The organism is Flavobacterium anhuiense, from assembly GCF_004151235.1.
GTDB lineage: Bacteria > Bacteroidota > Bacteroidia > Flavobacteriales > Flavobacteriaceae > Flavobacterium > Flavobacterium anhuiense_A.
On the sequence record NZ_JUIV01000001.1, the window covers coordinates 115344 to 173014 of the forward strand.

At 34.0% G+C, this 57671-nt stretch carries 42 protein-coding genes and 2 tRNA genes (2 of these 44 cut by a window edge); 24 read left to right on the forward strand and 20 right to left on the reverse strand.

The window, feature by feature from the left end:
• Window positions 1-262, forward strand: the 3' portion of a protein-coding gene (locus tag NU08_RS00560) for an integrase core domain-containing protein (protein WP_129745136.1). The gene continues 713 nt to the left of window position 1, outside the view; only the last 262 of its 975 coding nucleotides appear in the window; its start codon lies beyond the left edge, outside the window; its stop codon occupies window positions 260-262.
• Window positions 263-313: 51 nt separating this feature from the next.
• On the opposite strand, the gene NU08_RS00565 is transcribed toward NU08_RS00560, so the two are convergent.
• Both NU08_RS00565 and NU08_RS00570 read right to left on the reverse strand, forming a co-directional pair.
• The gene (locus NU08_RS00565) at window positions 314-1000 is read right to left on the reverse strand and encodes a response regulator transcription factor (RefSeq protein ID WP_129745138.1); all 687 of its coding nucleotides are present in this window, start codon (window positions 998-1000) and stop codon (window positions 314-316) included.
• A complete protein-coding gene (locus tag NU08_RS00570) occupies window positions 997-2262 on the reverse strand; it encodes a sensor histidine kinase (RefSeq protein ID WP_129745140.1) in 1266 nt (421 codons plus the stop codon). The genes NU08_RS00565 and NU08_RS00570 overlap by 4 nt, the downstream gene beginning before the upstream one ends.
• A gap of 164 nt (window positions 2263-2426) precedes the next feature.
• Between NU08_RS00570 and NU08_RS00575 the strand changes: the two genes are divergently transcribed.
• Both NU08_RS00575 and NU08_RS00580 read left to right on the forward strand, forming a co-directional pair.
• Window positions 2427-2843, forward strand: a complete 417-nt coding sequence (locus NU08_RS00575; protein WP_129745142.1) for a DUF1573 domain-containing protein — start codon at window positions 2427-2429, stop codon at window positions 2841-2843.
• Between the two features lie 170 nt (window positions 2844-3013).
• The gene (locus NU08_RS00580; RefSeq protein WP_129745144.1) at window positions 3014-4591 is read left to right on the forward strand and encodes a murein L,D-transpeptidase; all 1578 of its coding nucleotides are present in this window, start codon (window positions 3014-3016) and stop codon (window positions 4589-4591) included.
• Between the two features lie 184 nt (window positions 4592-4775).
• On the opposite strand, the gene NU08_RS00585 is transcribed toward NU08_RS00580, so the two are convergent.
• The gene (locus NU08_RS00585) at window positions 4776-5279 is read right to left on the reverse strand and encodes a C40 family peptidase (RefSeq protein WP_129745146.1); all 504 of its coding nucleotides are present in this window, start codon (window positions 5277-5279) and stop codon (window positions 4776-4778) included.
• Window positions 5280-5483: 204 nt separating this feature from the next.
• Between NU08_RS00585 and NU08_RS00590 the strand changes: the two genes are divergently transcribed.
• The 5 genes from NU08_RS00590 (at window position 5484) to mgrA (ending at window position 12914) form a co-directional block, all read left to right on the forward strand.
• On the forward strand, window positions 5484-6578 hold the full coding sequence (locus NU08_RS00590; RefSeq protein ID WP_129745148.1) for an SGNH/GDSL hydrolase family protein: 1095 nt from the start codon (window positions 5484-5486) through the stop codon (window positions 6576-6578).
• Complete coding sequence (locus NU08_RS00595; protein WP_129745150.1) at window positions 6568-7947, forward strand: sialate O-acetylesterase; 1380 nt, start codon at window positions 6568-6570, stop codon at window positions 7945-7947. Before NU08_RS00590 ends, NU08_RS00595 begins: the two co-directional genes overlap by 11 nt.
• Before the next feature lie 405 nt (window positions 7948-8352).
• Window positions 8353-10650 carry a beta-glucosidase BglX gene (gene bglX, locus NU08_RS00600; protein WP_129745152.1) on the forward strand — a complete coding sequence of 766 codons (2298 nt, stop codon included), beginning with the start codon at window positions 8353-8355 and terminating at the stop codon, window positions 10648-10650.
• A gap of 606 nt (window positions 10651-11256) precedes the next feature.
• The gene (locus NU08_RS00605) at window positions 11257-11823 is read left to right on the forward strand and encodes an HdeD family acid-resistance protein (protein ID WP_129745154.1); all 567 of its coding nucleotides are present in this window, start codon (window positions 11257-11259) and stop codon (window positions 11821-11823) included.
• Window positions 11824-11957: 134 nt separating this feature from the next.
• Window positions 11958-12914 (forward strand): L-glyceraldehyde 3-phosphate reductase, encoded by a 957-nt coding sequence (mgrA, locus tag NU08_RS00610; RefSeq protein ID WP_129745156.1) that lies wholly within the window; start codon window positions 11958-11960, stop codon window positions 12912-12914.
• 51 nt (window positions 12915-12965) lie between these two features.
• On the opposite strand, the gene NU08_RS00615 is transcribed toward mgrA, so the two are convergent.
• The 5 genes from NU08_RS00615 to NU08_RS00635 form a co-directional block, all read right to left on the reverse strand.
• Window positions 12966-14252, reverse strand: coding sequence for a glycoside hydrolase 5 family protein (locus NU08_RS00615; protein WP_129745158.1), 1287 nt, complete (start codon window positions 14250-14252; stop codon window positions 12966-12968).
• 132 nt (window positions 14253-14384) lie between these two features.
• Complete coding sequence (locus NU08_RS00620; protein WP_129745160.1) at window positions 14385-15575, reverse strand: AGE family epimerase/isomerase; 1191 nt, start codon at window positions 15573-15575, stop codon at window positions 14385-14387.
• A gap of 6 nt (window positions 15576-15581) precedes the next feature.
• Complete coding sequence (locus NU08_RS00625; RefSeq protein ID WP_129745162.1) at window positions 15582-16772, reverse strand: glycosidase; 1191 nt, start codon at window positions 16770-16772, stop codon at window positions 15582-15584.
• Window positions 16773-16799: 27 nt separating this feature from the next.
• Complete coding sequence (locus NU08_RS00630; RefSeq protein ID WP_129745164.1) at window positions 16800-18191, reverse strand: MFS transporter; 1392 nt, start codon at window positions 18189-18191, stop codon at window positions 16800-16802.
• 38 nt (window positions 18192-18229) lie between these two features.
• On the reverse strand, window positions 18230-19366 hold the full coding sequence (locus NU08_RS00635) for a glycoside hydrolase family 26 protein (RefSeq protein WP_129745166.1): 1137 nt from the start codon (window positions 19364-19366) through the stop codon (window positions 18230-18232).
• A gap of 306 nt (window positions 19367-19672) precedes the next feature.
• Here NU08_RS00635 and NU08_RS00640 point away from each other — a divergent pair, with 306 nt between their 5' ends.
• From NU08_RS00640 to NU08_RS00670, 7 genes are all read left to right on the forward strand, one after another.
• Entirely contained in the window at window positions 19673-20551 is an 879-nt protein-coding gene (locus NU08_RS00640) for an AraC family transcriptional regulator (protein ID WP_129745168.1), read from the forward strand.
• Between the two features lie 314 nt (window positions 20552-20865).
• Entirely contained in the window at window positions 20866-24063 is a 3198-nt protein-coding gene (locus NU08_RS00645; protein WP_129745170.1) for a SusC/RagA family TonB-linked outer membrane protein, read from the forward strand.
• An 11-nt stretch (window positions 24064-24074) separates the two neighbouring features.
• Window positions 24075-25673: a RagB/SusD family nutrient uptake outer membrane protein gene (locus tag NU08_RS00650; RefSeq protein WP_129745172.1), complete on the forward strand. Its 1599-nt coding sequence runs from the start codon at window positions 24075-24077 to the stop codon at window positions 25671-25673.
• A gap of 17 nt (window positions 25674-25690) precedes the next feature.
• Window positions 25691-26746: a hypothetical protein gene (locus NU08_RS00655; RefSeq protein ID WP_129745174.1), complete on the forward strand. Its 1056-nt coding sequence runs from the start codon at window positions 25691-25693 to the stop codon at window positions 26744-26746.
• An 80-nt stretch (window positions 26747-26826) separates the two neighbouring features.
• On the forward strand, window positions 26827-28059 hold the full coding sequence (locus NU08_RS00660) for a glycoside hydrolase family 27 protein (protein WP_129745176.1): 1233 nt from the start codon (window positions 26827-26829) through the stop codon (window positions 28057-28059).
• Window positions 28060-28070: 11 nt separating this feature from the next.
• Entirely contained in the window at window positions 28071-29036 is a 966-nt protein-coding gene (locus NU08_RS00665; RefSeq protein WP_129745178.1) for a glycoside hydrolase family 5 protein, read from the forward strand.
• Window positions 29037-29640: 604 nt separating this feature from the next.
• Complete coding sequence (locus NU08_RS00670) at window positions 29641-30729, forward strand: outer membrane beta-barrel protein (RefSeq protein WP_129745180.1); 1089 nt, start codon at window positions 29641-29643, stop codon at window positions 30727-30729.
• A 284-nt stretch (window positions 30730-31013) separates the two neighbouring features.
• Here NU08_RS00670 and NU08_RS00675 read toward each other — a convergent pair whose 3' ends face one another.
• The 5 genes from NU08_RS00675 to NU08_RS00695 form a co-directional block, all read right to left on the reverse strand.
• Window positions 31014-31919: an N-acetylmuramoyl-L-alanine amidase gene (locus NU08_RS00675; protein WP_008468146.1), complete on the reverse strand. Its 906-nt coding sequence runs from the start codon at window positions 31917-31919 to the stop codon at window positions 31014-31016.
• Window positions 31920-31947: 28 nt separating this feature from the next.
• A complete protein-coding gene (locus NU08_RS00680; protein WP_129745182.1) occupies window positions 31948-32523 on the reverse strand; it encodes a hypothetical protein in 576 nt (191 codons plus the stop codon).
• A gap of 42 nt (window positions 32524-32565) precedes the next feature.
• Entirely contained in the window at window positions 32566-33879 is a 1314-nt protein-coding gene (rimO, locus tag NU08_RS00685; RefSeq protein WP_129745184.1) for a 30S ribosomal protein S12 methylthiotransferase RimO, read from the reverse strand.
• A gap of 208 nt (window positions 33880-34087) precedes the next feature.
• Entirely contained in the window at window positions 34088-35665 is a 1578-nt protein-coding gene (locus NU08_RS00690) for an OmpP1/FadL family transporter (protein WP_129745186.1), read from the reverse strand.
• Between the two features lie 39 nt (window positions 35666-35704).
• Window positions 35705-36709: a hypothetical protein gene (locus NU08_RS00695; protein WP_129745188.1), complete on the reverse strand. Its 1005-nt coding sequence runs from the start codon at window positions 36707-36709 to the stop codon at window positions 35705-35707.
• A gap of 102 nt (window positions 36710-36811) precedes the next feature.
• Between NU08_RS00695 and proS the strand changes: the two genes are divergently transcribed.
• The 4 genes from proS to rpsT all read left to right on the forward strand — a co-directional run bounded on the left by proS (window position 36812) and on the right by rpsT (window position 38963).
• Window positions 36812-38290 carry a proline--tRNA ligase gene (gene proS / locus NU08_RS00700; RefSeq protein ID WP_129745190.1) on the forward strand — a complete coding sequence of 493 codons (1479 nt, stop codon included), beginning with the start codon at window positions 36812-36814 and terminating at the stop codon, window positions 38288-38290.
• A 78-nt stretch (window positions 38291-38368) separates the two neighbouring features.
• Window positions 38369-38440, forward strand: a tRNA-Glu gene (locus NU08_RS00705).
• 45 nt (window positions 38441-38485) lie between these two features.
• Window positions 38486-38557: transfer RNA gene (locus tag NU08_RS00710), tRNA-Glu, on the forward strand.
• Window positions 38558-38711: 154 nt separating this feature from the next.
• Window positions 38712-38963, forward strand: a complete 252-nt coding sequence (gene rpsT / locus NU08_RS00715; protein WP_091492106.1) for a 30S ribosomal protein S20 — start codon at window positions 38712-38714, stop codon at window positions 38961-38963.
• A gap of 222 nt (window positions 38964-39185) precedes the next feature.
• Here rpsT and NU08_RS00720 read toward each other — a convergent pair whose 3' ends face one another.
• Together NU08_RS00720 and NU08_RS00725 are read right to left on the reverse strand one after the other, a co-directional pair.
• Window positions 39186-39593, reverse strand: a complete 408-nt coding sequence (locus tag NU08_RS00720; RefSeq protein WP_129745192.1) for a response regulator — start codon at window positions 39591-39593, stop codon at window positions 39186-39188.
• A 5-nt stretch (window positions 39594-39598) separates the two neighbouring features.
• Window positions 39599-41308 carry a PAS domain-containing sensor histidine kinase gene (locus tag NU08_RS00725; protein ID WP_129745194.1) on the reverse strand — a complete coding sequence of 570 codons (1710 nt, stop codon included), beginning with the start codon at window positions 41306-41308 and terminating at the stop codon, window positions 39599-39601.
• A gap of 168 nt (window positions 41309-41476) precedes the next feature.
• Between NU08_RS00725 and typA the strand changes: the two genes are divergently transcribed.
• Window positions 41477-43273: a translational GTPase TypA gene (gene typA, locus NU08_RS00730; protein WP_129745196.1), complete on the forward strand. Its 1797-nt coding sequence runs from the start codon at window positions 41477-41479 to the stop codon at window positions 43271-43273.
• Window positions 43274-43392: 119 nt separating this feature from the next.
• Here typA and NU08_RS00735 read toward each other — a convergent pair whose 3' ends face one another.
• The 3 genes from NU08_RS00735 to NU08_RS00745 are packed head-to-tail and all read right to left on the reverse strand — an operon-like array spanning window position 43393 to window position 47512.
• Window positions 43393-45747 (reverse strand): T9SS type B sorting domain-containing protein, encoded by a 2355-nt coding sequence (locus tag NU08_RS00735; RefSeq protein WP_165352381.1) that lies wholly within the window; start codon window positions 45745-45747, stop codon window positions 43393-43395.
• A 13-nt stretch (window positions 45748-45760) separates the two neighbouring features.
• Entirely contained in the window at window positions 45761-46597 is an 837-nt protein-coding gene (locus NU08_RS00740) for an ABC transporter permease (RefSeq protein ID WP_129745198.1), read from the reverse strand.
• A gap of 3 nt (window positions 46598-46600) precedes the next feature.
• Window positions 46601-47512 (reverse strand): ABC transporter ATP-binding protein, encoded by a 912-nt coding sequence (locus NU08_RS00745; RefSeq protein ID WP_129745200.1) that lies wholly within the window; start codon window positions 47510-47512, stop codon window positions 46601-46603.
• Between the two features lie 106 nt (window positions 47513-47618).
• On the opposite strand from NU08_RS00745, the gene NU08_RS00750 reads away from it, so the two are divergent.
• Window positions 47619-48671: a hypothetical protein gene (locus NU08_RS00750; RefSeq protein ID WP_129745202.1), complete on the forward strand. Its 1053-nt coding sequence runs from the start codon at window positions 47619-47621 to the stop codon at window positions 48669-48671.
• Window positions 48672-48761: 90 nt separating this feature from the next.
• A complete protein-coding gene (locus NU08_RS00755; RefSeq protein ID WP_129745204.1) occupies window positions 48762-49619 on the forward strand; it encodes an SdiA-regulated domain-containing protein in 858 nt (285 codons plus the stop codon).
• A 161-nt stretch (window positions 49620-49780) separates the two neighbouring features.
• Here the strand turns inward: NU08_RS00755 and NU08_RS00760 are convergent, their stop codons facing one another.
• Window positions 49781-53512: a metallophosphoesterase gene (locus NU08_RS00760; protein ID WP_129745206.1), complete on the reverse strand. Its 3732-nt coding sequence runs from the start codon at window positions 53510-53512 to the stop codon at window positions 49781-49783.
• Between the two features lie 26 nt (window positions 53513-53538).
• On the opposite strand from NU08_RS00760, the gene NU08_RS00765 reads away from it, so the two are divergent.
• The gene (locus NU08_RS00765) at window positions 53539-54726 is read left to right on the forward strand and encodes a Pycsar system effector family protein (protein ID WP_129745208.1); all 1188 of its coding nucleotides are present in this window, start codon (window positions 53539-53541) and stop codon (window positions 54724-54726) included.
• A 217-nt stretch (window positions 54727-54943) separates the two neighbouring features.
• On the opposite strand, the gene NU08_RS00770 is transcribed toward NU08_RS00765, so the two are convergent.
• Window positions 54944-57313 (reverse strand): GAF domain-containing protein, encoded by a 2370-nt coding sequence (locus tag NU08_RS00770; RefSeq protein WP_129745210.1) that lies wholly within the window; start codon window positions 57311-57313, stop codon window positions 54944-54946.
• Between the two features lie 228 nt (window positions 57314-57541).
• On the opposite strand from NU08_RS00770, the gene NU08_RS00775 reads away from it, so the two are divergent.
• Window positions 57542-57671 carry the 5' end (the start) of an SDR family oxidoreductase gene (locus NU08_RS00775; protein WP_129745212.1) on the forward strand. 623 nt of this gene lie beyond the right edge of the window, so only the first 130 of its 753 coding nucleotides appear in the window; its start codon is at window positions 57542-57544; its stop codon lies beyond the right edge, outside the window.

Below are 57671 nucleotides of genomic sequence, written 5' to 3' on the forward strand. Positions count from 1 at the left end.
ACAGCATCCTTTCGAAAGAATGCTCATGGAGCTTGGAATTGTACACAGATATACAAGGCCTTACCGTCCACAGACAAACGGCAAGGTGGAGAGGTTTTGGAGAACTCTGGAAGAGGATTTATTGCGAGATACTGATTTTGATTCTCAAGAAGAACTAAAAGAGGAATTGCTGCAATATTTATATTATTACAATCATGAAAGACCGCATCAGGGAATTGATGGAAAAAAGCCAATCAAAATGATAAATCCGTTACCGAAATAAGTAACTTTTACAGGAATGACAAACTGTACGTTTGTAGCATTCAAGAACGTTTTATCCTATAGAAAATCTAAATCCAATTCCGTGTAGGTTTTCGATAGAAATTCCTTGTTCGTTTGCCAAGATTTTACGCAAACGTGAAATAAAAACATCCAGACTTCTTCCCATAAAGTAGTCATCGGTTCCCCATAAAGAAGTTAAAATTTGTTCTCTTTTCAAAACAGAATTTTTATGATCTAAGAAAAGTTTCAATAATTCGGCTTCACGCTGTGTTAAACCAACTTTTTCTTCATCATTAAAAAGAATGAAGTTTTTGGTGTCAAACTGGTATTTGCCAACTTCATAAATAGTTTTGGCAGTCGGAATATTTTTCTGAGAACGTTTTAAGAAAATCTCCACCTTTAAAAGCAATTCTTCAATGCTAAAAGGTTTTACCAAATAATCATCTGCTCCAAGACGTAAACCTTTAATTCGGTCTTCCTTTAAAGTTTTTGCCGAAAGAAAAATAATAGGAACATCTAAATCAATTTTTCGAACGGCTTCGGCAAGCTCAAAACCATCCATTTTTGGCATCATAATATCAAAAATACAAATGTCAAATTCTTCTTCTTCAAAAATTTTGAGTGCCGATTTTCCATTAGAACAATGAATAACTTCATAATTGTTTTGCTCCAAATTATCTTTCGTTAAAAACGCTAGAGTTTCATCGTCTTCGGCATATAGTATTTTGAAATTTCTCATTTTTTGTAAGGAATTGATAAAGTTATGGTAATACCTTTTTCTTGATTGTTTTCGGCTTTTATTTTCCAGTTTTGCAAATTGCAAATTTCTTTTACGTAATATAAACCAAGTCCAAATCCGTTAACTTCATTACTTTTTTCGTTCTGAACTCGGTAAAACTTATCAAAGATAAAAGATATTTTTTTAGGATTAATACCAATTCCATTATCAATAAACTCTAGTTTTAGGCAATTATTATTTTCGCTAATTTTTATCGTAACTTCTGGCTTTTCATTGCAGTATTTAATTGCATTATCCAACAGATTATAAACTAAATTGGCAAAATGAAAAGTATCCGTTTCGAGTAAATATTCTCTAGAAACCGTTTCAATTGTAATCGAAGCTTCAGGATATTTTAATTTTATGTTTTCAATTGCTTCTTCAATTATCGGAACAATTAAAATGTTTTCTTTTTTAAGTTCTAAAGGAGCATAATCGGCTTTTGCAACATTTAAAATCTTTTCGATATGTCCGTTTAACTTATTTCCCTGATTGATAATTATATCTGTATACGTATACAATTTTTTGTCTTCTTTGATTGGTTTTTGCTCAATCAAATATTTGGAAGCAATTAATATAGAAGCCAGCGGCGTTTTAAATTCATGCGTCATATTATTGATAAAATCACGCTGTAATTCAGAATATTTTTTGTGCTGTAAAAGAGTAAAAATCGAATACACATAAATCAGCAGAATCAGAATTAATGCTGTTGAAAGAACAAACCAAAAACGCATCGAACTAAAAAGATAAGTCGTTTCGTTAGGAAAACGCACGGCAAAATAATAAACCAGATTTTTATGCTTTGGAAAATAAACTGTCTTTTTACATTCTGCTTTTTTCTTATAAAGCGAAATATAATCACCATAAATCATTTCGTCGCTTTGACAATTATACATTGCGTATTCAAAATCGGTGGTGATATTCATTTTTTTGAATTCCGTTTTCAGATAAAATTCTAAAATATCGGGTTCAAATTCGTTATCAACATTTACAATATAATAGTCGTTTGCAATTTTCTGAACAGGATTCTGAACAGGCAGTTCGTGATTGGTTCCTTCGTATAATTTTTTAGCCACTTCCAGTAAGGCAATATGCGCTTTCTGGCTCAGCTTTTTTTGTTCTATTGTAAAAGCTTCTTTTGTCCATAGCAATTGCGCCACCAAAATACTAATGATAGCGACTAATCCTAAGAGAATGATGCTGTTGAGTTTATTAATTTTCAAGAATAAAGAATTTTGAGAGTGTAATATTAATCAATTTTAGCCTAAAAACGGGCGGTTAACAAGTCATTAACAAACGTTTGAAACCAGTTAACAGCGACTTGAATTTGTCTGAATTACCTTTGTAATATCAAAATGAACTATAAACCATTTTAAATATATCAGTTATGAAAATGATCAAAATTTCGATGTTGGCTTTGGCTTTGGGTCTAATGTCTTTTTCAGCAATTGCTCCAGTACAATCTTTAGTTTCAGAAACTGAAATTTCAGAAACTGCAGGATCTACAATTGCTTGGAAAGCAGAAACAATTGATGTTGGACAAATTCCGCAGGGAACTCCAAAAGCGATTGTTTACGAATTTAAAAATACAGGAAAAACGGCTGTAGTGATTACAAACGTGCAAGGATCTTGCGGCTGTACAGCAACAGATTATACAAAAGAGCCAATTCAGGCTGGTAAATCTGGAAAAGTTACTGCTACTTACAATGCTGCAAACAAAGGGGCTTTTACAAAAACAGTTACGGTTACCACTAGTGCAGAAACAACACCAAAAGTACTTACTCTAAAAGGGACAGTTATTTAATTAGAATTTTAATAGGTTGGTTATATGGCAAAAGCTCCAGACATGTAAATTGTTTGGAGCTTTTTATTTTTATTAACCGCTTAAACTTCAAAAAAATAAGGCTTAAGATTTATTTCTTAATTCTTTGTTTTAATAGAATTTTTTCTACTTTTATTCGAAAATTTTGAGTTATGAAAATCTGGTATACGCCTATTATTGCTATTGTTTTTTTTGCTGTTTTTTCGTGTAATTCGAAAGCTGATAAAAAAGAGGAAAACTCGACAAAAACAGTTGAAAAAGTCCCTGAATTAAAACTTACGATCGACAGTATTCGCATTGCGAAGTTTTACGAAAATTATCCGAAACTGGATAAATTTAAAAATGATGTAACTGCTTTATATCAAAAAAATAAGTCGACTCAATTGTGGCAGGACAATAAAGGAATTGTCGAATTTGCTAATACACTTTTCAATCAATACAAAAATTTGGATCAAGAAGGATTAAAAGCGAATTATCCTTATAATGAGCAATTAAGTTCTGTTTTTGATAATAACGCAAACACCAAAATCACAAAAGAAGATACCGATTTACTGCTTTCTAATTTATATTACTATTATGGTGAAAAAGTGGGCGGTTTTGACGAAAAAACAGTAGTTTCTTTAGAATGGCTTTTACCTCGCAAAAAGCTGAATTATCAAGAGCTTTCAGATTCTATCTTTAAAAAATCAACCATTTTAGATGATAAGAAAAAAAAGATGTTCAGCCAGTATTACAAACTGCGCGATGCTCTGAAACAGTATAGAGAAATTGAGAAAAATGGCGGATGGAAAACTATTGAAACAGGTGAAGATTATAAAAGCCTAAAAGTAGGGGATTCGTCTGCTGTTGTGGCACAAATTAGAGAAAGACTTTTTGTTACCAAAGACATTGAAGAGGACAATAAAAGCGCTATTTGTGATACGATTTTAATCAAAGCCATGAAAAACTACGAATTGCGCCATGGTTATACTCCAAAAAACACAATTCTTCTGGAACATATAAACGATTTGAATATTCCTGTTTCAGATCGTATCAAGACCATTATTGTCAATATGGAGCGTTGTCGCTGGATAGATCCAGAATTAGAGAAAGGGCAGAAGTATATAGAAGTTAATATTCCTGAATTTAGATTGTATATAGTTGAAGATGGTAAAATTGCTTTTGTATCGCCAGTTGTTGTGGGTAGAGCGATGACAAAAACCGTTATTTTCAGCGGAATGATGAGCAATATTGTTTTCAGTCCGTATTGGAATGTTCCGCCAAGCATTATCAAATCGGAAATTAAACCTGGAATGGCAAAGGATAAAAACTATCTGCAAAAGAAAAATTTGGAATGGAATAATGGCGCTGTTCGTCAGCTTCCAGGTAAAAATAATTCGCTTGGTTTGGTGAAATTTTTATTTCCGAATTCGAGCAATATTTACCTGCATGATACGCCTTCTAAAAGTTTGTTTGAAAGAGAAAGCCGAGCTTTCAGCCACGGTTGCGTACGTGTAGCAAAACCAAGAGAATTGGCAATTGAATTATTAAAAGTCGATCCGCAATGGAATCCTGAAAGAATTGATAAAGCGATGCATGCTGGAAAAGAAAGCTGGTATACTTTAAAGAAAAAAGTTCCCGTTTATATTGGATATTTTACCGCTTGGGTAGATCGACAAGGCAATTTAAATTTCTATAAAGACATTTATGGAAGAGATGAAAGTATGATTAAACTCTTGACGGAAGAATAAAATTTTAAATTCCAATATTTAAATTCCAAATTCCAAAAGTGAATCTATTCACAAGTGGGATAAAAAAGTAAAAGCCACAGATTAAAAAGATTAGCACAGATTTTTTTATAATCTTTATAATCCTTTTAATCTGTGGCAAAAAAATAATTCGCGGAAATTCGTGTAATTAGTGGCGAAAAAAAAACTATTTCGCTAAAACATCAACACATTTATAAAAGCGTTTGGTATAGTGTTCTGTATCAAGCGCTGTTATAGTTACTTGCTGCGCTTTTCCTGAAGAAGCGTGAATAAATTTCGACTGCATTCCGTTGGCTTCGCAAATTATGCCAAGGTGCCCAACAACATTTCTGTTTTTATATCCGTAGAAAACCAAAACATCTCCCACTTTAAATTCTTCTGGTTTTAAAGCTCTTCCTAAATTTTTATATCCGCTTGAACTTCTTGGAAGAGTCACACCGAAGTTGTTAAAAACATAACTCACAAAACCCGAACAGTCAAAACCTTTTTTCGGATTACTGCTGGCATATACATAAGGTGTTCCTAAATATTGTTTGGCATAAACAATTATGGAATCTCGATTTATTTCGGTTTGAGATGGAGTGTTTTGAGTTTGCTTTTTTTCCTTTTTTAAATTGAAAGAAGAAAGAGTGACAAAAAACAATAAAGAAATTAGGGCTAAGGTTTTCATTTTGACAGATTGTAAAAGTATAAAACGACAAAGATAGATCTAAATTGTTGGCTTTTGTAATAAATGTAAGAATTGACATATAAAACGATTCAAATGATGGGTTTATGTGGTGTTTTTTTATTACTTTTTGACATTTTAGTATCTTTTTAGATAATCTCTTTCCAATATATTTGTGAATCGTATTTATATTTTAACAAATAAATTATGTTTCCCAAAAAAATAGCTGTTTTAATTTCGTTTTTGCTGATTTCGGCGGTTTCGAATTCACAAACTCAAAATTTGAATAAAACTTTTTTATATCAAGGGCGAATTGATAAACTTCAAAACGATCAAGTCATTTTAATCGGTACGGCTTCTTCGGTTTCTTTCAATTTTACAGGAAATGAATGTTCAATTTCACTACAAAGCGTTGAAGATCATCATAATTATGTTCAGTTAGTTTTGGACGGAAAATATATTGGAAAGATTAGAATCGAAAAAGGTGCAGTGCAATCCTTTCCAATTAAAGTGGCTTCAAATCAAAAAGAGCATCGATTAGAAATTTATAAAAATACAGAAGCTCAAAGTGGCAATGTTTTGTTTGCAGGAACGACAGCAAAACTGACTTCAATTTCATTTAAAAAGAAAAAGAAAATTGAGTTCATTGGCGATTCTATTACTTGTGGTGCGGCGAGCGATCCGTCAGATGTTCCTTGTGATAAAGGCGAATATATGGATCATCATAATGGTTATTATGCTTACGGACCAACACTTTCGAGAGAGATTGGTGTTGATTATTTAATGAGTTGTGTTTCTGGAATTGGAATGTATAGAAACTGGAACGACGAACACAAAGACGAAGCGATAATGCCAGATGTTTATCCAAATTTATATATGACAAAAGATACTTCAAAGCCGAAATATGATTTTGTTTTTCAGCCTGATATTATCAGCATTGCTTTAGGGACAAATGATTTTTCTGGTGGTGACGGTAAGAAAGAACGTCTGCCTTTTAATGCGGAAAAGTATGTTTCAAATTATATTGATTTTGTAAAAATGCTTTATAAACACAATCCGAAAGTACAAATTGTGATTACCAATAGCCCTATGGTTGGAGGAGAAAGAGGAGTTGTTTTTGAAGATTGTTTGAATAAAGTAAAAAAGGCTTTCGCGAATGATAAAGCACACAAACCAATTCAGATTTTCAAATTTAAACCGATGAAACCAAATGGCTGTACTGGACATCCTGATGTGGCAGATCATAAGGTTTTGGCAGAGGAATATGGCCCATTTTTAAAGAAGTTGCTAAATGAAAAATAATATTTTTAAGTTTGTTTTCTTTCTATTGATTTCCAGTACTATGATGGCAAACGTTTCGCTTCCGAATATTTTTAGTGATAATATGGTTTTACAGCGCAACTCTGAAGTGAAAATTTGGGGTTGGGCGAATCCAAAAGAAGAAATTAAACTGGTTACGAGTTGGAACAATCAGGAATATAAAACCGTTGCCAGTAATCAGGCAAAATGGGAATTAACGATTAAAACTCCCGAAGCTGGCGGACCTTTTACCATTTCTATAAAAGGTTATAATGAAGTAGTTTTAAAGAATATTTTGATTGGAGAAGTTTGGCTTTGTTCGGGACAATCGAATATGGAAATGTCGGTAAGTTGGGGAATTGATGATGGCGAACAAGAAATGAAAAATGCTGCAAATCCAAATATTCGATTTTTTACGGTTCCGAAATTAACGGCTGAAAATCCGCAGAATAATTTGCTTGGAAATTGGACAGAATCGACTCCTGAAACCATGAAATATTTCAGTGCCGTTGGCTACTTTTTTGCCAAACGTCTGCGCGAAGATTTGAAAAATGTTCCAATCGGATTAATTTCTTCGAACTGGGGCGGAACTCCTGCAGAAATCTGGATGCCTGCAGAAGTCGTAAACAATGATCCGCTTTTATCAGAAAATGCCAAAAAACTCAACGAACAAGAATACGGACCAAGACAGCCTGGACGTGCTTACAATGCTATGATTTATCCAATTATCGGATTTAAAATTGCAGGAACGCTTTGGTATCAGGGAGAATCAAATGTTGGATCTTTAGTTTATGATAAAACGTTAGGGGCATTAATTACGTCTTGGAGAAAAGAATGGAAAGAAGATTTTCCTTTTTATTACGTTCAGATTGCACCTTTTAAAACGGGAAAGAATAACTTTTCAAATGTGACAGTTAGAGATTCGCAGCGAAAACTCCTTAAAGAAGTTCCGAAAACAGGAATGGTTGTAATCAGTGATATTTCGGATACGATTGATATTCATCCAAAAAATAAAAAATCGGTTGGAATTCGTTTGGCGAATCTAGCTTTGGCTGAAACTTATAAAATCAATTCTAGTTTGGTTAATGGACCACTCTTTAAATCCGTTAAGATAGACAAAAATAAAGCGACAGTCTCTTTTGACTACGCAGACGGATTGTATTTTAAAGAGAAAAAATCGAATCAGTTTGAAGTTGCGGGAACAGATGGAGTTTTCTATCCAGCCGAAGCTTCAATTGAAAAAAACGAAGTGATTTTGACAAGTAAAAAAGTGGCTTCTCCAGCAAAAGTGAGATTTGCATGGGGAAATACGATTCATTCAGATTTGTTTAATAAAGCGAATTTACCGGCGTCTTGTTTTGTTTCTGAGTGAGTATTTAAAGAAGAAAGAATAAAGAAGCAAGACTTTAGATTTTAGATTTTTTGTCAGGCTGAGCGAAGTCGAAGTTCCGCAAGAAGCTTCACAAAGTAAAGACACAAAGTTTGTCATCCTGAGGAACGAAGGATCATACTCGGGAGTCGACAAAGATTAGCGAAGTTCTTTACGGAGTTTCTAGTGTGATCCTTCGTTCCTCAGGATGACAAGATAATCAAAAACGCTCTTTTGAAAACGATTTGCGTGAGGGATAGAGGCGGTATCCTTTTGTGAAGAGAAACGGAACAAAAGATATAGCCGAAAGCCCGACCCGCCTTTTTCGGCGGGACACGCCCAAAAAACTTAGAATCTTAGCATCTCAGAACCTCAGAATCTTAAAGAAAAAACTAACTAAACCACATTATGAAAAACAAAAAAATAATATTTATTGGGGTCTTTTCCCTGTTTACCGTTGGAAATATGAATGCACAGAAAAAGCCGTATCTGGATAAAAATAAAACTGTTGAGCAGCGAATAGATCTGCTTTTGCCGTTAATGACGTTGGAAGAAAAAGTAGGGCAGATGAACCAATATAATGGTTTTTGGGATGTTACGGGACCTGCTCCGAAAGGTGGAACGGCAGAACTAAAATACGAACATTTGAGAAAAGGATTGGTCGGATCGATGCTGACCGTTCGCGGTGTGAAAGAAGTTCGTGCGGTTCAGAAAATTGCTGTTGAAGAAACGCGTTTGGGAATTCCGCTGATTATAGGTTTTGACGTAATACATGGCTATAAAACGTTAAGCCCAATTCCGTTAGCAGAAGCTGCGAGTTGGGATTTGGAAGCGATTAAGAAATCGGCGGCTATTGCGGCTGATGAAGCTTCGGCATCTGGAATTAACTGGACTTTTGGTCCTAATGTTGACGTAGCAAATGATGCCCGTTGGGGACGTGTGATGGAAGGTGCGGGAGAGGATCCGTATTTAGGAAGTAAAGTAGGTTATGCACGTGTGAAGGGTTTTCAAGGAGAAACTGTTGCAGATTTGGCGAAAGTAAATACGATTGCGGCTTGTGCAAAACACTTTGCGGCGTATGGCTATGTTGAAGCTGGATTGGAATATAATATTGTAGATATCAGTAATTCTAAATTGTATAATTCGGTTTTGCCTCCTTTTGAAGCAACGGTTCAGGCTGGAGTTCGCACGTTTATGAATTCGTTTAATACTTTGAATGGTGTTCCTGCAACTGGAAATGCCTTTTTGCAGAGAGATATTTTAAAAGGAAAATGGAAGTTTGACGGATTTGTGATTTCTGATTATGCTTCGATTCGTGAAATGATTGCGCACGGTTATGCAAAAGACGAAGCGGATGCAACGGCAAAAGCGGTAATTGCAGGTTCAGATATGGATATGGAATCGTATTTATATGTGGCAAAATTGGTTGATTTGGTAAAATCTGGAAAAGTGAAAGAATCTTTGGTTGATGATGCTGTTCGCCGAATTCTTCGTGTGAAATTTGAATTGGGATTATTTGATGATCCGTACAAATATTGTGATGAAAAACGTGAGAAGGAAGTGGTTGGAAGTAAAGCGAATAATGACGGCGTTTTGGATATGGCGAAGAAATCTATTGTTTTATTAAAAAATGAAAAGAATTTGCTTCCGCTAAAGAAATCAGGACAAAAAATTGCTTTGATTGGCGCTTTGGCAAACGATAAAAATAGTCCGTTGGGAAGCTGGAGAATTGCAGCTTCTGATGATACTGCGGTTTCTGTTTTAGAAGGAATGCAGCAATATAAAGACAATCAGTTGACTTTTGAAAAAGGTGTTGATTTATTAAAACAAAAAGCTACTTTCTTAACGGAAACAGTTTTCAACACAACAGATAAAAGCGGATTTGAAGCGGCGAAAAAAGCAGCAAAAAATGCCGATGTTGTCGTAATGGTTTTAGGTGAATATGGTTTCCAAAGCGGCGAGGGAAGAAGTAGAACTGATTTGAACTTGCCAGGTTTACAGCAGGAATTGTTAGAAGAAATCTACAAAGTAAATCCAAATGTAGTTTTGGTTTTAAATAACGGACGTCCGTTAAGTATTCCTTGGGCTGCTGAAAATGTTCCGGCAATTGTAGAAGCTTGGCATTTAGGTACTCAAGCAGGAAATGCGGTTGCACAGGTTTTATACGGAGATTACAATCCGAGTGGGAAACTGCCGATGTCGTTTCCAAGAAATGTAGGTCAGGTGCCAATTTATTACAACAAATACAGTACAGGAAGACCAATTGACAGTGATAAAAATGTTTTCTGGTCGCATTATATGGATGTAGAAAAAACGCCTCAGTTTCCGTTTGGTTTTGGTTTAAGCTACACTACTTTCGATTATAAAAACTTGAAATTGAATAAAACCTCTTTTGCTAAGGGCGAAAAAGTTCAGGTTAGCGTTGAGGTTACAAACTCAGGAAATTATGACGGAAAAGAAGTAGTTCAGTTATACATTCATGATGAGTACGCGAGTATCGTTCGCCCAATTAAAGAATTGAAAGGTTTTGAATTGGTGAATCTGAAAAAAGGTGAAACTAAAACGATAAACTTTACTTTAACGGATAAAGAACTTGGGTTTTATGATAATGAAGGAAATTATTTAGTAGAACCTGGAACTTTTAAAATCATGGTTGGAGGAAGCTCTGATAAAGGTTTGCAGAGTGGTTTTGAAATTAAAGACTAAAAGGTTTTTTGCCACGAAGGCGCTAAGACACTAAGTTTTTTTAATCTCGCAAAGGCGCAGAGTCGCAAAGTTTTTTTTAATAGCCCCTAGCTTTAGCTAGGGGAACAAGATTTAAATAAGAAAGGGCTTTAGCCAAACCTACAAAGTTTGGCTAAAGCCTTTTGATTGTGTTTATGTTTTCATCCAGCTAAAGCTGGACGCAATTCATGTTCTGATAAAGTTTTGCAAAATGGTTTTGGGACAGAGGTTCAAAGTTTTTAAGTAAACCCGACAGGTTTTAAAACCTGTCGGGTTTACTTAATTTTTTTTAATAGCCCCTAGCTTTAGCTAGGGGAATAAGATTTGAATAAGAAAAGGGCTTTAGCCAAACCTGCAAAGTTTGGCTAAAGCCCTTTTGATTTTGTTTATGTTTACATCCAGCTAAAGCTGGACGCTATTAATTTGTCATGTTACTCAAGTATTTATATGTCAGTATTTTATTATAGAAAAAGTGTTTTGGTTTATGCTTTTGTTTTATCTTTGATAGACAGCCAATTAAATATTTTTTTAATGGTAACAAGGTAAGCTGAAAACTTTATAGAGTAGGCAAGATTTTAAAATAGTATTATGGAACATTCTTTATTTAAAAAAGTGAAAGCAGCAATTGATTATTGGTACATTCCGTTATTAGTGGGAATACTTTTTGTAATCATTGGATTTTGGTCTTTTGCCACACCTGTAAAAGCATATTTAACATTGGCATTTTTATTTAGTGTTTCGTTTTTGGTTAGCGGAATTTTTGAAATTATTTTTGCGCTTTCAAATAGAAAAAAAATAGACAATTGGGGCTGGACACTGGTATCAGGAATTATAGGTTTAGGTGTTGGAATAGTATTAATTGCTAATCCGTTAGTTTCAGTAACACTTTTGCCGCTTTATGTCGGATTGGCTATTTTGTTTCGTTCTGTAATGGCTATTTTTATGGCTTTTAATTTAAAAAGCTATTCTGTTCCAGATTGGAAAAATCTTTTAGCATTAGGGATTTTGGGACTATTGTTCTCATTTTTATTATTATGGAACCCTGTTTTTGCAGGACTTTCAATAGTATATTGGACAGCTTTTGCTTTCATCGCAAGCGGGATTTTTTATATTTATTTTTCTTTTAAACTGAAAAAACTGCACGATTTAGTTTAAAAAAGGATAAGATTTAATTTTCTCCCGCAGATTTAGCAGATCAGGTGGATTTTTTAATCTCCTAAATCCGCTAAATCTGCGGGAGTTTTTTTTATCTTTAAATCTATTAAAACTCCAACTTTTAAATTAAAACAATGAAATATAATAGATGTGGAAAAAGCGGTTTATTATTGCCTGAGATTTCTTTAGGTTTATGGCATAATTTCGGATCGGTTGATAATTTTGAAAATGCCGAAAGTATTGCTATTGAGGCTTTTGATAAAGGAATTACACACTTCGATTTGGCGAATAATTACGGTCCTGTTCCAGGTTCTGCTGAAGAGAATTTCGGAAAAATATTATGGCATAATTTTCAAGGAAATTTGCGTGATGAAATCGTGATTTCTACAAAAGCGGGTTACACCATGTGGAAAGGGCCTTATGGCGACTGGGGTTCGAGAAAGTATTTGCTTTCAAGTTTAGACCAAAGTTTGAAACGAATGAGTATTGATTATGTTGATATTTTTTACTCACATCGTCCAGATCCTGAAACGCCAATTGAAGAAACGATGATGGCTTTAGACCACGCAGTTAGAAGCGGAAAAGCGTTGTATGTTGGAATCAGCAATTATTCTGCGGAACAAACAAGAGTTGCGGTTGATGTTTTAAAACAATTGGGAACGCCTTGTTTGATTCACCAAGCAAAATATTCCATGTTGGAACGCTGGGTAGAAAATGGTTTATTGGATGTTTTAGAAGAAAAAGGAGTAGGGTGTATCGCTTTTTCGCCTTTAGCACAAGGACTTTTAACAGACAAATATTTAAAGGGAATTCCAGAAAATTCAAGAGCGCATAATCCAAACGGGCATTTGAGAGAAGATGAGGTAACTGAGGAAAGAATTCAGAAATTAATTCAGTTGAACGAAATTGCTCAGAGCAGAAATCAGTCTTTGGCGCAAATGGCTTTGGCTTGGTTGCAAAAAGATAAACGAATTACATCAGTTTTAATTGGTGCTAGTTCTGTAAAACAATTGTGTAATAATATTGATTGTTTGCAGAATACTGAATTTTCGCAGGATGAGTTGAATGCGATTGAGAAAATTTTAGCGTAATAGTCAAACCTAACAGGTTTTAAAACCTGTTAGATTGCCCTAAATCATCATTTATTTTTTTAACTTCAAATTATAATCTTTTACAATTTCTAATGTTGATTTATCTCCATTAAAAACAGAATTTAAACCTTGAGGTTCTTGTGGCGGATCTGTGGTGAAAGGTTCTCCGGGATTCCATTTTCCATCTGGATGAATTGCTTTTCCTTCGCCGCCGTAACCCCAGAAATTGGCAGCTCTTAACGGACCGTTATTTTTAACGCTTTCGGCAACTCTTTCAAAAATATAACTGTAAAACTTATTTCTGTAAACAGAAGGAGCTCCAGCATTCAGATTTTCATTTTCTCTCGGAAGACCAAATTCTTCAATAATTATTGGACGGTTTAAATTGTTGGCTACTTTGATGTGATCGTCAATATATTTTCCAGCGTTTTCAATGGTTTTCGGAAATGTCGCTTCGGCATTATCAGCTTTAAACCAGTTCCAGTTTTTAGGCCAAATGTGCATGGTCAAATAATCAATATTCGGGTTTTGATGCGTTCTTTCGAAGATTTCCATGCTGTCGTTCGAGCTGTTTTTCCCTTCAGAACCTGTAGAAACCAAATGGTTTTTGTCTAAACTATCAATCAAATCCACAATATTATTGAGCCATTTCGTGAATTTCGCTTCATTTTCTACCGTAAAAAGTCTAGGTTCGTTTCCAACTTGCCAAGACATAATCGTGTTATCTTCGTTGTATTTCTTTTTAGAATACGCATTTGTTCTTCCAATAATAAACTTTACATGATTGTTTAAAGCTTCGATACAAGGTTCGCAGCTATGAAATTGTTCCGTATAAGACATAAACTGTGGCCAAGTATTCGGTGGAATATTCGGAACCGGAACTGGACCTTTGCCATTCCATTCTAAATATTGCGACATACCGCCAGACCATTCCCAGTTATTGGTCAAATATAAAACGGCATACATATTTCGTTTGCTCATTTCGCTAATCAGAAAATCCAAGCCGTCCAATAAATCTTCGTCGTATTTTCCTTGTTCGTATTGCAAGGCAGGACGAACTGTAAAATCGTATTTTCCGCCGTCAGCTCCAACTAAAACGCGCAAATTATCAATTCCGTTTTTTTTCATTAAATCCAGTTCACGCAAAAGCCTTTTGCGATCGCCAATTTTCTTCGAAGCGAGCATGCTTCCATACCAATAATTGGTTCCAATGTAAGCGTAAGGTTTGTCGCCTTTGTAAAATTCATTTCCTTTTACCGTAATTTTTTCCTGCGCCTGACAAACTATCGTAGAGAAAATCAAGGCTAAGGAAAGTGTTTTTAAAAATCTGTTTTTCATAATTTATATTTTAAGGAGCTAATCCCGCTATCCGCTCTATCTTTTATGGTGAACCCCACCATAAAAGGATGCCGCTTCTATCGGGGCTAGGGCTATACGTTTTGTAAGACGTTTTGATTTTTATCTTAAACCTTAATTCTCAATTCGATGAATAAGCTCCAGACAAGCGCGACTATTATGATAAGGACATTTCCAGAATCCAGCTTTATCTTTTTTCATTGTGTAATAATCGTCATAAACGCCCCAAAACCATTCTCCGTTTTTGTGGTCGATCATGTGTTTTTTTATGAATTTCCAGTTTTTGTAAACGATATCCAGATATTCTTCTTTTCCAGTTAATTGATAAGCGTTGTAAAAACCAATTAAGGCTTCGGCTTGTGGCCACCAATGTTTTTCGGCTATAAGCTCATCTTTTTCTGGATCAAATTCGTACCATAAACCACCATCTGAATCTAAACCTTCTTTGGTTACTTCGGCAATCTTAATAGCATGTTTTTTATAGTTGGCAATCAAAGTTTTATTTCCTGAAATTTCGGCGCATTGCTGTAAAAGCCAAGCGGCTTCAATATCATGTCCGTATGAAATGACATCTGGTTTTTCTTTCCAATTCTCATCAAAAAACAAACGTAAATGACCTGTTTTAGTATTGATAAAATACTTTTCGATGGTTTCTAGTAATTCGATTATAGTAGCAAGCAGTTTTTCATCTTTCCAAACCTTGTATAAATTCGCATAAGCCTCAATAATATGAAGATGCGTATTCATAGTTTTCTTTTCGTTGGCATCTTTTGCGCTCAAACGCAAATCTTCAATGGGTTGCCAATCTCTTGTGAAAGCTTCAAAATAACCTTTGTTTATAGGATCGTAACTATTTTCCTCAATTTTTAGATATAGTTTCTTAGCAATTTCTAAAGCTCTTTCTTCATTTGAAATCGAATAATATTCAGATAAGCCATAAATCGCAAAAGCTAAAGCATAAATCTGGTTTTTGGTGTCTTTTGGAGTTTTATCCTCATTTATACTCCAAAAAAGACCTCCAAATTCGGTGTCATAAAAATAAGCCGCAAGAAACTCAAATGCTCTTTCTGCCAGTTTTTTGTGGTTTTCGTTATTTGTGGTTTTGTAACTGGCAGAAAACGTCCAAAGAATTCGGGCATTTAAAACCGAACCTTTTTCTGCATTGGCAATGAGTTGATCGTTAAAATCAATTTGCCCAACAAAACCGCCGTTTTTCTCATCTACAGTTCGTTTTGACCAATAGTTGAGAATGGAATCTAGTTCTGCTGTTAGTTCAGATTTAAAAAGCTTAAGTTGTAATGACACGATATTTTAGATTGCGTTATTTTTCTCAATTTGATTAATGATGGTCTGTACAGAACCCGAAGAAATAAAAGTGTCTGCAGGAGTATTGATTACGTAATCGATTAATTTGTCTACTGTTGAAACGGCTACGTGCATTCTGGTGTCCGAAGAAGCGTAATAAACGTAAACAGTTCCATCTTCATCTTCGATCCATCCGTTAGAAAATAAAACATTTGAAACGTCACCAACTCTTTCAATTCCTTCCGGCCCCATAAAATGTCCAGCTGGAACGTGTGTTACTTTCGAAATATCATTCAAATCAGTCATAAACATATATAAAGTATAACGTAACCCAGCAGCAGTGTTTCGAACTCCGTGCGCTAAGTGCAGCCATCCTTTTGAAGTTTTAATTGGAGCTGGCCCTAAACCATTTTTCAATTCGTAAATTGTGTGATATTGTTTTCCGAAAATGATTTTCTCGTCTTTAACTACTGGATTTGTCATGTCTTCAACATACCCTAAACCGATTCCGCCTCCAGAACCAACATCAATAAAACCATCTTGCGGACGCGTGTATAAAGCATATTTTCCGTTTACAAATTCTGGATGCAAAACTACATTTCGCTGTTGTCCTGTATTCGAAATTAAATCAGGAAGCCTTTCCCAGTTTACTAAATCTTTAGAACGCACAATTCCCGCATTGGCAACGGCAGAACTCGTATCTCCTTTTGGAGCTTTTGGATCTTTTCTTTCGGTACAGAAAATTCCATAAACATAGCCGTCTTCGTGATTAATCAGACGCATGTCGTAGACATTTGTATCAGGTTCTTCTGTTTGCGGAATTACGCAAGGTTTGTCCCAAAATTTGAAATTATCAATTCCGTTTGGACTTTCAGCAATAGCAAAAAACGATTTTCTATCAATTCCTTCTACACGAACAGCCAAAAGATATTTTCCATTCCATTTCATTGCGCCAGCGTTAAAAGCGGCATTTATACCAATTCTTTCCTGCAAAAAAGGATTTGTTTTTTCGTTAAAATCAAAACGCCAGTTTAACGGAATATGCGCTGCAGTAACCACTGGATTTTTATAACGTTCGTAGATACCATTTCCAACCGTTTCTTGAGGTTCGTTTTTAAGTTGAAGCAGTATTTTATGTTCGTTTTCTAATGCCAATTTTCTTTTTTGAAAATCGACTGAAGATGTTATTGTTGTCATATAAATTAATTTCTTGGTCTTTGTTTTTTAATGATTTTGATCTCTTTTTTCGTTTAGATCCTGTTCTATAATCTGTAATTTTTCTTCTGATAAAGGGTAAAATGCTATAAAAGCTACTGAGATTGCGGCCGCAATTGCTGGCAGTATGCTTAACATTAATTGAATTCCGTTTTGAGCTGTTGCAGTTTGTTCAACATTAGCTTGGAAACCAAAATAGCCTAAAAGCCATCCTGCTCCAGCGCCGCCAATAGTCCAGCCAAATTTTTGTGACATTGAAGAAGCTGAAAACACCAATCCTGTTGCTCTTCGTCCTTGTTTCCATTCTGAATAATCGGCGCTGTCAGCGTACATTGACCAGATTAATGGGAAAATACATCCCGCACAAATACTGATTAAAACTTGAAAGCTCATGATTAAGAAAACATCTTCTTTTCCGAATAAATAGAAAATTAGGCTTAAGATTGCCGCCAAAGCCATTGCGCCAAAAAAGGTTTTCTTTTTACCAATTTTATTTGCAATTGGCGTAGCGATGATAACCCCGATGATGTTTGCTGCTTGTCCTAAAACCAAATAGATTGACGTTGGAGTCATGTGAAAATCGGTTCCGAAAAGCGAAAAATCAAAATTTACAGAACTGCTTACGTAATATTTAAAATAATAAACTGCAGCTCCGTCACGTATAGAATTGAAAACTAAAGCTCCAATTCCAGCTCCAAGCAGAATCCACCACGGTTTATTTTTCCAAAGATCTTTTAAGTCTTCTTTTAAATTATTTTGTTCGTCTGCAATAGGTTTGATTCTCTCTTTTGTGAATGCAAAACAAGCCCAGAAGAAGATAGTTGTAATGAATCCGAAAACAGCGATTGTTGCCAGCCAGCCCGATTTAGAATTTAGATTTCCGCCAAAATAATTTACTAAAGGTTCAATCAACCAAAGTGCTAAAAGACTTCCGCCAAAGGCAAAAACCATTCGATAAGACGAAAGTGTGTTTCTTTCTTTTCGATCAGATGACATTACACCCAAAAGGGAAGCATAAGGAACATTGATTAAAGAATAAATCATCATCATTAGGGAATACGTCACATAAGCGTAGATAATTTTTCCTTTTTCGTCAAAATCAGGTGTGTAGAAAGTTAAAACTCCAATAACGGCAAAAGGTATGGCAACCCAAAGGAGATAAGGTCTAAATTTTCCCCATTTGCTTTTGGTTCTGTCGGCTAGAATTCCAACAATCGGATCAAAACAGGAATCCCAAATTCGGGTAATTAAAAACATGGTTCCAACTACAGCTGGTGCCAATCCGAAAACGTCGGTATAGAAAAACAGTAAATACATGCTGAAAATTTTCCAGAACATAGATGAAGCAGCATCTCCAAGACCGTAACCGATTTTTTCTTTTAAACTAATTTTGTCGTGCATTAGGTTTTTTTTAAAGGTTGTAATTTATTTTGGGACAGTTATTTTAATTTTTTTGGAATGTCTTTTTCAAAGATAGTTTGATCGAGGTTATAAAAATCGACAAAATCTTTTTCGCTTACTTGTCCAGTAAATGGAGCATAATAATGCATTTTTTGTTCTTTTTCCTGCCATCCGTGATTTCTCCATAATAAGACGTAAGAAATTTTATAATCTCCAATGGCTTTTAATAAAGTTCCTGTCCACCATTTTGGATCTGGAATCGCTTCGTAACCTGCTTCAGCCAATGCCATTGGTTTCTGCTTTTTTATGCTAATTTCATTCAATATTTTAAACTGATTTTGAACTTCACTTATAAATTTTTCACCATTCGGATCATTATTATTTTGATAAGTATCAAAACTCAAAATATCGGCATAATTATCTCCAGGATAATTGGCTAAGAAATCGGCTTCATTGCCAAAACTTCCTGTATTGTATACATATATAAGATTGTGTACACCTTTTTTCTGAAGATAGTCAAAAGTAAATTTCCAAGCAGTTTTAAATTCTTCTGGAGTGCAATTGCCTTTTCCCCACCAAAACCATCCGCCTGTCAATTCATGAAAAGGTCTGAAAAGAATCGGAATGTTTTTTCCGTTTTTATCTTTTAAAGACAAAAAGAAAACAGCAGCTTTATCTAACCAAGAAGTAAATTTTTTATGATTTTCTGCGCCTGGCAAAATCGTTTTTAAAGAATTAGGAACGTTATTCCAAGCGTCTTTTCCGGTTGCAGGATTGTCAAAATGCCAGCTTATGGTTGAAATTCCGCCTCTTGCATTTGCCTCTATAATATATTGTTTCATTTTAGCAAAAGGAACGCCGTCTATATTATTGGGTTTATCATTTTCTAAACCTGCGATATCCCAACCGTAAACTGCTGGATAATCGCCAACGACATCTTTTACATCGCTTCGTCCGTCTTCATATTTCCATTTTACGCCATAAGCCAAATCATCTTGATGACCAAATAGAAAACCTTTTTGCGATAATGTATTTAGATTTTTGTAAAGCGTTTTGGTTTCTGAAGTAGCTTTTTTATCTGAAAGTGATAAAATTGTATTACTAGTTTGTTTCTGAGATTGGCACGAAGTACCTATTAATAGACTCGCTATAATGATGATAAAATGGTTTTTCATTGTCTGGTTATTGATAGTTAATGGCGCTAAATACTAAAGTAACAATGATTTACGGTTTTGAAGCCTGTTGTATGTATTGTTCGGAAATTCTTTAGTGATTTACCTCTAAAATTATTAAAACTATAAAAAGTTATTTAATAAAAAATGATTAATGTTTATTATTAAACCTCTTTTTAAAGAAATGATAATTTATTTTTCAAAGATAATTGGATGAATATCGTGTAATTAATATTATTTTATCAATTATATATCATATTATTGCAGTCGAAATTTAGAACAATACTTTCCTGAAAAATACTTTTTAATATGAGTAATACGAAAAATTTTTATAGAGAAATTGCTCCGCTTGCGGCAAGTGACAGCTTTTTGGTCTTTGATCGAGTAAAGGACAATTTTGATTTTCCGGTTCATTATCATCCTGAATTTGAAATTAATTTTATTCTAAACGGAAAAGGAGTAAAGCGAGTTGTAGGAGATAATATCGAAGAGATTGATAATGTCGAATTGGTTTTGATTGGTCCGAATTTGTATCATGGATGGGAGTTGAATAAATGCGCAAATAAAAAAATACATGAAATAACGATACAGTTTCATAATGATTTGTTTCACGAATCTTTGCTTGCAAGACGTATTATGAATCCGATTCGGGATATGTTTAATCGATCTATACATGGAATTTTGTTTTCAAAAAAAACCGCCGAAGAATTGACTCCTAGGCTTGTGAGGCTTTCTAAATTGGATGGTATGGATTATTTTTTGGAGATTACTTCTTTATTGTATGATTTGGCTAATTCTAGAAATCAGCGTTTGCTTTCTACATATACAGTAGACTATGACACGTTTGATGATTATGATAAAATGAAGTTGGTTTATGAATATGTGCAGAAGCATTTTGCTGAGAAAATTACTTTAGAAGATGCGGCAAATGTGGCAAGTATGTCTATTATTTCTTTCAATCGATTTATTAAAAAACGTACCGGAAAAACTTTTGTCAATTATATAAATGACATTCGTATTGGTTATGCGGCGCGTTGGCTCGTAGAAAAAGATATGAGTGTTTCTGAAGTTGCTTTTAAATCAGGCTTTAATAATATTGCTAACTTCAATCGCAGTTTTAAAGCAACAAAAAACTGTACGCCAAGTCAGTATCGTGAAGAATTTTCTGGATTGAAGCGTATTTTGTAGTGATACTTTTTTATCACAAATAAATATTATTTTTAACGAAAACGTTTGATTTTTGAAATTTCATTGGTTTTTATTCATTGTTTGGGTTCTTTTAGAGCAGTGATATTGCGAATAATTTAAAATTTATATGGTTTTATTTTTATATGTGTTTTTTTAGTCGTGTATAGTAAAAATATTATCATTAAATGATATAATATTATTGATTTGATAATTCTCCCTGTTATAGATTTGTTAAATAATTTCAAAGTAAAAATTACCCTGGCATTTACTTTTGGATTTATGCAATAAACAAATTTAACTAACCAAACATTATTATGAAAAAACTAATGACTAGCTTCATTCATTGGATGGCTGACCACAGAGCCGTTCCTTTGATATTATTTTTGTTACTGACCAGTAATTTTATTACAGCTCAGGTAAAGGTTTCTGGGACAGTATCTGATGAGAAGGGACTGTCTATTCCGGGAGCAAACATTTCGGTTGTAGGCTCAAAAATAGCGGTTTCTACAGATTTCGACGGTAAATATTCTATCGATGTTCCACCAAATTCCACTCTTGTATTTTCTTTTATAGGTTTCACGACGCAGAAGGTTGCCATAGATGGTAAGACAAAGATTAATGTTATTTTGAAATCAAATGCAGAAGATTTAAAGGACGTAGTTGTAATTGGTTATGGTACACAGAAGCGTAAAGATGTGAATAGTGCCATTTCTAGTATTGCTTCAAAAGATATTGAAAATCTTAAAGTAGCATCTTTTGATCAAATGATGCAAGGTAAGGCGGCAGGGGTAGTCGTAAACAGTAACTCAGGTGAGCCTGGAAGTAACGTTTCTGTTAGAATCCGTGGAGTTTCTTCTTTGACTGGCACAAACGAACCTTTGTATGTAATCGATGGTGTGCCGATTTCTGGAGACGCAAGAAACTCGTCTACTTCAGGAAGAAACGCAGCGGGAGATTCAAACTTTTCCAATGCGGGAAATATTACTTTAAGCCCTTTAGCATTGATTAACCCGAATGATATTGAGTCTATCGATATTTTGAAAGATGCTTCTGCAACGGCAATTTATGGTTCTAGAGGAGCAAATGGTGTTGTTATTGTTACAACAAAATCTGGTAGAAAAGGAACAGGAAAATTAACTTTCGAAAATTCATATTCAATAAGTAATCTGCCTAAGAAATTGCATTCTATGAATTTACAGCAATATGCAATTCATCAAAATGCTTTGGCAGATGTTTACGATCCTACGGCAAAACGTCCTGAGTTTGCGCATCCAGAAGTTTTAGGAGCTGGTACAGACTGGCAAGATGCCATTTATGAAACAGGTTTTATGTCTTCTAATCAGCTGTCTTTTTCTGGAGGTAAAGAAGGAATTAGCTATTATATCTCTGGAGGAGTTTTAAATCAAGAAGGTATTGTAATCGAATCTGGATTTAAAAGGTACAATATTAGATCTAACATTGATTCTAGGGTAAATAAATTTATCAAAGTTGGAGTAAATATTAGCGGTGCAGTTACAGATGAAAAACTAACATTAAATGGGCAATTTAATGGTGTTGTAGCTACTTCTTTATTGGCAACTCCAGATGTTGCCGTAAGAGAATTATCTGGTGCTTTTGCCGGACCTCCAACAGGCGGACAGACCTCTTTCGTAAATCCTGTCGCTACATCTTTGTTGGGGTCAAATACATTAGTTAGAAAAAACTATGCAGGAAATTTTTATACTCAAGTTGATATTTTAAAAGGTTTAGAATATCGTTTTGAAGCAGGGGGATATATCTATGATAATTTAGGACAACGTTTTGATCCGATGTATTCTTTGGGGAATGCAGTAAAAAGCTATGCCAATTTATATTACAATCCGTCAAGCGGAAATTCTTGGAACTTAAAAAACATGCTTACTTATAGAAATGTAATTGGCAAACATAATTTTACTGTTTTAGCTGTTCAGGAGTCAAACAGATCACACTGGGAGGGATATTCTATTACAGGATATGGCTATAAAGATAATAACGACAAATCGCTTGCAGCATCAGATTTATCTAAAGCTGTTACAAGCGGTGTTTATTCTGGAACACAAACTCTAGCTTCTTATTTAGGAAGGGTAGTTTATGATTATAACGATCGTTATGGCTTAACTGCTTCTGTAAGAACAGATGGTTCTTCTAAATTTTTCGTGGGAAACAAATGGGGAACTTTTGCTTCTGTAAGCGGTTCTTGGAAGCTTTCTAATGAGAAATTTATGGAAGGCACTAAAAAGTATATTGATGGTATTAAGATTAGAGCAGGTTGGGGGCAAACGGGTAACAATCAGATTGGAAACAATTTGTACGATTCTAACTTACATATTGTAAATAGTACAATGGGAACTTCTTATCTTCCTTCAAATACGCCAAATAAAGATTTGAAATGGGAAACACAAGATCAGACTAACATTGGTTTGGACTTTACGCTGTTTAAATCTAAATTGAGCACTTCGATAGATGTTTATAAAAAAGTATCTAAAAACTTCTTGTATCAAGTGCCGCTTCCAAATTTCCTTTCAGGAGGAGGAGACTATGAAGGAGGTGTGAATCCGCCATACTTTAATTTGGGAAGTATGCAAAATAAAGGTATTGAGATTACTTTAGCATATGATCAAAAATTTACAGATAACTTTTCGTGGAATGTGAGCGGAAACTTCACTAAATATGTAAATGAGGTAACCAATATGGCTGGTTTAAATATTGTAAAAACAATGAATACTCTTGCTTACAATACGGTTACGGTTTCTAGAACGCAAGAAGGTCTTCCGATTGGTTCATTTATCGGTTATGAAGCTTTGGGGATTTATCGAACAGATGACGATTTAACAAAATACGGTCATGTAGATGGAGCAGGAAATAGAGTGGTTTTAAAAGATGGAACAAACTCTTTACAACCGGCATTTCAAAAAGGAGATGTTATTTATAAAGATCAAAACAATGATGGTGTTATTGATTTGAAAGACTTAGTGCCAATTGGAAATCCAAATCCAAAATTTACCTATGGCTTAACCAACAACTTCAAATACAAAAATGTTGATTTGTCTATTTTTCTTCAAGGGACAGCAGGAAATAAGGTAATGAACTTAACTCGTTTATCTGGAACAATGAACAGTTATATGGGGACAAATTATTTAACAGAAGCGGCAGATTTTTATTCGGCTTCAAATATAGATGCTTCCCTGCCGAGACCTTCAACATATGATAACATTAATAATGCTATTTCAACTCGTAATATTGAAAATGGATCTTATTTAAGGATTCAAAATGTAACTCTAGGATATTCGCTTCCATCGGATATTATCTCTAAGTTAAGTCTTTCAAGATTGAGAATTTATGCTTCTGGACAAAACCTGTATACGTTTACTAAATACAAAGGATACGATCCTGAAGTAGGTAATTTTAACCAAGATGCATTGCTTTCAGGGGTAGATAACGGACGTTATCCGGTACCAAGACAAATTACTTTTGGTTTTAATGTTGAATTTTAATACGAATTAATATGAAAAATATAATACAGAGAAGCAGTGCAGTTTTAATAACATTTTTAGTGTTGATGTCTTCCTCTTGTTCACAAGACTTTCTTGATGTTCCAGCTGAGGGAGCGCCAACAATGGGAAATTACTATGATTCTGATGCTAAATTGGACAATGCTGCCAATGGATTGTACGGTATAGTTTGGTTTAATATGAATAAATCGGCTTTTTATGGGATTACCGATGTTATTTCGGGAAATATGTATGCAGGCCCATATAACGATTTTGGAAAATTTACCGATTTGAGTTTTACAAATTCTCAGGCTTTTATTTCTGATGCTTGGAGATCGTGTTTTGGAGCTATTGCAAATTCTAACGCATACATTAGCAATCTGCCTCAGAGCGTTGGGCCTAATGTAAGTAAAGAAGCTTTGAATAATGCTTTGGGAGAAGCGCATTTTATTAGAGCGTTTTCATATTTCTTTTTAGTAAGATTATGGGGAAATGTGCCTATTATAGAAAACAATGCAGATTATTCTAAAAACTTCGTGATTCCAAGTAATCCGGTTGAAGATGTTTATAAGTTTATCGAAAATGACTTAAAGTTTGCCATAGCAAATTTAAGACAAAAAAATAGAGGATCAGATTATGCTGCTAATGCGCACGTGTCAAGCGGATCGGCAAAAGCATTTTTAGCAAAAGTGTATTTATATCAAAAAAAATACGATTTGGCAAAACAGATGGCTCAAGAAGTAATCAATAGCGGTGAGTTTAAACTGCTTGGAGGAGAACAGCTTCCAACCAAATCTTTTGCCGATTTATGGCTTCAAAAAAACAATAATAACGAGGAGTCTATATTTTCTTGGCAATGGACAGGCGCAGGAACTTATTTTGAAGGAAACTTTTCTAACACTTTGTTTGCCCCAGAAAACAGATTAGTAGAAACAACCTATTCAGGCCAGATCGCTCCTTCGCAAGATTTGATTCATAATGTTTTTGAAAATGGAGATAAAAGAAGAATTGAAACATTTATGCTTCCAGGCGATTATTATCCAAATTTAACTTACGCGCAAACACTTGCTGTAGATTCTCCTAAATTATTAGGATATACTTTTGAAATCGAAAATGAAGCACAAAATTCTGGAGCGGGATTGAAAAAATATGTTATCGGAAAAGAAAATCTTCCTATTACAGGTCCCTTTAATGCACCATTTAATGGAGAAAGCAGCATGAATAGCTATATGATGCGTTATGCAGAATTGCTGCTAATACATGCCGAAGCAATTTTAGGTTCTCAATCAGGAAGTACTACAGATGCAAATGCTTTGAAGTCGTTCAACGCAGTACGCAAAAGAGCTGGTTTGTCTGAGAAAACATCAATTTCTTTTAATGATATTTTTAAAGAAAGACGTGCAGAATTGGCTTGTGAAGGGGATTATTATTTTGATTTAGGACGTCTTCCTTTCGCGCAAGCAAAAGCAATTTTAGAAGCGCAGAATAGAGGAGATAAAGAAAATGAAAAACACATCACAATATCAGCAACTAATCTTCTGTTGCCTTATCCAGCTGATGATTTAATTAAAAATCCAAAATTAACAGAAGTAGCGCCGTATACTTTTAAATAATTTTTAAAAATATAAATATGAAAAATATAAAAATTGTTTCGTTAGCAGCGTGCATGGCATTGATGTTATCTTTAATGTTTTTTACTTCATGCTCCAATGATGATAATGCAAGTGCTTATGCAGGTGCTCCCGTTATAGAAAGTGTAATTCGTTCAGGTTATGATGAAAACGGAAATATTTTTCCTTCAACGCCAGTAACAATTGGCGATCCCAAAAACTATTATATCATTCATGGTAAAGGTTTTTTAACTACACAGAAAATTTACTTTAATGATTACGATACGTATTTCAGACCCACTTTTGTAACGGATACCGATATTGTCGTTTTAATTGATGAAAATACGCCTTATGCAAACGCATCAAATGAGCTGAAGGTGGTAACTAAATATGGTACAGTTGTAATGCCTTTTACGGTGGCACCTCCCGTTCCAACTTTTTCAGGATTTAATTTTATCAATTGCGCAGAAGGAGATGAAGTAATTATTAAAGGTAAATATTTCTTAGATCCAGTTGTAACACTGGCAAAAACAGCGACAGAGCCAGAAGTTCCTGTTACGATTGTTTCTTCTACTTTAGAACAAATTGTAATAAAAATTCCGGCCAATGCCAATTACAGACATCTTGCAGTAACAAATATTTCAGGAACTGCCATTTCAAAAGAGGCAATTGGTACGGCTTTATATGATGATAAATTATATGGAGCACAATGGGGCGGGCCTTGGGCTGGTAAAGGAGTTAATTTTGATTTTGACGGAGATTCTTATCAAGGAGAAAAATCTTGGCAGTGGACTTTCGGTGCTTGGGACGGCGGAAACTGGGGCTTTGATATAGATATGTCTCGTTACAAAGCGTTTAGAATAGCAGTTAAAGGATCTAAAAATGGCCAAGTCAACTTCAGTTTAAACGGAGGAGCAAACTATGTAATCCCTGTAACAACAACTTGGGTTTATATGGAGATTCCCCTAGATAAATTAGGAAGTCCTACCAACGTTTGGATGATAACCTTTCAAGAATCAAATAATGATGGAGGAAATGTTGTCTTATTTGATGATTTAGGATTTGTATTAAAATAGGATTCGGTTTGAGTTAGTTTGTGATGTTCTCTAGTTGAAAAATTAGAGAACATCTTTTTATAATGAATTAAGTTTGTAAAATGAAAAAAATCGCTTTAATGATTGCTTTAAGTATTTCGAGTCTTGCTTTCAGCCAAGGAAATACCCATAAACAACAAGGAGGAAAATTTGAAGGATTGGCAATGACGCCTCCAATGGGCTGGAATTCGTGGAATACTTTTGCAACCAATATTGATGAAAAATTAGTAAAAGAAACTGCTGATATTATGGTTTCTTCGGGGTTAGCTGCTGCTGGATATAATTATATTGTATTAGATGATGGTTGGATGACGCACGAGCGTGATGCAAATGGCGATTTGGTTCCCGATCCAGAAAAATTTCCAAGCGGAATGAAAGCGCTTATCGATTATGTGCATAGTAAAGGTTTAAAATTTGGATTGTATAATTGTGCAGGAACCAAAACCTGTGCAGGTTATCCAGGGACAAGAGGATATGAATATCAAGATGCAAGATTTTATGCAAAACTTGGAATCGATTTTTTAAAATATGATTGGTGCAATACTGAAGGAATTACAGCAAAGGAAGCTTACACTACAATGAGCAATGCATTAAAAACAGCTGGAAGACCAATTGTTTTTAGCCTTTGCGAATGGGGAGACAATCGGCCGTGGGAATGGGGGAAACCGGTTGGGAATCTGTGGAGAATATCAGGAGATATTTATCCGTGTTTTGATTGCGAATTCAAACATCCAGAAAATTGGTCTTCTTGGGGATTTATGAAAATTGCCGATATGAGAAAAGATATTCGTAGATATTCTGGTCCAGATCATTGGAATGATTTTGATATGATGGAAGTTGGAAACGAAATGAATGATACCGAAGATAAAACGCATTTTGCCATGTGGTGTATGCTTTCGTCGCCTTTATTTACAGGTAACGATTATAGAAAAATGTCAAAAGAGACTTTGGCAATTTTGACGAATAAAGAACTTCTTGCTGTAAATCAGGATAAACTTGGAATACAAGGATTTAAATATGTTATTTTAGATGGAGTAGAAGTATGGGTAAAACCTCTTTCTGATGGAGCTTGGGCAGTGAGTTTTGTAAATAGAACAGAAACATCAAAAAAACTTAATTTCGATTGGAAGAAAAATGTCATCAAAGATGCTGATTTTGGTTATGAAGCTGATTTTAGCAAAACAATTTTCAAAATAAAAGATCTTTGGAAAAACAAAGAAATCGGAAATACAAAGAAAGTTTTTGTTGCAGAAATAGTTCCGCATGATGTTATTACCTTAAAACTAATCCCTTAAATCAATACATTATGAAATCAAAGTTTTGGTGTGCCGCCTTTTTGCTTTTGCTGTTTGTAAATATTTCAAAGGCACAATTTGTAAAAAAGCATGGACAGTTAAGTGTTCTTGGAACTCAGCTTGTAGATAAAGATAATAATCCAATTGTGCTCCGCGGATTAAGTTTTGGGTGGCATAGCATGTGGCCAAGGTTTTATAACGAGAAAGCAGTAAGCTGGTTGAAAAAGGATTTTAATTGTAATGTTGTTCGTGCCGCAATGGGAATCGAACTTGGAGATTACTCCTATATAAAGGAACCGCAATTTTCCAAAGAGAAAATAGAAGCGGTTATAAATGGCGCTATAAAATCTGATATCTATGTAATTGTAGATTGGCATAGCCATAATATAAATCTGAAAGAAGCCAAGCAGTTTTTTGCAGAGATATCAAAAAAGTATGCCAAGTATCCTAATATTATATATGAAGTATTTAATGAGCCAGATTATGAAACTTGGTGGGAAGTGAAAAATTATGCGGAAGAAGTAATTCAAGTAATTCGTGAAAACGATCCTAATAATATTATTCTAGTTGGCTGTCCGCATTGGGATCAAGATATTGATCTTCCGGCTGAAGATCCGATAAGAGGTTATGCCAACATAATGTATACTATGCATTTTTATGCTGCAACACATGGCAAAGAATTGAGAGATAGAACAGATTTGGCGATTAAGAGAGGTTTGCCGGTTTTTATTTCTGAATCTGCTGGGATGGAAGCTTCTGGCGATGGACCTCTCAATTATAAAGCTTGGCAGGAATACATGGATTGGATGGAGTCTAAAAAACTAAGTTGGATTACTTGGTCAGTATCAGATAAAGATGAAACTTGTTCTATTTTAAAAAAATCTGCTAAATCAGATGGAAAATGGAAAGATGACGATTTAAAAGAATCAGGAATTAAAGTGCGTGAATATTTAAGAAAATATAATAAAGAAGAATAAATTATTTCAAGTCATTTATATAAAAGTCAGTTCGTTTAAATGAACTGACTTTTTTTGTTTTGTTGATTTTTCTATATGATAAAATCACTCCCTAATCTTATATAAAGAAGTGTTTTGTAAGGGTTGTATTTGTAGGAATTTATTCTTCGTGAAAATAGCCTCTATTTTAATGTTTTTATTATTCTTGTTTTTGTTTGGTTTTTTAAATTTTTAATATAACCCCATATTTTTACGGGGTGTTTTGTTTTTTAAATTGTTTTACAGGTGTTTTTTGTCTAATTTTTGTAGTAATTTTTACTTTAACCTATGTAAAAATGGTAAAATTTGATTGAAATGCGTTATTGAATTTTCAAAAACAATTATCTATAAATGTCAAATCACGATTATTGGCGAATTAATTTTTGTAATCCATAATTCTTCGTCTAAAACATCAAAAAAGCACTTTTGAATTATTCTACTCATACAAAAGTTAATAAATTCGCTAATGAAAATGATGATGATTTGAAGGCGCATGAAAGGTTTTAGAAATGACTTATACTATTAAATAGATATATAAAAGATTAACTAACCAGAATCAATTAATAACTAAAAACCAATTTAAAACATGAAAAAAGCATTTCACATTTTAGCCGCGATGTTAACAAGTTCTTTTGCCTTTGCCCAAGAAGATGAAACAGCCACTCCGGCAACCACATGGGGAGGTTCTGCAGATGCGTACTATAAATATGATTTTTCAAAACAGATGAATGGATTGACGAGCTTTACCAACTCACAGAATTCATTCGAATTAGGAATGGCATCTATCGAAGCAGGTCATACTTTTGGAAAAGCTTCAGTTTTTGTAGACTTAGGTTTCGGAAAAAGAGCAGCAGAATTTTCATATAATGAAACACCAGACAAAGATGCAAGTGCAAAATTTTTAATTAAACAATTATATTTTACATATAATTTGACCGATGAATTTAAAGTAGTAGCGGGTAGTTTCGGAACCCATATCGGCTATGAAGTATTAGATGCGGTAGATAATAAAAACTACAGTATGTCTTATGCGTTTTCTTATGGACCGTTTTTTAATACAGGGGTAAAAGCACAATATACTTCTGGCAAATTTACAGCCATGTTAGGATTAACCAACCCGACAGACTTTAAATCGGCTATGGATGCGGGCTCTTATCAAAAAACGTTCATTGGACAAGTAGGATATATAGGTGATACAGGAAGCGCTTATTTGAATTTTACAACAGGAAGTACTAACCCAATACCAGGAAGTACGATTCCAGTTTCTGACGAAAATAAAACGCAATTTGATTTAACAGCTTCTAAAGCAATTTCAGATAGTTTTTCACTTGGATTAAATGCAACTTATGCTAAAACTAAAAATGATTTTGACAGTAATTTAGACGGAGATTGGTTTTCTTTGGTAGGATATGCTACTTATTCTTTCAATCCAGCATTGCTTTTAGCTTACAGAATGGAATATTTTGATGCTAAAGATGCAGCTCCAAGTTTAGGAACTTTGGCGGGATCAAATGTATTTGCTAACACTGTTTCTTTAAATTACAAAGTTGGAAAACTAACTATAATTCCTGAGCTAAGATACGATGCGGCATCTGAAGATATATTTTTAGATAAAGATGCATTGCCAACAGGCGGTAGCTTCTTTGCCTTAATTGCAACAACATACTCTTTCTAGAGATAAAGATTGATATTTTTTTTTTTTTTTTGGAGCTGTCGAAACATATTTATGTTTTGGCAGCTTTTTTATTTGTTTCAAGTTTGAAGTTTGATGTTGAATAGTTGATAATCATTCCGTAGGAATGTTTTGTCGGTAGAAATTGAATTGATGGTCAGGAGGTTACGCGTTCCGTAGGAACGTTTGATTGGTAGTCGAAAACAATAAATCTTCCATAATAAACAAAAAAAAGCGTTTCTGTATTTTTTACAGAAACGCTTTTTTTATTATTAACTGTTGAGCTTTTATTGAACCTGTTTTTTATAAATCGAATAAATCGTATCAATTGTTTTTCTATCTAAAACCGAAGTTGCATCAGTTTGAATGTAATGCAGTTTAAATGCCTGAATCGCTGCGGTTAAGTTTTTGGTGTTATAACCGATAATTCTCAATGCAGGTTCAATTTTAAAATCAAAAGGAGCTGGTTCTAAAACTTCGTCTGGCCAGATTCCGAATCCTTTTTCTGCTAAGGTTTTCCAAGGAAATAAAGCACTTGGATCTTGTTTCCTTCCAGGAGCAATATCTGCGTGACCTAAAAAGTTTTGTGTCGGAATATTGTAATCCTTTTTCAATTTGGTCAACAAAGCCACTAAACTGCTGATTTGAGCTTCCGTAAAAGGCTTGAATCCATTGTTGTCTAATTCAATACCAATAGAACAAGAGTTTAAATCGGTTGTTTTTCCCCAAGTAGAATTTCCGGCATGCCATGCTCTTAAATAATCATTGAGCATTTGCACTACTTTTCCGTTTTCAGAAATAATATAATGTGCACTTACTTGAGTTTTTGTTTTTGTAAAAGTATTAATCGTTTGCTGAAGCGAATCTTGAGCAGTATGATGAATAATAACAAAACTTGGCTTTCTTAGATTGAAGTTTACTGTACCAATCCATTCAGTGTTAATGCCGTTCTGTAAATAAGTTGAATTTGTCTTTGATAAAGTATCTTTTATAATTCTCAGCTGCTGTGCATACGAAGTATCAATAACAACAGGTGAAACTGCTGGAATTGGTTTGGCTTCTTTGCTTGTAATCTGGTTTTCTAAATTTTTTAGCTGCTGATCATAAGCTTTTTCAGTATTCTTGTACGGATTTGTAGAACAAGCACTGACAATAACAGCTAGAATCAGATAACAAAAATGTTTTTTTGTCATAATTCGTTGTTTTATAGGTTAATAACGATTATTCTGATATTTTCGTATCTGGAGTGTCTTTTACTTCTTTTGCTTCTTTTGAAGCTTCTCTAGAATCTTTATCTTTTTTCTTTTTAGATTTAGTCTTTTTCACTTCTTTTAAAGTATCCATAAAAGTTTTGTACTTTTCAATTTGGTCTGGATTTAAAAAGGCCGTAATTTTTTTATCGGTACTTTCTCGTAAAGCTTTTATCTGCTCAATTTTTTGATCTTGGTTGCTACTTTCATTTTTTAATAAAATGCCTTGCTCTCGTATACTCTCTGCCAAAACATTAGTAATAGCAATTGCTTGTAATTCATCTAGATTTACTTGCGGTTTCATTTGTTCTACAATCATTCCTGCAGTTTCTTCAGGCGGAGTTTCTTTAGGTTTGCTTTGGGAACCCTGCTGTTGTCCAGCCATCATACTTCTATCCATACCCATTCCGCCACCTCTTCCATAGCCATTGCCGTAACCACCATATCCACCACCATATCCATTATTGTATCCGCTGCCATATTGGGCAGAAACAGTAAAACTGAATAAGCTAAAAACTAAAATAAATAAAGTTTGAAAAGGTTTCATAAAAGTATTTTTATCTGTGATTAACAATTGTTCAGTGTAAATTTAAGCAGGTTCTCCGTATAAATCAAATTCTGTTGCTTCAATTATCTTGATATTAACAAATTCGCCAGTTTTTACGTAATGCTTAGAAGCATCAATAAGAACTTCATTGTCAACATCTGGGCTGTCAAATTCTGTACGTCCAACAAAATGAGCACCTTCTTTTCTGTCAATGATACATCTAAATACTTTGCCTACTTTCTCCTGATTCAAATCCCAAGAAATTTGAGATTGAAGTTCCATAATTTCGTTTGCTCTAGCTTGTTTTACATCGTCTGGAACATCATCTTCTAATAAATACGCATGAGTATTTTCCTCATGAGAATAAGCAAAACATCCCATTCTGTCAAATTTCATTTCTTGAACAAAATCTTTCAAAATTTCAAAATCTTCTTGAGTTTCACCAGGATAACCAACAATAAGAGTAGTTCTAATTGCCATTCCAGGAACTGCAGTGCGGAAATCTTTTAGCAACTGAGTTGTTTTAGCCTGAGTTGTACCACGACGCATTGATTTCAAAATAGAATCTGAGATGTGCTGTAGCGGAATATCAATATAGTTGCAAATTTTAGGTTCGCGTTTCATTACTTCCAAAACATCCATAGGGAAACCCGTAGGGAAGGCGTAGTGCAAACGAATCCATTCAATTCCTTCCACTTTTACCAAAGCTTCAAGTAATTCAGCAAGATTTCTTTTTTTATAAAGATCAAGACCGTAATACGTTAAGTCTTGAGCAATTAAGATTAATTCTTTAACCCCGTTTTTAGCTAAACCTTCTGCTTCTTTAACCAATTTCTCTATTGGCTGAGAAACGTGAGAACCTCTCATTAACGGAATCGCACAAAAACTGCAAGGTCTGTCGCATCCTTCTGCAATTTTCAAATAAGCATAATTTTTTGGAGTTGTAGTCAAACGCTCTCCAAGCAATTCGTGTTTATAGTCGGCTCCTAGAGCTTTTAATAGCTGAGGTAATTCTGTTGTTCCAAAATATTGGTCAACGTTCGGAATTTCTTTTTCTAAATCTGGTCTGTAACGTTCAGACAAACATCCTGTTACAAAAACTTTGTCAACAAGTCCTTTATCTTTTTTGTCTGCATATTCCAAAATCATATTTACCGATTCTGCTTTTGCATTATCAATAAATCCGCAAGTATTAATTACAATAATGTTTCCTTCTTTTTCTGCAGGAGCTTCATGTTCAACCTCTTTTCCATTTGCGCGAAGCTGTCCCATTAGGACTTCACTATCATATACATTTTTTGAACACCCAAGAGTGATTACGTTAATTTTGTTCTTTTTTAAAGACTTGGTTCTCATACTTTTATAAATTGGAGTGCAAAATTACACTTTTTTTATTCAAACCACACTAGTTTGCAGTTTGTTTTAGCTGTTTTTTATGAAGATGACTGGTTTGGTTGTTCGTGTTTTTTGAGTTGAATTTGAAATAAAGGTTTTTATTGAATGATAAAAAAAATCCGCCAAGTAAAACCTGACGGAAATTTCAATCATCTATTTTGATTTTTAATTACAATTCAAATAATAAAGTCATGGTGACATTGTTTAATTTCGAAGTGATGTTGGCTCCGTTTGTAAAACCTGGTGATGCTAAAAAAGCTTCTTTGGATTTTCTTTCTAAGTAAGAATAAGCTAAATCCAACTTAGTAGATCCGAAATTATATCCCAAACCAGCAGAATAGCTATTTAAATCTCCAACTGTGATTCCGTTTTTGTACGGACTTCCTTCATAACGGTATCCGCCTCGTAAACTTAGTTGTTTGATTTTGTATTCTCCACCAATACGAAGTTCGCCTGTGCTGGTAAGAGTATTGTCTATTTGGTTATTAATACCACCAAAGCCAGCGTTAGCAGGTTTGAATTTAGCGTTTCCGTAGTTTCTTATGCCGTAGTCAATACTTAGTAAACCAGATTTGCCAAATATGTATGCGGCGCTAAAAGTCCATTTATCAGGTGTTTGTAACGTGTAAGGTTCGTAGATATTTACAACGTCAGGGCTTACATTTGCATTTAAAATTGGTCCTCCTGCTGCTTGTCTTGTAGTATATACACTTTGTGTAAGTTCATCGTATAGTTCGTACCAAGTGTTAGATTCATATGCTACACCAAGTCTAAAATTATCAGTTACTTTTCCTATTGCTCCAAGTTGAAAAGAGAATCCGTTTCCGTAAGTATATAAGTCATTGTTAAAGCTTATGCTTGATATTGTTGCGTTAGATTGAAGTGGACTGTTATTGTATTCATAGAAATTTGTTGATCTTCTATAGTCTGTAATGTGAAGGTTTAAATTGGCTCCTAAGTATAATCGGTCTTTATACGATGTTGCGATATTAAAGCTTACTTTGCTATTGTAGCCTCTTGTGTATATATCATTTGTTTGGTAGTACCTGCCGTTTTTTGGAACATTTGTATAATAGGTGCTATTTGGATTGTTTGCTTCGTCAATTGCTATAATGCTTCCAAGATTACCTAATAGTGCTTGTTGTGCAGAAAAGCCGCTTAGGTTTGGGTATTGGCCGTTTGGGAAATTGGATCCTAAATATTGGTATAAATCAGATGCTGTTTCGTTTGGTTGTAAAGTAACAAATTCCTGTGGGACTGGAGCACCTCCATTGCTGTAGTTTGCATAATCTAGAAAATATCCATCTACAGAATTAGTTCCAGTTCCCGAAGAGAAAATTTCGTTATTAAAATTATTAGTGTTTTCGTATGTTGCGCCAATAGAGATTTTGTTCCATTTCACATTCGGATTATGGTTTTTAAATACAAAAACACCGCCTGCTTGGTTTAAGATAAAAGAGTTTTCTTTATCTGTGGTTTGAGGACCGAAATAGCTGGATTTGTTCTTGATGTTCTGATTGCTGAAGGAAAAACCAACTTGATTGCTGTTGAAAATTGCTGATCCAGCAGGGTTAACGCTTAAGGACGAAATGTCTCCCCCAACCGCTCCAAAAGCACCGCTCATCGCTCTATAACGTGCAGTTCCTGTAAGGTTTTCTTGGGAAAAACGCAAAGCATCTGAAACATCTTGAGAATATGACGCGCTGACAGTTAGTCCTGTTATAAATAGGAAAAGTATTTTTTTCATTTTGATTAGTTTTAGTTCGAATTTAAGTGTGCTGAGGGATTATCGTCTTCCTCCGCCACCGCCGCCAGATCTCATTCCGCCACCGCCGCCACCGCCGCTGTATGATCTAGAACCGCCTCCGCCTCCCATGCTAGGAGAGTAGCTTCTTGATGAGCCACTATTACTTGGAGTGTAGCTTCTAGAAGAGCCGCTGTTGTAGTTAGGGGTGTAACTTCTGTTTGTTGTAGTGTTTCCGCTATTGTTATAAGATCTTCTGTTACTATAGTTGTAATTAGAACCGTTGTTGTAATTTCCTCTATTTGTAAATGTAGGACTAGCAGTGCCTCTGTTTAAAGTAGAAGTTCTTCTAAAGTCAGTATAGCTGTTAGATCTATTTGTAGTGTAGTTTCTGTTTGTTGTGTAATCTCCTCTATTAGTAGTATATCCTCTATTAGTGGTGTAGTTTCTATTGGTTGTGTAACCTCTATTGGTGCTATAATTTCTGTTGTAGGCATAGTTTCTGTCTCCGTAATAAGCTGCAGAACCTCTTCTTCCATAATTGTAAGAGTAATTGTAGCCGTATCCATAATATGGATATCCCCATCCAGGATAACCCCAGCCCGGGTAGCCCCATCCTGGATATCCCCATCCGTAATAAGGGTAACCCCATCCGTAATAGCCGTAGCCATAATAAGGATAACCCCATCCAAATCCAAATGACCATGTTGGGGTAGTGTAGAAGTTTACAGAAACGTCAGAACTGCTGCTTCCCCATGCAGGATAAGCTACAGATGCAGTTTGAGTACTGTCAGAATAATTAGTATAATTGTCAACGTCAGTGAATATTTCAGTTGGTTGATTGTCGTCTTGCAATGATCTGAAATATTCCTTGTATTGGTTGTTTGTTCCATTTGTTACATATTTAACAGATGAACCACCATAAACTCCATCGTTATCATAATAAGAGGAATTTTGGTAAGAACCACATGATGCTAGCAGTAAACTCAGTAATCCAATTAAGTAAAAATGATTAGAGTTTTGGTGGAGTGAAAGGTAAGTTTTCATATCTGTGGTGTTTTTTATTGTTGCACATTACAAAATTAGTTAGTTTTGTCAAACTATTTAGTTAAAATTGTTTAAAACAAAATTTGTGCCAAAAAATATAATATGAGTAAGAACCTTACTACAAGATCAGAAGATTATTCGAAATGGTATAACGAACTGGTTGTAAAGGCAGATCTAGCTGAAAATTCAGGAGTTAGAGGATGTATGGTAATAAAACCATACGGATATGCTATTTGGGAAAAAATGCAAGCTGAGTTAGATCGTATGTTCAAAGAAACTGGACATCAAAATGCGTATTTTCCTTTGTTTGTACCGAAAAGCATGTTTGAGGCGGAGGAGAAAAATGCGGAGGGATTTGCAAAAGAATGTGCTGTTGTAACGCACTATAGATTAAAAAATGACGAGGAAAGACCAGGTAAATTAATGGTTGATCCGAATGCAAGATTAGAGGAAGAGCTTATCGTTCGTCCAACAAGTGAAGCTATTATTTGGTCTACATATAAAGGATGGGTGCAGTCTTATAGAGATTTACCTTTGTTAATTAATCAATGGGCTAATGTGGTTCGATGGGAAATGCGTACGCGTTTGTTCTTAAGAACTGCTGAGTTTTTATGGCAAGAAGGACATACAGCTCACGCTACAAAAGCAGAAGCTATTGAGGAGTCTGAAAAGATGATGAATGTTTATGCTGATTTTGCTGAGAACTTTATGGCAATTCCGGTTGTGAAAGGTTTTAAAACCGAAACAGAGCGTTTTGCTGGAGCAGATGAAACATATTGTATCGAAGCGTTGATGCAAGATGGAAAAGCATTGCAAGCTGGTACATCTCACTTCTTAGGGCAAAACTTTGCAAAAGCTTTTGATGTTAAATTTGCTAATGCTGAAGGGAAACAAGAACACGTTTGGGGAACTTCTTGGGGAGTATCTACTCGTTTGATGGGAGCACTTATCATGACGCATTCTGATGATCAGGGATTGGTATTGCCTCCAAATTTGGCTCCAATTCAAGTGGTTATTGTACCTATATATAAGACAGATGAACAGTTGGCTCAAATTACAGAAGCAGTTAAAGATTTGACGGCTAAATTGAGAAAATTGAAAATCACGGTTAAATTTGATGACAGAACAACTCAAAAACCAGGATTTAAATTTGCAGAGTGGGAATTGAAAGGAGTTCCTGTTCGAATTGCGGTTGGTCCAAAAGATTTAGAAAACGGAACTTTTGAAGTGGCAAGACGTGATAATTTGACAAAAGAGGTTGTTGCTAGCGAAAAAATCGTTGAACATGTTAATGATCTTCTAGAACAGATTCAAACGGACTTATTTACTAAAGCATTGGATTATCGTAATACTCATATTACGGAAGTAAATAATTTTGAGGAATTTAAAGAAGTTTTAGAAGGAAAAGGAGGCTTTTTATCTGCTCATTGGGATGGAACTGCTGAGACAGAAGAGAAGATAAAAGAATTGACAAAAGCGACAATTCGATGCATTCCTTTGGACGCTGTTGAAGAGGCGGGAACCTGCGTGTTTACTGGGAAACCATCCTCTAAAAGAGTGCTTTTTGCTAAGGCATATTAAAAAAAGATATATTTTTTTGCATTAGGTGTTGCGCAAATAAAAAATAGATGTATCTTTGCATCCGCAATACAGAAGCACGGTCCGTTCGTCTATCGGTTAGGACGCCAGGTTTTCATCCTGGTAAGGGGGGTTCGATTCCCCCACGGACTACAAGTTATAATATATATTGAAAAGTTTCCAACTTAGGAGAATTGAGGTCCGTTCGTCTAGGGGTTAGGACGCCAGGTTTTCATCCTGGTAACAGGGGTTCGATTCCCCTACGGACTACAAAATTAGTTGTAAATAAGTTTTGTAAAACAAAAATTGGTGTCTCGGTTTTTGTTTTATTAGTTAAAACCAAAGTGATTGTTTTACAGTTGTGGGAGGTTTTTCTTTTTTAACTAGTATTTATAATAATTATTACATCTAAAATTAAAAGAAAATGGCAAATCATAAGTCAGCATTAAAAAGAATCAGAAGTAACGAAAAGAAAAGAGTTCTTAACAGATATCAACATAAAACTACTCGTAATGCTATCAAAGCATTAAGATTAGCTACTGATAAATCTGATGCTGCTGCTAAATTATCTACTGTAATCTCTATGATTGATAAATTAGCTAAAAAGAACATCATTCATGATAATAAAGCTTCTAACTTGAAGTCTAAATTAACAAAACACGTTGCTAAATTGTAATTAAAACAATTTACTAAAAATACAAAAGTCCTCCAAAAGAGGACTTTTTTTGTTTTAATTCAGTAAATTCCAATAAAAAATAAATTCCAAATCCCAATTTTTATAAATAGTTGGAATTTGGAATTTTTTTTATTTAAGAGACTCAATATTTTAAGCCTATTTTATGTATTTAGATTTTTTGGAATTTGGAATTTTTGAATTTAAAACATTGGAATTTAAATTTTATAAATCAATTTTCTTTTTAAGATATTCCAACATTGGCTGGGTAATAGGTTTAGAAAGAAAATCTATTATAATAGGATATTTTTTTGCTTTGGCTAGATCTTCTGGGTCAATTGTAGAAGATAATACGATTACAGGAACCATATTGAATTCTCTATAATCAGGAGAAGTAAAATGATCTAAGAATTCCCATCCACCCATAATTGGCATGTTTAAATCTAAAAAAATTAATTCAGGCCTTTTCCTTGCTTTGTCGTTTGTGTATTTTAAGACATTGAAATGATGAAGGGCTTCTTCGCCGTTTTGAGCTGTAACAACTTCATGTGAAAATGAAGATTTTGAAACGACTTTTTTGCATAACATTAATGTGATAGGGTCATCATCAATGCATAAAATCTGCTCAAGCATAATAATTAATTTTTAAATGTTATCGTAAATGTTGTTCCTTTGTTGACTTCGCTGTCGATAGAGATTGTTCCTCCCATTGTTTCTACCTGCGATTTTACAAGATATAATCCTAAACCTTTGCTGTCAGGATAATTATGAAATCTTTGATAAAGTCCAAATACTTTGTCGCGATTTCTTTCAAGGTCAATTCCGATTCCGTTATCTTTGAAAGTTAAGATTGTTCTTTGTTCTATCTGTTCTGCTATAATAGATATTTTTAGTTTTCTGTTTTCCGATTTGTACTTTATAGAATTGGTTAGAAGATTCAATAAAATGCTTTCAATGTAAGCTTTGTTTGTAATAAGTTCAGGAACTTTATCAAATTTAAGCTTAATTATTGGTTTGTGTAATTCAATTTGAAACGAAAGTTGACTGAAAACATTTTCGAAAACTTCTTTTAAAGACACTTCTTCTTTTTGCATCGAAGGATTATCTTTAATAATAATAACTTTTACTAAATCATTGATGGTTTCATTTAGCAAATGTGTTGATTTTGTGAAGCCGGCTAATATTTCTTCAAGCTCTTCGTTTTCTATTGGGATATCTTCTATTAGATTTAAAAGTCCGATTAAATTAGAAAGCGGCGCTCTAAGATTGTGTGATGTAATGTAGGAGAATTGTTTTAAATCCTTATTGTTTTGAGTTAATTCTCGAATTAGATGTTCTTTTTCGGTTTCGAGCTTTTTCTCATCAGTTATGTCTCTTTGTATTGAGATCCAATGCGAAATCACTCCTTCGTTATTAAAAATAGGAATCATAGAAAAGCGTACCCAATATTCTTCTTTACTCTTGGTGTAAGTAATGGTTTCAATTAGGCATTCTTCTTCATTTTTTATCGCTTTTAGGAGTTTTTTTAATTCATCCGAATCAGATTTTGGGCCTTTAAAAATGTTTGGCGATTTTCCAATAATTTCGTTCGATTGATAACCCGACATTTGAGAAAATGCTGGATTCACGTAAACTATTTTTGGTATTTTTCTTTCAGAAGAATTGGCCTCCGTAATTAAAATAGAATCTTTGGATTGTGTAATTACAGTTTCTAAAAGCTTTAATCGTTGCTCTTCTTCTTTTTGCTTTGTAATGTCCTGAATAGCCCCAATCATTCTGATAGCTCTTCCATTTTCGTCTTTCAACAAAAAACCTCGATCCAAAACATATTTATATGACCCGTCTGCACATCTAAAACGATATTGATCCTGCCACTTCTCCGTTTTTTGTTCTATAAAAGAATATAGTTTTATTGACATACGGATACTGTCTTCTGGGTGAATTTTGTCAAACCACCATTTAGAAGTTTTGCCTACTTCCGCTGGATCGTAACCAAAAACACCTTCAATTCCTTTATTCCAATTAATACTGTCCTCTTGAATTTTCCAATCCCAGATTGTATCGCTCGTCGCTTTTGCTACAATGTCATATTTCTCATTCGATTCTTTTATTTCTTCGTTGGTTTGGTTTAGTTTTTCAAAGATGGTTATGTTTCTTTTTTTGTTTTTTGAAAGTATAAACCTGAAAACCAGTGCTGTAATTAGAATAAATATAAAGTCTTTTACTAAAGAGAGATATAGATATTCTGAAGAAGAAAAGTAGGTTGTGAGTAATTTATGACATAAAAGAGCCATAATTATCGAGATGATGGTATAAATAAGAGTAATTTGGAGAGTTTTACTTTTCATCACCTCAAATATAGTTAATTTAACTATAACAGAACGTATCTGAATGTCATTTTGAAAACGATATTTTTATGATTTATATTAACTAATTGATTGTATATACGCAAACTATGACAGAAACATTTTTTTTTAAAAAATAAAGTGTACCTTTGCGCCCATTAAAAATCACAGATGGAATCTATTAGAAACATTGCAATTATTGCCCACGTCGATCACGGTAAAACAACTTTGGTTGATAAAATTATGTATCACTGTCAGTTATTTCGTGAAAACGAAAACACAGGTGATTTAATCTTAGATAATAACGATTTAGAGCGTGAGAGAGGTATTACAATTACTTCTAAGAACGTATCGGTTCAATATAAAGGAACAAAAATCAATATTATTGACACTCCTGGCCACGCGGATTTTGGAGGTGAAGTAGAACGTGTATTGAACATGGCCGATGGTGTATGTTTGCTAGTTGATGCTTTTGAAGGGCCAATGCCTCAAACTCGTTTCGTTTTGCAAAAAGCGATCGATTTAGGATTGAAACCTTGCGTAGTTATCAATAAAGTAGATAAAGAAAACTGTACTCCTGAAGAAGTTCATGAGAAAGTTTTTGACCTAATGTTCGAATTAGGAGCTACTGAAGAGCAGTTAGATTTCCCAGCTGTTTATGGTTCTGCAAAAAACAACTGGATGTCTGATGATTGGAAAGTTCAAACGCAAAACATTGAGCCATTATTAGACATGGTTATTGCTAATGTTCCAGCTCCTAAAGTTTCTGAAGGAACTCCACAAATGTTGATCACATCTTTAGATTTCTCTTCATTTACAGGCCGTATCGCTATCGGACGTCTTGAAAGAGGTACTTTGAAAGAAGGAATGCCAATCTCTTTGGTAAAAAGAGATGGTAAAATCATCAAATCTAGAATTAAAGAATTGCACACTTTTGAAGGTTTAGGCCGTAGAAAAGTGGAAGAAGTTGTTGCTGGAGATATTTGTGCTGTTGTAGGTGTTGAAGGTTTTGAAATTGGTGATACTATCGCTGATTTTGAAAATCCAGAAGCTTTACAAACTATCGCTATCGACGAGCCAACAATGAGTATGTTATTTACAATTAACGATTCTCCTTTCTTTGGTAAAGAAGGTAAATTTGTTACTTCTAGACATATCCGTGAGAGATTAACAAAAGAGCTTGAGAAAAACTTAGCGATGAAAGTTGGAGAAACTGATTCTGCTGATAAATTCATGGTTTTTGGTCGTGGTGTACTTCACTTATCTGTTCTTATCGAAACAATGAGAAGAGAAGGATACGAGCTTCAAATTGGTCAGCCACAAGTTATCATCAAAGAAATTGATGGTGTTAAATGTGAACCAATTGAAGAATTAACAATTGACTTGCCAGAAAACCTTTCAGGTAGAGCGGTTGAATTCGTAACTATCCGTAAAGGAGAAATGCTTTCTATGGAAGGTAAAGGTGAGCGTATGATCATTAAATTCAACATTCCTTCCCGTGGAATTATCGGTTTAAGAAACCAATTGCTTACAGCTACTGCTGGTGAGGCTATTATGGCACACCGTTTCATTGGATACGAACCATACAAAGGAGAAATTCCTGGACGTAACAACGGTTCATTAATCTCTATGGAAAACGGAAAAGCAATTCCTTACTCTATCGATAAATTACAAGATCGTGGTAAATTCTTCGTTGATCCAAACGAGGATATCTATGAAGGTCAGGTAATTGGAGAAAATACTCGTAGCGATGATATGACTGTTAACGTTACTAAAACGAAAAAACTTTCTAACGTACGTTCTTCTGGAGCTGATGATAAAGCTAGAATTATTCCAGCTATCAAATTCTCTTTAGAAGAAGCTTTAGAGTATATTCAAAAAGATGAGTATGTTGAAGTTACTCCAAAATCTTTACGTTTAAGAAAGATTTATTTAAGTGAAACGGATAGAAAAAGATACAAAATCTAATTCGATTTAAATTTCAATATAAAAAATCCCAAATTCCAATTCAGGAGTTTGGGATTCTTTTTTTATGTATTAACAATCTTATTGGAATTTGAAATTTCAGAATTTGGAATTTTAAAAATTTATCTTTTCAAACTAAAATGTCCTTTCACATTTTTTCCATTAACAAAAAGAAGCGTAAACCAATAATCATCAGAAGGCATTTCTCTTCCATTAAAAATTCCGTTCCAGCCTGAGCCGTTTTGATTCATTTGTTTTAATAATTTTCCGTAGCGGTCAAAAATGGAGATTGTATAGTCTGGCATTTGGTCAATGTTTTTAATTGTCCATAAATCATTGTAACCATCTCCATTTGGAGTAAAGAAACGAGGATAATCCAAAACATATATTTGAAATACATTAGACGGGCCACAACCATTTTTGTCCCTGGCAATTGCATTGTAGATTCCTGGACTTATTTGTGTAAAAGTAGGATCGTCTTGAAAAGTGTTTCCGTCAAGAGAAAACTCATAATTTCCAACTCCAGTATACAGAATTTTTACAGAATTATCTATTCCAGAAAAATCTTTTACATCTGCTCCTGTAATTGTAGCTGGTTCAGATAAAATTACTTTGAAGGTTTTGTTTTTTTTGCATCCGTTTACATCTGTTACTGTTACAGAATAGTCTCCTGCGCTATTAACGATAATTGAATTTGTTGTGCCTAAGTTATTGGACCAAGTATAACTGCTAAAGCCAGTGGCAACGGATAATGTTATCTCATCTCCTTTGCAAAGATATTGCGTTACATTTTCAAAATTAGGCGGGTCAAAAGTATGTACAATCAATTCGATAGGAGTTATGTCATAACAGTTTGAGCCATTAGCAGCACGAGCGTAGATAGTTTGGCTATTTGGCGTAGTATTTTTAAAAATATTGGGTAGCTGATTAGTCTCTGTAACTGCATCTGAAGCTGTCAAAAAATAATTGACTATCAATCCAGAGGGCAGACCCGTTAAAACTTGAGGAGTTACTTCTGTCGCTAAATCAAATTGATATAAACCGTCTTGCGTTTCATCTTCATCACACTTGGCAATTGGAGCCTGATTTGGAATTACAGCGCTTGAAACATTTAATGTAATTTGAGCTATTGCACTGCAACTAAAAGTATTTTCAATCCTAGCAAAAACAATTTGATTCGGAGCTTTGTTGGTGTAACGCTGCGAATTTGAAATTGGATTTGTTTTTGCCTGTGCATCGGCCAAAGTTTCGTAATATCCTTGATTGGTGATCTGCGGATTATTGTTTTTTACAATATTAGCAACTTTGGTTAAATCAAAAATGGTGAAACCGTCTGCATCGTCATCACATTGCAATAAAGAAGTATTGGTTGATTGAATTTGAGGCGTAAACTCAATTGTAATTTCTCCGGTAGAAATACAAGCTGTACCAGTCAAATTCGCTTCTACTTTATATGTTCCTGTTGTTTGTACAGCATAAGATGAAGAAGTTGCTCCAGTAATCTCAACATAATTGTTGGAAGCATCTTTTTTGAACCATTTAAAAGTGTAAGCTGTTGAGCTTATATTGGTGTCTAAAACGTAATTTTCGCCAAAACATATCGGATTGTTATTTGCTACAGTTCTATCTTCACCAAAATTTATTTTCGTTACAAAACTGCCTGCCTCAATAAAAACTGCCGAATTATACTGTCTTGTAGCATCATCGGCAACAACCAATTTTAAATGGTATTTTTTATTTGGAATGACATCTGTATAAGCATTCATAACTACAGTTTGACCTGCATAATTAATAGGGCTAGAAGCTGTATTGTATCCATTAAAGTAGTTTTCATTAACAGCAGCGCACCCAATAAGTGGTTCTCCACCCGCGCCATTCATGTTGTCAATTTTTGGATGGACTGTTGTTGCTGAAACTGGTGTCGTAGTATTGGGTAAAACAGCAAGGTTTTTATAGTTTTCACTGCTTCCAGCTTCTTTAATCAAAAAGGCAAATCCGTCTGAATATATACAAGGGAAATTAAGTTGATATTCATTCGAAGCAAAAATATAATTAAAGCTGATAGAGTTGGTCAATGCTATAAAATCAAATTCCAAAACTGTCGCTTGCGTACTATTGTTAATGCCCAAAGCCTGATTAAGATCTGCATCGCCATTCCATCCGGGAACTTCTACTCCCTTTGATTCTTGTTGCTTATACGGACCTTCTGCTTTTTTGCTTGGGGAAGTGCTTAAAACGATTCCACTAGAAAATGGAAAATTTGCACCTCCCGAAAAAGAACCATAACTCTGCTGGTTTGGTGTTGGATTTCCTGATGCATTTGCACTCTCAGTATCAATACAAGAACTATTTATTAAAACATTCTGAATTAAATCGACTGGTGTCACAGTAGAATTTACAGTAATGCCCTGCGCGTTGATTTTGTTATAAAAACAGCACAAAACGAAAATTAGGAATAAAATTCTTGAAGGACTCATAGTAACAAATATACTACAAATCTCTATTTTTTAATAATTTGTAAGAAAAATATATAAATAGAAAAGTCCAAATTAAAACGATAAAAACAGCAAAATAATCTACGCTAAAATCAGCATCGGTTTCAATTCCCATTTGTGTTCCAATATTTTTAACTACAGATAATCTTGGGCTCGGATTGACAATTAAATTTGACATTGATTCTAATGGAAAAAACTGCATGATTTTCTGATTAGTGTTACTGTCAGGAAAAACCTTAAATGCCAAAATACCTTTAATAATGCCTTCAAGAATATACCAAACTAAAAGAAAACCTAAAGCAAAAGCTGAACGTTTTACTAATATTCCTAAAAATAAGCAGAACGAAAAGAAACCTGTCAATTTTACAAAAAAGGCCAGAAGATAATCTAAATCGCTAAAGATAATGCCGAATTCTGTATAAGAAGAAAAGCATAGCCCTAAAATTAAACTCATTGCAAAAACAAAAACAGTAGATGCAAAAGCAAATAAAACTACAGTTAAGAATTTAGATAGAATAAATTCTTTTTTACTAAGACCATCAATTAAGTTTTGTTTTAAAGTCCCGTAACTATATTCATTGGCCATCATCGAAACAATAACAATAGCTAAAAAGAATTTCATCCAAGCGGCAACATAAGTGTTAAAATGCCAGATAAAAGGAAAATTAAAAATCCCCATTTCTGCCAAATGAAATTTGAAAGGTCCTATGTCAAATTTTATAGCTGCAATTAAGGCTATAAAAGAAAGTAAGATAAAATAAGTTAGAGTCAATATTTTACTAGCTTTATTCATCCAGATTTTTTGTAATTCTATAGAAAGAAGTCTTTTCATGGTTTAGTTTTTTTGAGCAATGGCGTTTTTGGTTAATTCTAAAAATTGAGCTTCTAGACTGTTTTTGCGTTTTACTAAATGGCTTAAAACAATGCTTTTAGAAAATAAAAACTGATTTAATTCAGAAGCTGATAAATCAGATTTTAAGTAAACCAGAACTTTTCCATCTTCTTCAGAAATTCTATCTACAGCAGGATGTTCAAGTAAAGCTGTTTTTAAAACTGAATTGTCATTTGACTGCAATTCGAAGAAACCTTCGTTTGAAGACATTCCGTCAACAGAACCAGAATATAAAACCTCTCCTTTTCTTAAAACAATTACCTGCGAGCAGACTTTTTCTACTTCATCCAATAAATGAGAAGCAAGTAAAATAGTAGTTCCTTGCGAAGCAATTTTTTTAATGATATCTCGAATCTGATGAATTCCTTGCGGATCTAATCCGTTGGTTGGTTCATCTAGAATTAAAATTTCAGGATCATTTAAAAGTGCCGATGCAATAGCCAGACGCTGTTTCATTCCTAATGAAAAAGTACTGAATTTGCTGTCTTTTCTTTCGCTTAAACCAACTAATTCCAATTTTTCATTGACTTTAGAATAGTTGATGTTTTTAATTTTGCAAACCAATTTTAAGTTTTGCTCGGCCGTCATGTACGGATAGAAATTGGGTCTTTCTATAATGGCGCCAACTTTTTTTAAGGCATCGTGAGTTTCAACATTGCCATCAAACCAGCGATAACTGCCAGACGATTTATTAACAACATTTAATACAATTCCTAATGTAGTCGATTTTCCGCTGCCGTTTGGCCCTAGAATGCCATAAACACGACCTTTTTGTATTTGAAAAGATACATTTTTCAAAGCCTGGATTCGGCCGTATCTTTTGCTTAAATTCTCAATGGTTAATATGGTTTCCAAATTTTTCTGGTTTTAGTTTTTAGTATGACGAGTCAATTTGATTTTTGTTACTTTAAATTCTTACTTTAAATCGTATTGACGTAAATTTGTAATAAAGATATTCAAAATGAGCGAGCCTTTAATGGTTTTAAAAAAACCGTCTTTTCCTTTAACACAACCACTTTTAAGTTATTTAGAGAGATATGAGCGTATTTCTAAAGTTTCTGTGTTTTATGATGACTTGCTGCGTTTTTCGGGTTCGATAAATGTTTATGATAAAAATGATACTGACACACTTTGGATTCGGGTATATTACGGCGAATTTGAACGTAATGAAATTGATTTAAACCTGAAGAAAATATATTCGCTTTTGCATTCTGATGGAAATAACGAAATTATTCAATACCTGAATGTCGATGCAATTGATTATTGTACTTTCGGAAATTCGAAACCTTTTAGAATTAAAGTTCGAAATATTCTCAACGATAATTATGTCCATTTTTACATCAAAAAAGCAGACGCTTCTCGTATTTACGGACTGGAGTTGGAAGATATTCTTTCACCAGATAAAATCAACTTTTTGGTTTATAAAGACACTTTGATCGAAGAACATATTATCGGAATTCCTGGTGATGTTTTTATGGATACTTTGCTTGATAAATGTAGTGAAATGGAAAAAGCACAGATTGCCAAAGAGTTTGTCAAGTTTAATGAACGCTGTATGATTCGGCTTTTGGGTGACATGCGCGCGTACAATTATGTAATTGTCCCGATTCACGATTTTGATCAAGTAGTCTATAAAATCCGTCCGATTGATTTTGACCAGCAATGTTACGAAGGGAATTTTAAAGTGTATCGTCCGCAATTTTTCAAAGAAAATTTTCCGATGATTCAATTGATTAAAGAGAAACTGGAAGAGCGTTCAATCATTCAATATAAAGATGAAGAAAGAGCGATTTTGGCAAAACGTATTCATTCAGCCGAAACGAGAATCAAAAAATTGCTGAATATTATGTGTCACGATACCATCTCAACACAGGAACATTTACTGCAATTAAAAATGGAATTATACCGTTACACGAACGATATGAAATTTAAAAATGCAAAATCAATGGGGCACATCATGCACGCCGCATTTGAATTTATTACCCGTAATTTTAAAAACACTAACTTAGTTTAAATCATTTTCCCATATAAGTTATATAAGTTCATTTCAGCCAATCTTTTTAAATTAACTGATATAACTTATATGGTTTAAAAAAATAGTTTTATGAAAAAATCATTTTTAGTAGCCGTTTCTATTGTTTTACTAGCTTGTCAGAAACAATCTGGTTCTGATTTGAAAGAACTTTATTCGCTTCCGAAAAAATTAAAAGAAGTCTCTGGAATAACTTATTTTCCTGAAATCAAAACCCTTTATACGTTAGAAGACAGCGGAAATAAAAATGCGATTTATGCAATCGATCATAATGGGAAATTAGCTAAAACAATCACGATTTCAAATGCCACAAATGTAGATTGGGAAGACATTACGAAAGACAAATCGGGAAATATCTACATTGGGGATTTTGGAAATAATGATAACGAAAGGAGAGATTTGTGCATTTATAAAGTGGCAAAAAATGAATTGAATAATGATTTAGCTAAAGCTGAATATAAAATTTCATTTTCGTATCCTGAACAAAAGGAATTTCCTCCAAAGAAAAAAGAAATGTTCTACGATGTTGAAGGTTTTTTTGAGCAAGGCGGCTATTTCTATCTTTTTACCAAAAACAGAAGTAAAGGTTTTGATGGCACTGCTTTTATCTACAAAATCAAAAATGCTGCAGGAACTCAGAAAGCAGTAAAAATTGGAGAATTTAAAACTTGCAGCAATTACAATCACTGTGTACTAACAAGCGCAACGATAAGTCCAGACGGAAAAAAAGTAGCTTTATTAAGTCATGATAAAGTGCTTTTGTTTAAAAACTTTAAAGGAGATTTATTTCATAAAGGAACTCAAACAGAATTAAATTTAAATCACTTTTCGCAAAAAGAAGCAATTGTTTTTAAAGACAACAACACTTTACTTATAGCAGACGAAAAAACAAACAAAATAGGTGGAAAGCTCTATGAATTTAGAATCTAAGATTCTAAGATTCTAAGCTACTAAGTTTTAAAGCAAAAAAAGTTAGCCACGAATTACACTAATCTCCACGAATTATATTTAAATAAAAATTAGTGTAAATTAGTGTAATTCGTGGCTAAAAAACTTTGTTACTTTGAGTCTTTGCAACTTTGAACCTACAGCTAGAAGCTGTAAGCTGCTCCAAAAATCAATCTTCCAATTTCATCAGGAGATTTAAAATATGAGATTCTTGCGGTAATGACATTTATCGCATTCAACCAAAGTCCGCCGCCGTAATCTTGGTGCCATTTTTTAGAATTTTCGCCATCAAGCCAAACTCTTCCGTAGTCGAAACCACCTAAAATTCCGTAAGTAAAAGGAACAATCGTTTTGCGGATTTTTCCAATGCTTAAACGCAAATCAGAACTTTGAGAGAAGTACGAACTTCCTAAGAAACGTTCGTTTCTAAAACCGCGTAAATCAGTATCGCCTCCTAGAGAAGCACCTTGATAAAATTCGTAATTATTATTGAAAATCGCTTTTCCTTTTACGTAAGTTGCTAATATCAATTTTCCGTTGTGATCAATTTTATGCGTAAAACCTAAAATACTTTCAAGTGTTGGAAAATTCTTTTTTGTCTCGTCAAGATTTGTTGTCCAAGTTCCTGCAACCATAAAATACATTCCTAGTGTAGGTTTTGCAGCAAAATCTGAATTTTTAAAGACATACTTAACTTTTAAGCTTCCGAAATTCTGGCTGTCAAATACCTCTGGATTTACAATTCCAGGAATATTGATATATCTGTTTTCAGTATCTTCAACCGTCATTCTTTGGAAAATGGGTTGAATGCTAAATTCGCTTCCGTATCTTCCAACGTGACGAATAGCGCCCGAAGCATTAAATTTTCTAATGCGAACACGATTGTAATCCATTCCTAAATCGTCATCGTATTGGGATTCATTTCCGTAACCAAAATAGTTCATGGCAAAATTTGGAGTTGTATACAATGATTCGACATCAATAACCCATTTCCCTAATAAACCAGGGAAATGTGCTGCATAATTAAATTCTAAACCGCCTGTGGCAAAATAGTAGAAAGCATTAAAAATATGTCTTTGCGTGTACGGATTTTGTTTAAAATTATTAACGGTATAATTTACGTTGACTCCAACTTTTACACCATCATCCGGATTATAGCCAATGTTTGGAAGACCAGAAACTACATTGTATTTTGGTCTTTCATAATTGTATGCATTAACTTCATAATCGTCTGTAAGTTGTGTTTGTGTTTTAGAATCAAGATTGTATGTGTTTTCTTTTGATTTAAAATCATAAACAATAACCTTTCTTCCGTTTTCAATGTTATAAGTGTCGTTGTTCTGACCTCCAATCAAACGAATTTTAATGTTAGATTTTTCGTTTCCTTTTACTTCAAAAACATCATTATCATCTAATCCGTAAATCCAAAGATTTTTGGTCTTAGCATCAGTTACGTTTTTGGTGTAAAGCAATTCATCTCCGTCTTTTTTAATTCTGAAAACCTGAATTTCAATACCTTTCTTTACATTATGATTTAAAACAAACTTGTCTTTTTTGTCTGTTCCCGCAATCATAACGGTTCTATCTAACACTTCAGAATACTCGCGAGCATATTTCTGAAGATCTTTTTTTCTGCTTTTTAGTTTTGCTTTGATTTCATCAACCGTTTCGTCTTGAACTTCTTTTGGCATGTTTTTGAAAGCCAAATCAATATCTGCATCAGTTAAGTTCTCCTGAATATATTTGGCCTGTTCAACCCATTCTTTTTCTCCGGCAGTTTTTAGAAATGCCAAATCCATTGGGTAAGGTTCTCTTCCAAGCCATTTCACGTTGATTCTGTCTCCTTTGAAAGTTCGCATATGACGAAGCGGAGGCATATTCATTATAAGTGAAAGCAAAGCGCCATCATATTTTACAAAAGCCTGATCACGGTCACGCGGAATAGGTCTGTAAATTACTTTTCCATCTTCTTTATATTCAGCCCAGCGCCATTGATCGCTGTGACGATCCCAATCTCCCAAAAGAATATCAAACAAACGCGCTTTGATATATTCTTTTTCATCAACAGTATATTTTTCATCTTTATGAAGATTCAGCATCATATCATCAGTCCCGATGATGTTACTTGGTTTGCCAAAATTTTTGCCATCAAGATGATTATCAGCAGGTCTTTCTTCAACCATGTATAATTGGTCACCAAAACTCGCATTAAATTCGCCTAAACCATTTTGTTTCGGAATATAATATAAAATAGGATTTGTATGTCTTAGTCCAATCTGATCAGACATGCTGCCGATTGCAAAAGACGAATAAGGGTGAGAAGTCGTATAAAAATCAAACAAGAAATCTTCTGCGTATGTCTTTTCAAATTCATTCACCACATATTGATCTTTAAAAGCTACCGACTGTAAAAATGTCGTTGCACTTTTCTTCATAGCACGCATAACATATTCGCGGCCTTGAGGATCAGACATTCTCAAAGAAATAGATTGATGTCCTCCGCCTTCACGAATTGGTTTTAAGCCTCCTTTTAAAGTGTCAACCGTAGCAGTTGTCGCTTCAATTGGCATACTATAATATTTTCTATAATGCTGACCGAATAAAAATCTATGAAACGCACTTTTTTGAGTCATTTTGGGAGAATAAATAGAAGTGGTCACGGTTGAAGGAAACTTATTGGGAATATCTGAAGCCCAGTTAATTTCTTTTGCTTTTATAATTTCGCGTTCAAAAAGCAGTTTTTCTTTGCCGTTTTCATTTCCATAAAAAGAAACTTTTGCATCTCCGCTTTTAAACATAGTTAGTGTAGCATAGCCATTTCCTCCATACGAAAAATCATAAGGGTTGATCGCTCGTGCAGCCTCAGATTTTGAACCTGCACCACTGATAATCTGTTGGATATTTTCTTTGCTGATGTATTGCAGATTATGATCGTGACCAGAAACTACAATGACATTTTTTTGCTTTTGCAAAAGCGTTTTAATTCTTTTAGTATAAATCGTATATTGTTTGTTCTGAATATCTTGCGGATTTACACCAGAAGTTTTTCGTAATAAATTGATAAACGAACCAATTATCGGAAGCGGAATTTTTTGCTCTAAAGGAAATAATTGTTTTTCTAATGAAAATTGTCCGCCATGTGTTCCGTTGCTTAGTAAGGGATGATGGATAGCAAGGACAACTGTTTTCTCTTGATTTTTGTTTAAAAGACCTTCAAGCTCTTCAAAAAAAGCTTCTCTGGTTTTAATTTCGCAATTGTCATTTATCGTAGGATGGTCGTTCCAATCTTCAAGAAACCATTCACTATCAACAGCTATCAAAGTAGTTGTGCTGTCAATTTTTACGTTTTCAATCGGACAGGATTTTCTTGGAAGAAAACCTTTTTTATCATTTAAATATTTCGTTACAAAATCAGCCTGACGCTCTAGGCCTTTGATGCCGCTGTACCAATCATGATTTCCTGGAATTACGACTGTTTTTCCTTTAAAACCTTCAGTTAATTTTAATTGATTGGTTAATTTGGTTTCTGCTAAAGCCTTGTCTTCTGGATGCTTATCGCTCGGAAAACCCTTCGGATAGATGTTGTCTCCTAAGAAAAGAAGCGTCGATTTTTTACTTGCTTTTTTTAGTTTTTGGTGCAAAAGTTCCAGCGTTTGTTGTGCTTGTTCTTCGTCTGCATTTCCAGCATCACCAACCAGAAAAAAAGTATGTGCAATTTTTATGGTATCTGTCGCGTTTTCTGTTTCGTTGGCACTTACATTTTTTCCGTATTGCGGTTTTCGCGTTGCGCAGGCGTAGACAATGAATAGGGCAATAATTGCCAAAGAATAGTTTTTAATCTTAGCAATAAAATGATTATCCAAAAACAATTTCATAATTTAGTGGTATAAAAATATTCTTTATGAATCTAATAGAACAATCCGAAGATTTCGTGAGTAATTTACTCAAAGATAAACTTTCTAATTTATATTCTTACCATAATTTTAATCATACTTTTACAGTTGTTACTGCAGTTAGGGAACTTTGCAAAAAAGAAGATGTAAGCGGTGAGGATAAGGAAGCACTTTTGGTTGCTGCATGGTTTCATGATACGGGATATATTGAAGGGTATGAAAATCATGAAAAAACAAGTACAAAAATTGCTACTGAGTTTTTACGAGAAAAAGGAAAATCGGAAGAATTTATCGCGCTTGTTTCGAGTTTGATTCTAGCTACTGTAAAAGAATATGAGCCTAGAACGCACTTAGAAAAGATTATTCGTGATGCAGATTATGCTCATTTAATGGGAGCTGAATATGCGACAACTTGCGAATTATTGCGTTTGGAATTAAAAAATGCAGGAATTGTGAGTTTTTCTAATGAAGAATGGACTAGAGAAAACCTGAATTTTTTATTGAATAAACACAGATTCTACACAGATTATGCCTTGAGAAAATGGCAGCCTCTGAAAGAAAAAAATCTTTTGTTGATTCAGAAAAAAATCAATAAACAGGAATTGAAAGCTGCCGCAGCACTCGAAGAAGAAAATAAGAAGAGAGAGAAAGCTGAAAAAGCTGAAAAACCAGATCGCGGAATTGATACTTTATTTCGTGTCACACTTGGGAATCATACGCGTTTAAGTGGTATTGCAGATAGCAAAGCTAATATTTTACTGTCTGTAAATGCCATTATTATTTCGATAGCTTTATCATCTATTATTCCAAAACTAGATAGTCCGAAAAATGCGCATTTGGTCGTGCCAACCTTTATAATGCTGATGTCAAGTGTAATCACGATTATTTTTGCGATTCTGTCTACGCGCCCAAAAGTAACATCGGGATTTTTTACGCGAGATGATGTAGAAGCTAAAAAAGTGAATTTGATGTTTTTTGGAAATTTCTACAAAATGCCTCTCGAAGATTATGATTGGGCAATGAATGAAATGATGAAAGATCGTGATTATCTGTATTCAACCATGATCAAAGATTTATATTATTTGGGATTGGTTTTACAGCGAAAATATAATTTACTTCGAATTGCCTACAATTTTTTCATGTTTGGAATTATCATAACGGTAATTGCATTTGTGATTGCTTTTAAGTCCATTTAAATTAAAATTTTAAACACCATAGAAACATAGATCTTTTTGTGTAAAAAAGAATAGAGAAAGAAGCTAATTTCTCACACATAGCGCAAATACTGAAAACTTTGTCAAAGTTTTTTTCATATTAGGTGCGACTATGTTTTTTCAAAAAAAATGAAATGCCTTTTATCGGTTTTCAAAATCTATGTTTCTATGTGCTTAAAAACAAAAAAAGCTCAACTATTTAGTTGAGCTCATCTAGTAAATCCTGATAGGTTATTTTCTTAATTCCTGGGTTTGAACTATTGTTGATTACTTTCACACGAATCGCTCTCAAACCAGAAACTCCTTGAAGATCTTCAACTTCAAATTGTTCAATAGAAGGTTCCAAAATTTTCTTGTGCTGCAGGTATTTAATGTATTTTAAATATTCTGCTTCTTCACTATTTTGAGAATAAACAATTGTAATTTTCTCTTTTTCAGTAATTCTTTCGTTTGTTCCTTTAATATGCGATTTGTCAATTCGTTTTTTAACAACTTCATATCTCGCATTATAAGTTCCGTCAACATCAAAACGTTTTTCATCCATTCTGAAACGGATAGAAAGCGCAGAACTGAAAACCAGAATTAGCGAAGTAACATCCAATTCGTATGGCAGAGATTCTTTAAGCTCATGGTGTTCCAATTCCATTTCGCATAAAGTCTGCAATTGCCACAAACGAAGATTATGCAGATACATAATATCGAATGGTTTTGTTGGAGAAATCGAAGCTCCAATATATAAATTATGTTCAACACCATCTGTCTTAAAACGTTCGTAATAATGCGGATAAATCTGTTGAGCTTCAACTTGCTTTCTGTCTAAAACCGTTGCAAGTCGTTTATTGATAATTGACATAGCATTGTCAAACTTCTTTCTTTCCTGATAAAACATTCCTGTTTTTTCATCTAGATTTCCAAAGTATAATTCTATCAGCTTTTCGCTTTTCGCATTACCTTGAGTATTTTTCAAGATTGGATGAATTTCTTCTTCAATATAACGCTGTACATGCTGTTCTGTATCTGCTTTTAGAGGAAAATCTAGTTCACTTCTAAGCGATTCCAATTCAAATTTTCTTTGCTCCAAAAGAACAAGATTTGAGTTTGGTTTCTGATTGTCGAAAATTTCTAAAAGCGCAGTCAACTGGCTTTTTAAATCAATTTTTACCGTTTCATTTCGATGTTCAGACGAACCTTTTATATCTATTTGACCATATAACGGATATACATTCTTAAAAACAATTTCTTTAAAAATATAATCTTTTGTATGATTCATATTCTGAAAGTAGTTTTGCGATTCTCTCTTAAACTTCCAGTATACGCTCGGGTGAATCGTAGTATATTCACGCTGAATAATAGCCTCAATCTGATGCTGCATGTCTGTATTGTAACGATCAATCGTATCAGTTAAATATGGCAGAACCAAATCGAGTTTTGTAGCATTTACACTGTTCAGATCTCTTGCATTTTCTGAAACCAGTTCCACAACGCCCAATAAATGTCCGCTTTTAATTACCGGAGCAAAAATACAGCTCTGAATATTTTGCGATAGTAAATGTTCGCCTAGTCTCTTATTTGTAGATTCCTCAGTAAATTTGCTGACATTCGAAATAACAAAAGGTTCTCTATTGTCCAGTAAATTTTCGAAAGAACATCCAAAAAAAGCATTTTTGCAATCCACTTCCTGATCATCAGAAAGTAGAAAGCTTTTCATATGATTTTCGTACTTCGCAGGTCTGATAAATTTTTCTTCCTCAGAATTATATATAATAAATCCGACTTTTAAGTTTGGAAGATTAAAAATCGACTGAAAAATATTTGAAACTTCTTGGTCTGTTGTAACTGTTTTTGGGCCAGGTTTCAGCAAATTGCTTTTTAGAATAGAAATAGCGCTTTCTGTGGTCGCATCAAACAAAGAAACGATTCCAAAACCTCTTAAAATCCAGCTTTCTTTCGGGAATTTAGATTTCCATAAATTAATATCATTATAATTATCAATTAATTGATCGATATCTTCCTGAGTTAAATGTACTGCATTTTCAGTAGGAATAATTTCCATGAAATCGGCATTGTACAATATGCGATAATGTTTTTCAATACCATTTTCGTCTGGAATATCATAGAAAAAAGGCTGATTAAAATCGATATGCTGCTTATAATAACTGCTCAAAATTAAACAGCAGTTATTGATATAGAATTGATGGTCGCTAAAGTCACGAATTTCCATATAAAATTCGTCTCCCGCATTTTTTAAGATTTTCTTGAAACGCTCTGTATAATTAAAGGAGATATTTTGAAATGGAATTGTTACCGCTTTTATTTCGTTATGTGTCAATGCAGTTGGAAATAAATCGGCTAAAATATTTTTGATTAAAGCTTCGTTGTTTTTGATAACTGAATAATCCTGGATTCCAGTCCTAAGTTCCGGAATTAATTCAATTTGTTCTAAAATCGCTTTGGCATAGTTTGATCTGTAATCAACATCTGATTGAGCAATTTCTTCAAAAGATTCAATTAGCTTATGAAATGAAATTATTGTGGTAAAAGGACTTTCTTTAAAAAATTGAATATCCATCTGAGTTATTTTTTAATGCAAAATTAAGCATAAATTAAGAATACTCGACATTTTTCAATTTCTTTCCTCTATAGTTAAATAGTTGTTTCCCTTGTAATTAAAGGTTTTTGGGAAGAGCTTTTCTTTTTTAACTAAAAATTAACATTAACAATAATGGAACGATCGTTCCATTATTGTATCTTTGTACCATAATAATTGAATAATCAATAACTTAAAAAACAAATAACAATGAAAAATTTAGAAAACAAAGTTGCAATAGTAACAGGCGGTAACAGTGGAATCGGGTATGCGGCAGCAGCTGATTTAGCAGCAAAAGGTGCAAAAGTAATTATAACAGGAAGAAACAAAGAAGCTTTGG

Coding starts and splice junctions, on each gene's coding strand:
- proS (WP_129745190.1), top strand. CDS start 36,812: ATGAGTAAGAACCTTACTACAAGATCAGAAGATTATTCGAAATGGTAT.
- NU08_RS00630 (WP_129745164.1), bottom strand. CDS start 18,191: ATGCACGACAAAATTAGTTTAAAAGAAAAAATCGGTTACGGTCTTGGA.
- NU08_RS00755 (WP_129745204.1), top strand. CDS start 48,762: ATGAAAAAATCATTTTTAGTAGCCGTTTCTATTGTTTTACTAGCTTGT.
- NU08_RS00735 (WP_165352381.1), bottom strand. CDS start 45,747: ATGAGTCCTTCAAGAATTTTATTCCTAATTTTCGTTTTGTGCTGTTTT.
- typA (WP_129745196.1), top strand. CDS start 41,477: ATGGAATCTATTAGAAACATTGCAATTATTGCCCACGTCGATCACGGT.
- NU08_RS00690 (WP_129745186.1), bottom strand. CDS start 35,665: ATGAAAAAAATACTTTTCCTATTTATAACAGGACTAACTGTCAGCGCG.
- NU08_RS00645 (WP_129745170.1), top strand. CDS start 20,866: ATGAAAAAACTAATGACTAGCTTCATTCATTGGATGGCTGACCACAGA.
- NU08_RS00605 (WP_129745154.1), top strand. CDS start 11,257: ATGGAACATTCTTTATTTAAAAAAGTGAAAGCAGCAATTGATTATTGG.
- NU08_RS00725 (WP_129745194.1), bottom strand. CDS start 41,308: ATGAAAAGTAAAACTCTCCAAATTACTCTTATTTATACCATCATCTCG.
- rpsT (WP_091492106.1), top strand. CDS start 38,712: ATGGCAAATCATAAGTCAGCATTAAAAAGAATCAGAAGTAACGAAAAG.
- NU08_RS00760 (WP_129745206.1), bottom strand. CDS start 53,512: ATGAAATTGTTTTTGGATAATCATTTTATTGCTAAGATTAAAAACTAT.
- NU08_RS00635 (WP_129745166.1), bottom strand. CDS start 19,366: ATGAAAAACCATTTTATCATCATTATAGCGAGTCTATTAATAGGTACT.
- NU08_RS00565 (WP_129745138.1), bottom strand. CDS start 1,000: ATGAGAAATTTCAAAATACTATATGCCGAAGACGATGAAACTCTAGCG.
- bglX (WP_129745152.1), top strand. CDS start 8,353: ATGAAAAACAAAAAAATAATATTTATTGGGGTCTTTTCCCTGTTTACC.
- NU08_RS00595 (WP_129745150.1), top strand. CDS start 6,568: ATGAAAAATAATATTTTTAAGTTTGTTTTCTTTCTATTGATTTCCAGT.
- NU08_RS00580 (WP_129745144.1), top strand. CDS start 3,014: ATGAAAATCTGGTATACGCCTATTATTGCTATTGTTTTTTTTGCTGTT.
- NU08_RS00655 (WP_129745174.1), top strand. CDS start 25,691: ATGAAAAATATAAAAATTGTTTCGTTAGCAGCGTGCATGGCATTGATG.
- NU08_RS00650 (WP_129745172.1), top strand. CDS start 24,075: ATGAAAAATATAATACAGAGAAGCAGTGCAGTTTTAATAACATTTTTA.
- NU08_RS00585 (WP_129745146.1), bottom strand. CDS start 5,279: ATGAAAACCTTAGCCCTAATTTCTTTATTGTTTTTTGTCACTCTTTCT.
- NU08_RS00625 (WP_129745162.1), bottom strand. CDS start 16,772: ATGACAACAATAACATCTTCAGTCGATTTTCAAAAAAGAAAATTGGCA.
- NU08_RS00660 (WP_129745176.1), top strand. CDS start 26,827: ATGAAAAAAATCGCTTTAATGATTGCTTTAAGTATTTCGAGTCTTGCT.
- NU08_RS00670 (WP_129745180.1), top strand. CDS start 29,641: ATGAAAAAAGCATTTCACATTTTAGCCGCGATGTTAACAAGTTCTTTT.
- NU08_RS00765 (WP_129745208.1), top strand. CDS start 53,539: ATGAATCTAATAGAACAATCCGAAGATTTCGTGAGTAATTTACTCAAA.
- NU08_RS00615 (WP_129745158.1), bottom strand. CDS start 14,252: ATGAAAAACAGATTTTTAAAAACACTTTCCTTAGCCTTGATTTTCTCT.
- NU08_RS00720 (WP_129745192.1), bottom strand. CDS start 39,593: ATGCTTGAGCAGATTTTATGCATTGATGATGACCCTATCACATTAATG.
- NU08_RS00590 (WP_129745148.1), top strand. CDS start 5,484: ATGTTTCCCAAAAAAATAGCTGTTTTAATTTCGTTTTTGCTGATTTCG.
- NU08_RS00740 (WP_129745198.1), bottom strand. CDS start 46,597: ATGAAAAGACTTCTTTCTATAGAATTACAAAAAATCTGGATGAATAAA.
- mgrA (WP_129745156.1), top strand. CDS start 11,958: ATGAAATATAATAGATGTGGAAAAAGCGGTTTATTATTGCCTGAGATT.
- NU08_RS00750 (WP_129745202.1), top strand. CDS start 47,619: ATGAGCGAGCCTTTAATGGTTTTAAAAAAACCGTCTTTTCCTTTAACA.
- NU08_RS00770 (WP_129745210.1), bottom strand. CDS start 57,313: ATGGATATTCAATTTTTTAAAGAAAGTCCTTTTACCACAATAATTTCA.
- NU08_RS00680 (WP_129745182.1), bottom strand. CDS start 32,523: ATGAAACCTTTTCAAACTTTATTTATTTTAGTTTTTAGCTTATTCAGT.
- NU08_RS00675 (WP_008468146.1), bottom strand. CDS start 31,919: ATGACAAAAAAACATTTTTGTTATCTGATTCTAGCTGTTATTGTCAGT.
- NU08_RS00575 (WP_129745142.1), top strand. CDS start 2,427: ATGAAAATGATCAAAATTTCGATGTTGGCTTTGGCTTTGGGTCTAATG.
- NU08_RS00695 (WP_129745188.1), bottom strand. CDS start 36,709: ATGAAAACTTACCTTTCACTCCACCAAAACTCTAATCATTTTTACTTA.
- NU08_RS00665 (WP_129745178.1), top strand. CDS start 28,071: ATGAAATCAAAGTTTTGGTGTGCCGCCTTTTTGCTTTTGCTGTTTGTA.
- rimO (WP_129745184.1), bottom strand. CDS start 33,879: ATGAGAACCAAGTCTTTAAAAAAGAACAAAATTAACGTAATCACTCTT.
- NU08_RS00640 (WP_129745168.1), top strand. CDS start 19,673: ATGAGTAATACGAAAAATTTTTATAGAGAAATTGCTCCGCTTGCGGCA.